Source organism: Kitasatospora sp. NPDC029312, from assembly GCF_055569215.1.
Genome location: NZ_JBVHXY010000003.1, coordinates 46,536 through 103,463, shown reverse-complemented (window position 1 = coordinate 103,463; position 56,928 = coordinate 46,536). Strand labels below are relative to the sequence as shown.

Genomic DNA, 56,928 nt, shown 5'->3' with positions numbered 1-56,928 from the left:
ACGGGGCCTTCGCCACGCCCGTGGCGCTGCTGCTGTGGATCAACTTCGTCTGCCGGCTGCTGATGTACTGCGTGGCCTGGACGGCGACGGCCGACCCGGAGGCCGCCCGGGAGCGGACCAGGGCGCACGGCCGGGCACTGCTGGCGGCGGCCGACGAGTCGGCGGCGGAGGCGGAAGCGGCGGGGGAGGCTGCCCGGCCCCGCGGCTGAGGCAGGGCCGCACCCCCGCGGCTCAGTCCCCGCCGCGGCCCGCTCGGCGCCGCAGGACCACCACGGCCCCCGCCGCGACCAGGGCCCCCGCCGCGACCACGGCCGCCCAGCCGCCCGCGCCCAGCCGACCGGGCCCGCCGTCCGCGGCCGGGGCCGCCGCGGCGGGCCGGTCCGCGGCGGGGGAGGGGTGCGGCGGCGGGGCCGGGGCGGTGGTCCCGGCGTCGGCCCGGTCGGTCGGCTGGGCGCCGCGGGCCGGCCGCTCGTCGACCAGCCTGCCGACCGGCTTGACCTTGCCGGCCGCGGCGAAGCCCCAGTCCAGCAACTCGGCCGTCTCGTCGTAGACCTTCTGGTAGCCGGCCGGGTGCATGACCGTCACCAGGAGCGTGCGCCCGTCGCGCTCGGCGGCGCCGACGAAGGTCGAGCCGGCGTTGGTGGTGGTGCCGTTCTTCACCCCGATCAGGCCGGGGTACTTGCCCAGCAGCCGGTCGGTGTTGGCGATCCCGAAGCTGCCGCGCTGGCCGGTGTTCCTGTCGACGGCGCCGGGGAACATCGCGTCCCGGGTCGCGCAGTACGTCCGGAAGTCCGCGTTGCGCAGCCCGGCGCGGGCGAACAGCGACAGGTCGTACGCCGAGGAGACCTGGCCGTCCATGTCGTAGCCGTCCGGGGAGATCACCTTGGTGTCCCTCGCCTGCAGCGCGTCGGCGCGGGCCTGCATCTCGGCGACGGTCTGCTGGATGCCGCCGTTCATGTGCGACAGGACGTGCACGGCGTCGTTGCCGGAGCTCAGGAACACGCCGCGCCACAGGTCCTCGACCCGGTAGTCCAGGTCCTCCTTGATGCCCACCAGGCTGCTGCCGGGTCCGATGTTCTGGATCTCCTCGTCCGCGACCCTGTGCACCGCGTTGCGGTCGAACTTGGGCAGCACGGTGTCGGCGAAGAGGATCTTCAGGGTGCTGGCCGGCGGCAGCCTGAGGTGCGGGTTGTAGGCCGCCAGCACCTCCCCTGACGCGGCGTCGGAGACTATCCAGGACTGGCCGGTGAGGTCCGTCGGCAGCGCCGGGGCGCCCGGCAGCGCGTTGACCTGGACCCCCGGCAGGCCCAGCCGCTCGCCGCCGACCGCGGTCGACGGGGGCGGCGCCTGCGGGGTCGCGACCGCCGCCGGGGCGGCGAGCAGGACCGGGAGGGCCGCGGTGGCCGCGGCGCACAGCTGAACGAACGTGTGACGGGGATTTGGCACCAGCCGACCGTACCCACTGCGGGCCCCGGCCGCCCGCCACTCCGGGCGGATCGTCCCCAGGAGGGGCCCGTCGTACGCCGATCGGCGGCCCGCGCATACTGGGAGGCACACCGCCTTCACACCCCCCGCCGAGGACCGCCCCATGAAGCTCAGCCGCCGTACCTCCTGGTTCCTGACCGCCTTCGGCGTCTGGTCGGTCATCATCTGGACCACCTTCGTCAAGAACCTGTGGAAGGACTCCGGCGGCCAGGCCTTCGTGAACGGCGACCACTCCCAGCCCACCGCCTTCTTCTGGGTCCACCTCCTGCTCGCCGTCACCTCATTCGCCCTCGGCATCGCCGTCGGCGCCATCGGCGTCCGCGGCCTGCGCGCCACCCGCCGCAGCCCCGCCGTGGACTGAAATCCCCGGTGCCGCCGTCGGTCCCCCCTGGCGGGGGCCGGACGACGAAGGCCCCGCCCGAGTGATCGGGCGGGGCCTTCGGGTTGTCAGGCGGGGATCAGAAGCGGCGGGTGACCAGCGCCCGCTTCACTTCCTGGATCGCCTTGGTGACCTCGATGCCGCGCGGGCAGGCCTCGGAGCAGTTGAAGGTGGTGCGGCAGCGCCACACGCCCTCACGGTCGTTGAGGATCTCCAGGCGCTGCTCGGCGCCCTCGTCGCGCGAGTCGAAGATGAAGCGGTGCGCGTTGACGATGGCGGCCGGGCCGAAGTACTGGCCGTCGTTCCAGAACACCGGGCAGGACGACGTGCACGCGGCGCACAGGATGCACTTGGTGGTGTCGTCGAAGCGCTCGCGGTCCTCGGCGGACTGGAGGCGCTCGCGGGTCGGGTCGTTCCCCTTGGTGATGAGGAACGGCATGACGTCCTTGTACGCCTGGAAGAACGGGTCCATGTCCACGACCAGGTCCTTGAGGACCGTCAGGCCCTTGATGGCCTCGATCGTGATCGGCTTCTCCGGGTTGACGTCCTTGATCAGGGTCTTGCACGCCAGCCGGTTGCGGCCGTTGATCCGCATGGCGTCGGAGCCGCAGATGCCGTGCGCGCAGGAACGGCGGTAGGTGAGGGTGCCGTCCTGCTCCCACTTGATCTTGTTGAGCGCGTCCAGGACGCGCTCCTTCGGGTCCATCGTCAGCTGGTAGTCGACCCACACCGGCTCCGGGTGCTCCTCCGGGTTGAACCGGCGGATCCGGAAGGTGACGGTGATCAGCTCGATGCCACCCTCGGCCGCGTCCAGAGCGGCCGAGTGCTTCTCCACGGTCGGAGTGCTCATCAGTACTTACGCTCCATCGGCTGGTAGCGGGTCGTGACGACCGGCTTGTAGTCGAGGCGGATGGAGGTGGTGCCGTCGGCGGCGACCTCCTGGTACGCCATGGTGTGCTGCATGAACTTCACGTCGTCACGGGTCGGGAAGTCCTCGCGGTAGTGACCGCCGCGGGACTCCTCGCGGGCGAGCGCGGAGACCGCCAGCACCTCGGCCAGGTCGAGCAGGTTGCCCAGCTCGATGGCCTCCAGCAGGTCCGTGTTGTAACGGAAGCCCTTGTCCTGGATCGAGACGTTCTTGAAGCGCTCCTTCAGCGCGGCGATGTCCTCGACCGCCTGCTTCAGGGTGGCGCCCGTGCGGTACACCATCGCGTTGGCGTCCATGGTCTCCTGCAGCTCCTTGCGGATCTGCCCTACGGACTCGGTGCCGGTCGACTCGCGCAGCTTCTCGACCATGTCCTGGACCAGCGCTTCCGGGTTCTCCGGCAGCGGCACGAACTCGTTGGCGTTGGCGTAGTCGGCGGCGGCGATGCCCGCGCGACGGCCGAACACGTTGATGTCCAGCAGCGAGTTGGTGCCCAGGCGGTTGGCGCCGTGGACGGACACGCAGGCGACCTCGCCGGCCGCGTACAGACCCGGGACGACGTCCGTGTTGTTGCGCAGGACCTCACCCTCGACGTTGGTCGGGATGCCGCCCATGGCGTAGTGCGCGGTGGGCTGGATCGGGATCGGGTCCGTGTAGGGCTCGATGCCGAGGTAGGTGCGCGCGAACTCGGTGATGTCCGGGAGCTTGGCGTCCAGCTGCTCCGGCGGCAGGTGGGTCAGGTCCAGGTAGACGTGGTCGCCTTCGGGACCGCAGCCGCGGCCCTCGCGGATCTCGGTGTAGATCGCGCGGGAGCAGACGTCACGGGACGCGAGGTCCTTCATGACCGGGGCGTAGCGCTCCATGAAGCGCTCGCCGTCCTTGTTGCGCAGGATGCCGCCCTCGCCGCGGGCGCCCTCGGTGAGCAGGATGCCCATGCGCCAGATGCCCGTCGGGTGGAACTGGAAGAACTCCATGTCCTCCAGCGGCAGGCCGCGGCGGTAGGCCACCGCCTGGCCGTCACCGGTGAGGGTGTGGGCGTTCGAGGAGACCTTGAACATCTTGCCGGTGCCGCCGGAGGCGAACACGACCGACTTGGCCTGGAAGACGTGGATCTCGCCGGTGGCCAGCTCGTAGGCGACGACGCCGGCCGTCTTGCCCTCGTTGATCAGCAGGTCGAGGACGTAGTACTCGTTGAAGAACTCGACGCCGTGCTTGACGCAGTTCTGGAACAGCGTCTGGAGGATCATGTGGCCGGTGCGGTCGGCCGCGTAGCACGAGCGGCGGACCGGGGCCTCGCCGTGGTTGCGGGAGTGACCGCCGAAGCGGCGCTGGTCGATCCGGCCCTGCTCGGTGCGGGAGAAGGGCAGACCCATCTTCTCCAGGTCGAGGACGGCGTCGATGGCCTCCTTGCACATGATCTCGGCGGCGTCCTGGTCGACCAGGTAGTCACCGCCCTTGACCGTGTCGAAGGTGTGCCACTCCCAGTTGTCCTCCTCGACGTTGGCGAGGGCGGCGCACATGCCGCCCTGGGCCGCGCCGGTGTGGGACCGGGTGGGGTAGAGCTTGGTCAGGACGGCGGTGCGGCTGCGCTGCGTGGCCTCGATGGCCGCACGCATGCCGGCGCCGCCGGCGCCGACGATGACGGTGTCGTACTGGTGAATCTGCATGGGGGGTTAACTCGCCTCTGGCCTCTGCCGATGGTCGATGGTGCTCGCGGCTCAGATGTTGGGGTCGAAGGTGAAGATCACCAGGGTGCCGAGCAGCACGGTGAAGACCGTGGCGGTACCCATGAGCCCCTTGAGCCAGAGCCGGGTCGAGTCCTTCTCGGCGTAGTCGTTGATGACCTGCCGCATGCCGTTGGCGCCGTGCAGCATGGCGAGCCAGAGCATCAGGAGGTCCCAGCCCTGCCAGAACGGCGAGGCCCAGCGGCCGGCCACGAAGGCGAAGCCGATCTTGGAGACGCCTCCGTCGAGGACCAGCATGATCAGCAGGTGGCCGAGGATCAGCACGACCAGGACGACACCGGACAGGCGCATGAAGAGCCAGGCCAGCATCTCGAAGTTGGTGCGGGTGCGACGCGGCGTCTTCGCCGTCCGCTGGCGCGGCGGCTCGATGACGAAGGCGTCGGCCGGGTTCCCGGTGCCGAGGCCCTTGCCGGTGTGCGCGTGCTTGGACGGCACGACGACGGCGTCGGAGATTTCCGTGGACATGTCTCAGCTCACTTCCCGAACCAGGAGATCAGCGTGTGCTGCAGGATCCCGTAGAACGAGCCGGCCATCAGGACGACCCAGACTCCGACCACGGTCCAGAGCATCTGCTTCTGGTACTTCGGGCCCTTCGACCAGAAGTCCACGGCGACGACGCGCAGGCCGTTGAGCGCGTGGAACAGGATGGCGGCCACCAGGCCGTACTCCATCAGGTTCACGAGGGGAGTCTTGTACGTCTGGATGACGGTGTCGTAGGACTCCGGCGACACTCGCACGAGGGCGGTGTCCAGGACGTGGGCGAACAGGAAGAAGAAGATGAGGACGCCGGTGACTCGATGAGCCACCCAGCTCCACATACCTTCCCGGCCGCGGTACAGCGTTCCAGCCGGCACGGAAAAACCCTCCGGAAGCGATTGGGGGCTCGGCCGGCTTCGGTGTCGGTCAGCCCGGCCGGGTCGGTCCACCGGCCGCGAGCATCCTATCGACGCGTTCTCGGTAACCGCCTCCGGGGCCCCCAGGTGTGATCAATCAGGCACTTCTGGCCTAGCCGAGCAGGAACCGGGCGCCTCGTGGTGGCGTTGGGTGACCAGGCGACTGCGTTACGGTGGCGAACTCCCGTCCGCTGACACTCCGCCGAGGCGCCCGTGCCATTCCGCACCGTCCGTCCGCCCGCCGCCCTGGCCGGTCTGCTGCTGCTCGCCGTGGGCTGCACCACGGTCGGCGGCCCCTCCGAGGGGCGCCTCCCGGGCGGCCGGGAGCTGTCCGCGGACGAGCTGCGGGCCGCCGCGGTGGTCGGCACCGACCTCGGGCCGGAGTACACGGTGACGCTGATGGCGCCCGGTCGCGGTGGCACCGGGGCGGACGCCGGCCGGGAGGCCGCGGACGTCGCGGCCTGTCAGCCGCTGCTCGACGCGGTGGCCCCGGCCCGGGTTCCTTCGGCGGACTCGGGCGCGGTCGCGGCGGGCACGGGCACGGGCACCGGAACAGCCTCGGCCTCGCCGGCGCCCGGCCCCCCGTACGCGGAGACCGAGCTGAGCGTGGCGCGGTCCGCCGACCCCGGGGCCGAGGTGTACGGCGGGCTGCTCGGCTACCCGGTCGGGCGGGCGGCCGCTCTGCAGGCGGAGCTGGAGAAGCTGTTCGGCCGGTGCGCCGCGTTCACCTCCGCCGCCCCGGCGCCGCCGGCCGAGAAGGCGGGGAGGAAGGTGCCGATCCGCATCAGGCACCGGCTGAACCGGGAGGACACGCCTACGCCCGAGGGGGCCGACGCGGCGATCGGATTCACCCTTACGAATGAATCGGGTACCGCGGTGCTGGCCCAGCGCGCCGTGCTCGCCCGGGTCGGGCCGGCCCTCGCGCTGTTCACCACCTTCGGGGTCGCCGCCGAACCGGCCGGCGCCCCGGACGAGCGGGTCGTCCGTCGGCAGGTGGCCAAGCTGCGCGCCGCGCAGGCCGGCCCGGAGTAGCCGGGGCTCAGTGGGCCCCGGCCTCCGTGTGGGTGGCGACCAGGTGTTCCAGCCGGGTCAGGGCGATCCGCCGGAGTTCGTCCGCCGCGATCAGCCGCTCCTCGTCCGGGTCGTTGGCCAGCCGGGTGCGGATCGAGGAGAGCACGGTGTCGAGCATCTCCTCCGGCTCGACGCCGTCCAGGCAGACCACGAACACGTGGCCGAACCGGGCCTCGTACGCGGCGTGCGCGGCCCGCAGCGCGGTGTGCGCCGCCTGGCTGCCGGGCGCCCGCATGCCGAGCAGCGGCTGCGGCATCCAGCTCTCGTCCGCCAGCGCCTCGGTCAGGTCGGCCGGGCGCAGGTCGTAGGAGGCCTCACTGGCGGCGGCCAGCAGGGACTCTATGTCGGGGTACGGCCGGTGGGCGGTGAGCCGCAGGGCCCAGCGGTGGCTGCCGCAGCAGGCGAGCAGGGCCTCCTCGGCGGCGCCGGCATCCGCCTCGTTGAATCGGTGCAGGCCGAGGAGGGTCGGCTCGGTCGTGACGTCGAGCCGCTGTGGCGGGATGTCGCTGGCCAGCGGGTCCTCCTCGTGAGGGCGGGAAGGTGCCGGTGGGAGTGGGGCGGTGCAGCGGGTGAAGTATGGGGGCCTGCGGGGGCGCGCGGCGCCGGCAGGTTGCGCCTCAAAGGTAGTTGAGCCGTCATCAGTTGGGGAGGGCGCGAGCGGAATTCACCCGGACGAGCTATCAAGTTGTGACGTTGAAGCCTTCCGGTCGTCGCCCTCCCCGCCTCCCTTCCCCCGGTTCACCGCCGGGGGCTCAGGAGCAGCGGGTGCCCTCGGCCGGCATCGTGCCCTCGGTCAGGTAGGCCTCCAGCGCCCGGTTCACACAGGTGTTGCCCTTGCCGAAGGCGCCGTGGCCCTCGCCCACCCGGGTCAGCAGAGTGGCCTTGGCGAAGCCCTTGGCCAGGGCCTGGGCCGCGGCGTACGGGGTGGCCGGGTCGCCGGTGGTGCCGATCACCAGGATGGGCGCCGCGCCCTCGGCCCGGATGGTGTGCGGCTTCTCGGGGGACTGGTACGGCCAGCCCTGGCAGGCCGCGTCGGTGAAGTCCTCGGCGGTGACGCCCTTGGTCAGCAGCGGGGCCTTCTCCTGGAGCTCCTTCACGGCAGCCTGGGCGCGCTCCGGCGAGGGGGCCGGGGCGGACCCGTCGGCGCAGCTGATCGCGGTGTGGGCCGACTCCATCGGGGAGTAGTGGCCGTTCTCGTCGCGCTCGAGGTAGCTGTCCGAGAAGGCGAGCAGGACGTCGCCGCGCTTCATGGTCATCGCCATGCCGAGGCCCGCCCGCAGGTACTTCCAGTCCTGGTCCTGGTCGCCGTAGAGCGCCGCGGTGACGCCGTTCCAGGCGAGGTCGCGGCCGACCTTGCGGCCGTCCTTGGTGGGCAGCGGGTGGTCGATCAGGCCGTCCAGGAAGTCGGCGGCCTTCCTGGCGGCCTGGTCCCTGTCCCTGCCGAGCGGGCACTCGTCGGCGTGGTTCTCGACGCAGTCGGCGGCGAAGTGCTCGAAGGAGGTCTCGAAGCCGATCCGCTGCTTGACGGCGGAGTCCAGGTCGTCGGCGGCCGGGTCGACGGCGCCGTCCAGGACCAGCCGGCCGGTGTTCTGCGGGAACTCCTCGGCGTACAGCGAGCCCAGGTAGGTGCCGTACGAGACGCCCAGGTAGTCGAGCTTCGCGTCCCCCGCGGCCGCGCGCAGCACGTCCAGGTCGCGGGCGGTGTTGCGGGTGCCGACGAAGGGCAGGAGCTTGCCGGACTCGGCCTGGCAGGCGGCGATGTACTCGGCGTTCTGCTTCTCCTCGGCGGCCCGGCGGGCGTCCGGGTCCAGCGGGGAGTCCACCTGGTTCTGCGCGTCCCGCTGTCTGTCGTCCAGGCAGCGGACGGGTGAGCTGTCGCCGGTGCCGCGCGGGTCGAACCCGATCACGTCGAAGCGGTCGTGCAGGGCGCCGGCGAACTCCTTGGCGCCGTACTCGACCATCTCGACGCCGGAGCCGCCGGGGCCGCCCGGGTTGACCATCAGCGAGCCGATCCGCTGCTCCGGCTTGCCGGCCGGGTACTTGATCAGCGCGAGGTCGATCGCGTCGGCGCCGGGGGCGGTGTAGTCGAGCGGGACGTGCAGCTTGCCGCACTTCATCCCGGAGACGTCGACCTTGGCCTCCTCGGCCTTGGGGTCGGCCGGGCAGGTGGACCAGCTGATCTTCTGGCCGTAGAAGGGCTTCAGTGTCGGGTCGGCCTCGCCGGTCGGCCCGGACGCCGCGCCGGCCGGCCGACCGGTGGCGCCGGCGGTGCCGGCGGCTGTGGTGCCGGCGGCGCTGTCGGCGGCCCGGTCCTGGGCGGGCTCGGCGGCGTGGTCGCAGGCGGAGGCGAGCAGCAGGGTGCCTGCCGCCAGCGCGGTCAGCAGGACGCGCGGGCGGGCGGCCCGGAAGGTCTTCATCGCACGTGTGTACCACCCGGGGACGACGTGTTCGATCTTGACCCCGGTCCGGGCCGCCGGCCCGTCCGGTCAGCCGCGGTGGACCTTGTGGTTGGCGGCCTGCGCCCGGGGGCGGACCACCAGCAGATCGATGTTCACGTGCGAGGGCCGGGTGACCGTCCACGCCACGGTGTCCGCGATGTCCTCCGAGGTCAGCGGCTCGGCCACGCCCGCGTACACGGCGGCGGCCTTCTCCTCGTCGCCGCGGAAGCGGGTGACGGCGAAGCCCTCGGACCTCACCATGCCGGGGGCGATCTCGATCACCCGGATCGGCTCCCCGCACAGCTCCAGCCGCAGCGTGGCCGCGATGGTGTGCGCGGCGTGCTTGGCGGCGACGTAGCCGCCGCCGCCCTCGTACGCGGCCAGCGCGGCGGTCGAGGAGAGCACCAGCACCGTGCCGTCGCCGGTGGCCCGCAGGGCGGGCAGCAGCGCCTGGGTCATGTGCAGCACGCCCAGCACGTTCACCTCGTACATCGCCCGCCAGTCGGCCGGGTCGCCGTGCTCGACGCTCTCGGCGCCGATCGCGCCGCCCGCGTTGTTCACCAGGACGTCCACCCGGCCGACCTCGGCCGCGAAGGCGTCCACGGCGGCCCGGTCGGTGACGTCCAGCGTGACCGCCCGCGCTGAACCGCCCCGGTCGCCGATCTCCTTGGCGAGCTCCTCGACCCGCTCCGTCCGGCGCGCGGTCAGCACCACGTCGAAGCCCTCGGCGGCCAGCCGACGGGCGGTCGCCGCGCCGATTCCGCTGCTCGCACCGGTGACCACGGCCACCTTCTGCTCGGTCATTGCCACTCCCTGGGGCTCATCGGTCGTTCACCCGATCATCTCAACCGCGTCGGAGCCCCCGCCGCCCGGTCACGCTCTAGATTTCGAGGACCGACCTGTGCCCCGCCGATCCCGTGGAGGGACCATGGCGTCCGAGCCGCGTTCCGCCGAACCAGCCCGACTGTCGGAGTCGGGCTTCCCGATCGAACCGCTGTACGGCCCCGAGGCGCTGGCCGGGTGGGACCCGGACACCCGCCTGGGCCGCCCGGGGGAGTACCCGTACACCCGGGGCGTCTACCCGACGATGTACACCGGCCGGCCGTGGACGATGCGCCAGTACGCGGGCTTCGGCACCGCCGCCGAGTCCAACGCCCGCTACCGGCAGCTGATCGCGGGCGGCGGCACCGGCCTCTCGGTGGCCTTCGACCTGCCCACCCAGATGGGCTACGACTCGGACGCGCCGCTCGCCGCCGGGGAGGTCGGCAAGGTGGGCGTGGCGGTGGACAGCGTCGAGGACATGGCCGTGCTGCTCGACGGCATCCCGCTCGACGCGGTGTCCACCTCGATGACCATCAACGCGCCCGCCGCCCTGCTCCTGCTGCTCTACCAGCTGGTCGGCGAGGCCCAGGGGGTGGCGCCGGCCGCGCTCACCGGCACCGTCCAGAACGACGTGCTGAAGGAGTACATCGCCCGCGGCACCTACATCTTCCCGCCCCAGCCCTCGCTGCGGCTGGTCGCGGACGTGTTCCGCTACTGCCGGGCCGAGATCCCGCGCTGGAACACCATCTCCATCTCCGGCTACCACATGGCCGAGGCCGGGGCCGATCCGGCGCAGGAGATCGCCTTCACCCTGGCCAACGGCATCGCCTACGTCCGCACCGCGCTCGCCGCCGGCATGGCCGTGGACGACTTCGCACCCCGGCTCTCCTTCTTCTTCGTGGCCCGCACCACGCTGCTGGAGGAGGTGGCCAAGTTCCGCGCCGCGCGCCGGATCTGGGCCCGGATCATGCGCGAGGAGTTCGGCGCGCGGGACCCGCGTTCGCAGATGCTGCGCTTCCACACCCAGACCGCGGGCGTGCAGCTCACCGCCCAGCAGCCCGAGGTGAACCTGGTCCGGGTCTCGGTGCAGGCGCTCGCCGCGGTGCTCGGCGGCACCCAGTCCCTGCACACCAACAGCTTCGACGAGGCGATCGCCCTGCCCACCGAGAAGGCCGCCCGGCTGGCCCTGCGCACCCAGCAGGTGCTCGCCCACGAGACCGACGTGACCGCCACCGTCGATCCCTTCGCCGGCTCCTACGCCGTCGAGTCGCTGACCGACCGGGTCGAGACCGCCGCGCTGGCCCTGATGGCCGGGGTCGAGGAGCGGGGCGGCGCGGTGGCCGCCATCGAGCAGGGCTTCCAGAAGGGCGAGATCGAGCGCACCGCCTACCGCGTCCAGCAGGAGACCGACTCCGGCGAGCGGACGGTGGTCGGCGTCAACCGCTTCCGGTTGGACGAGGAGGAGCCGTACCAGCCGCTGCGGGTGGACCCCGCGATCGAACGGCAGCAGGCCGAGCGGCTGGCCCGGCTGCGGGCGGGCCGCTCCTCGACCGCCGTCACCCGGACGCTGGACGCGCTGCGCCGCACCGCGGAGGGGCCGGAGAACGTGCTGTACCCGATGAAGGAGGCGCTGGCCGCCCGGGCCACCGTCGGCGAGGTCTGCGACGCGCTGCGCGGGGTGTGGGGCACGTACGCTCCGGTCGAGCGCTTCTGACCGGGTGTCCAACGGGCGGCTGAACGGGCGTCAACCAGCGGGTGAACCGTCGAGCGGGCGGTGAGCGTGACCGCCGGGCCGGGCGGTCGTTGCACAGGGCAAGCAACCCGGGGAAGGCGGCTGAAACGAGATGTCATACCCACCTGTTCGGCCGGTATGCACCCATCCGGGGACTAGTTTTCCGGAAGCCGGGCCAAAACCCCCCAACGGGCCTAGGCTTGGGGAGATGAACCGTCCTGATCCCGCCCAGCCGGGCGCCACCCTCGCCGCCGCACGCCCCGCCGCCGAACTGGGGGCCCGGGTCAGGGGGCTGGAGCCCGAGCTGGTCGCCTTCCGCCGTGATCTGCACCGACACCCGGAGCTGGGCCGCCAGGAGTTCCGCACCACCAACCTGCTGCGCGACCGGCTGGAGGCCGCCGGCCTCGAGCCCCGGGTGCTGCCCGGCGGCACCGGTCTGCTGGTGGACATCGTCCCGGCCGGCACGGCCCCGGGGACCGAGTTCCTGGCGTTCCGCGCGGACATCGACGCGCTGCCGATCGACGACGCCAAGACCGACGTGCCCTACCGCTCGACCGTCCCCGGCCGGGCCCACGCCTGCGGCCACGACGTGCACACCTCGGTGGTGCTGGGGGTGGGGCTGGTGCTGGCCGAGGCCGCCCGGACCGGTGAGCTGCGCCGCCCGGTCCGGCTGGTGTTCCAGCCCGCCGAGGAGGTGATGCCCGGTGGAGCGCTGGACGTCATCCAGGCCGGCGGGATGGACGGCGTCGGCCGGATCTTCGCGGTGCACTGCGACCCGAAGGTGGAGGTCGGCCGGATCGCCCTGCGCACCGGAGCGATCACCTCGGCCTGCGACCGCCTGGTGCTGCACCTGGACGGCCCCGGCGGGCACACCGCCCGTCCGCACCTGACCACCGACCTGGTGACCGCGATCGCCCGGATGGCCGCCGACCTGCCGGCCGCGCTGGCCCGCCGGATGGACCCGCGCTGGGGCGTCAGCCTGGTCTGGGGCCGGATCGCCTCCGGCTCCGCGCCCAATGTCATCCCGCAGCACGCCGAGTTGGAGGGCACCGTCCGCTGCCTGGAGCTGGAGGGCTGGCGCGAGGCGCCGGACCTGCTGCACGAGCTGATCGCCAAGCTCGCCGAGACCTACCGGGCCAAGTGGACGCTGGACTACCACCGCGGGGTGCCGCCGGTGGTCAACGAGGCCGTCTCGGTCGCCCGGCTGGACGCGGTGATGACCGCCCGCTTCGGGCAGGGCGGCGCCCAGGTGGTGGAGAGCACCGAGCAGAGCCTCGGCGGTGAGGACTTCTCCTGGTACCTGGAGCACGCCCCGGGCGCACTGGCCCGGCTCGGCGTCCGCGCCCCCGGCGACCCCACCGTCCGCGACCTGCACCACGGCCGCTTCGACGTGGACGAGCGGGCGATCGGCATCGGCGTGGAACTGTTCGCGGCGCTGGCCCTGGAGGACGACCGGACCTGACCGCCCCCGGGAGCAGGCGGTCGGCCCGTGACCGGGTCGTCGGCGACCGGTGTTCCGGAACGGTTTCCGTAAACTGGGCCGCACCAGTCTCGGACGCCGCCCGGTTTGGCCGGGAACGGAGCCTCGGAAGGACCTTCAGACCACGGTTTGATAACAACCCGAATGCTCCGGCACCCCGTAACACAACCGTGTTCTACGCGCGTTACGGTGGCGTCCGACCACGCTAATCGGGTGCGTGTGAGAAGGAGATACTCCCTTGCGCCGTTCAATGAAGCTCGCCGCGGTTGTGCTCTCGGGTTCCCTGGGCATGGCCTCGCTCGCCGCTTGCGGCGCAAAGAGCACTGACACCAACGCCTCCTCCGGCTCCTCCGACGGTCTGAAGGTCGGTATGGCCTACGACATCGGCGGCCGTGGCGACCAGTCCTTCAACGACTCCGCCGCCCGCGGTCTGGACAAGGCCAAGGCCGACCTGGGCGTCTCCGTCACGGAGGCCGAGGCCAAGACCGGTGAGGCGGAGGCCGACAAGGAGACCCGCCTCAAGAACCTGATCGACGGTGGCTACAAGACCATCGTCGCGGTCGGTTTCGTCTACCAGCAGGCGGTCAACAAGGTCGCCAAGGACAACCCGAACGTCAAGTTCGCGATCATCGACTCGAACGACAAGGACCAGCCGGCGAACGTCACCTCGCTGCTCTTCGCCGAGCAGGAGGGTTCGTACCTGGCCGGTGTCGCCGCCGCGACCAAGTCGAAGGCCCACCACATCGGCTTCATCGGTGGTGTGCAGTCCGAGCTGATCAAGAAGTTCGAGGCCGGTTACAAGGCGGGTGCCAAGTCCGTCGACCCGAACATCCAGATCGAGACGACGTACCTCACCACGCCCCCGGACTTCTCCGGCTTCAACTCGCCCGACAAGGGCAAGGAGGCCGCGCAGGGCCAGCTCGACAAGGGCGCGGACATCGTCTACTCCGCCGCCGGCTCCTCCGGCAACGGCGCCATCGAGGCCGTCGCCAACGCGGGCAAGCTCGCCATCGGCGTCGACTCCGACCAGGCCAGCCAGCCGGCCCTGGCGAAGTTCAAGAACAGCATCATGACCTCGATGGTCAAGAACGTCGACAACGCGGTCTACGCGTACATCGACTCGGTCAAGAAGGGCTCGCCGTTCACCGGCATCAAGCTCTTCGACCTGAAGGCCGACGGTGTCTCGCTCGCCACCACCGGCGGCAAGATCGATGACATCCAGGACAAGCTGAAGGCCGCCGCCGACGCCATCAAGAGCGGCGCCACCACGATCCCGACCGCGCCGACCCAGTAAGGTCCGCGCGTCTCGGACGCGACCAGCGCCTGCCGCCTGCCCGGTGGCGCGATGATCGACACAGTTCACGGGAGGGGCCCGGCAGGGTGCGCTCAACGCGTACCCCCGGGCCCCGTCTCGTCCCCCCGTATCCCCCTTGGCCCTCCGAGCGCAACGACGCGCCTCCAGACCACCAGGAGACCGCCATCACCGCATCCGAACCCGTCCCCCTGCGCAAGGACGGCACCCCCAGCGCGGGGACGGCGACACCGGCCGTCGAGCTGCGCGGCATCACCAAGCGCTTCCCCGGTGTCGTGGCCAACCACGACATCAACCTCACCGTCCGCACCGGCACCGTGCACGCCCTGATGGGCGAGAACGGCGCCGGCAAGTCGACGCTGATGAAGATCCTCTACGGCATGCAGAAGCCGGACGAGGGCACCATCGCGATCAACGGCGAGCTGTGCGAGTTTCACACCCCGGGCGACGCCATCGCCCGCGGCATCGGCATGGTGCACCAGCACTTCATGCTGGCCGACAACCTCACGGTGCTGGAGAACGTCGTCCTCGGCGGCGAGAAGCTCTACGGCATCGGCGCCAGGGCGAAGGCGAAGATCAAGGAGATCTCCGACCAGTACGGCCTGGGCGTGCGCCCGGACGCCCTGGTCGAGGACCTCGGCGTCGCCGACCGCCAGCGCGTCGAGATCCTCAAGGTGCTGTACCGCGGCGCCAAGATCCTCATCCTCGACGAGCCCACGGCCGTGCTGGTCCCGCAGGAGGTCGACGCGCTGTTCGACAACCTGCGCGAGCTCAAGTCCGAGGGCGTCACCGTCATCTTCATCTCGCACAAGCTGCACGAGGTGCTCGCCGTGGCCGACGCGATCAGCGTCATCCGGCGCGGCACCACGGTCGGCGACGCCGACCCCAAGGCCGTCACCGCCCGACAGCTCGCCGAGATGATGGTCGGTGCCGAGCTGCCCTCCCCGGAGAGCCGCGAGTCGACCGTCACCACGACCGAGATGCTCAAGGTCGAGAAGCTGCGGATCGCCAAGACCGACGCCGAGGGCATCGAGCGCGTCGTTCTGGACGACATCTCGCTGCGCATCCACAAGGGCGAGATCCTCGGCATCGCCGGCGTCGAGGGCAACGGGCAGGCCGAGCTGGTCGAGGCCATCATGGGCATGCTGCCGCTGGACGGCGGCACCGTCACCCTGGACGGCAAGGACCTCTCCGGCACGCTGACCCGCGGCCGCCGCGAGTCCGGCATCGGCTACATCCCCGAGGACCGGCACCGGCACGGCCTGTTGCTGGAGGCCCCGCTCTGGGAGAACCGCATCCTCGGCCACGTCACCGAGGCGCCCAACTCCGGCGGCGTGCTGCTCAAGCCCACCGCCGCCCGCGAGGACACCTGGCGGATCGTCAAGGAGTACGACGTCCGCACCCCCGGCATCGAGGTCACCGCAGCCTCGCTCTCCGGCGGCAACCAGCAGAAGCTGATCATCGGCCGCGAGATGAGCCACCAGCCCAAGCTGCTGATCGCCGCCCACCCGACCCGCGGTGTGGACGTCGGCGCGCAGGCGCAGATCTGGGAGCACATCCGGTCCGCGCAGCGCGACGGCCTGGCCGTCCTGCTGATCTCCGCCGACCTGGACGAGCTGATCGGCCTCTCCGACACCATCCGGGTCATCTACCGGGGCCGCCTGGTCGCCGACGCCGACCCGGCCACCGTCACCGCCGAGGACCTCGGCACCGCGATGACCGGTGCCGCCGCCGGCCACATCGAGTCCGAGCCGGAGGCCGTCGAGGAGTTCCACGAGACCCTCGTCAAGGGCACCGAGGCCGAGGACGCCGAGGGCACCGACCCGTCCGACACCGCCGACGACCCGCAGGCGGGGGAGTAACCACATGACCAGTCCCAACCCCGCTGCCAAGCCCAGCCTGGCGCAGCGGATCAGCGGTGAGCGGATCCTGCTCGCACTGGCCGCGCCGGTGCTCGCGGTCGTGCTGTCCGTCGCGATCTGCTCCGTCCTGCTGGCGACCTCGGGCAAGAACCCGTTCGACGCGTGGAACGTGATGATCACGTACGCCACCAAGTCGGACGGCCAGGTGGGCATCCTCAACCGCTCCACCACCTACTACCTGGCCGCCGCGGCCGCCGCGTTCGGGTTCCGGATGAACCTGTTCAACATCGGCGTCGAGGGCCAGTACCGGATCGCGGCCCTGTTCGCGGCCTACATCGGCGCCGAGGTCGACCTGCCGGCGATCATCCAGATCCCGCTGCTGCTGATCACCGCCATGCTGGTCGGCGGCCTGTACGCGAGCATCGCCGGTCTGCTGAAGGTCTACCGCGGTGTCAGCGAGGTCATCTCGACCATCATGCTGAACTCGATCTCGGTCGCGATCGTCGGCCTGCTGCTCGTCCCCGGCATCTTCGCCCCGAAGGCCAGCGGCACCAGCAACTCGATCCAGACCGACCCGGTCTCGGCGTCCAGCCACTTCTTCACCATCCCCACCGCCGGTGGTGACCTCTGGGGCTTCATCTTCATCGCCGCCCTGGTCGGTGTGCTGTTCCAGTTCACCCTGACCCGCACCCGCTTCGGCTTCGACCTGCGCGCCACCGGCCGCTCGGAGTCCGCCGCGACCGCCTCGGGCGTGAACGTCAGGAAGATGGTCGTCATCTCGATGGTCGTCTCCGGCGCGATCGCCGGTCTGATCGGCCTGCCCGAGCTGCTGCAGAACTCGTACTACTACGGGCAGAGCTTCCAGTCCGGCCTCGGCTTCCTGGGCATCTCGATCGCCCTGCTCGGCCGCAACAGCCCGATCGGCATGGCCTTCGCGGCCCTGCTGTTCGCCTTCCTGGACACCACTGGCTCCCAGCTGCCGCTCCAGGGCGGGTTCCCCTTCGAGATCGTCGACGTCATGAAGGGCACCATCGTCATCTGCGTCGTCGTCGCGTACGAACTCGTGCGCCGCTACGGCCTGAAGCGCCAGCAGCAGAAGGTCGGCGCCCAGCTCGCCGCCCAGCTCGCGGCCACTGAGAAGAAGGAGGTGTCGGCATGAGCACGGCTACTGCCGCTCGTCCGAAGGCGCCGGGCGCGCCCGCGAAGAAGCGCAAGCTGACCTGGCCGGTGGTCCTGCTCCTGATCGCGGGCGCCCTGGTCCTGTTCGCCGCCGTGGGCATGGCCACCGGCAACCACTCGCTGACCTCCTCCGGCCAGGTCACGGCGGCGCTCGGCTCCGCCGTGCCGATCGGCATGGCCGGCCTGGGCGGTCTCTGGTCCGAGCGGGCCGGTGTGGTCAACATCGGCCTCGAAGGCATGATGGTCGCCGGCACCTTCTGCGGTGCGTGGGCGGGCTACCTGGTCAACCCGTGGGTCGGTCTGCTGGCCGGCATGGCCGGCGGCGCGCTCGGCGGTCTGCTGCACGCGATCATCACCGTGACCTTCGGCGTCGACCACATCGTCTCCGGCGTCGGCATCAACCTGCTGATCCCCGGCATCTGCGCGTACGTCAACCGGATCTACTACAAGGACTACATCTCGGCCGGTGCCGGTGCGAACCAGTCCCCGCCGGCGGATCCGCTGCCGTACATCACCGTTCCGGGGCTGTCCTCGGGCCTGAAGACCATCGAGAACCACCACTGGTTCCTGGTCTCGGACATCGCGGGCGTGCTCGGCGGCCTGGTCACCAACCTCTCGGTGGTCGTGGTCCTGGCGGCGGTGCTGATCGTGGCCAGCTACTTCGTACTCTGGCGCACGGTGTTCGGCCTGCGGCTGCGCTCCTGCGGTGAGAACCCGACGGCGGCGGAGTCGCTGGGCGTCAACGTCTACAAGTACAAGTACCTGGCGGTCATCGCCTCCGGCGCCTTCGCCGGCCTCGGCGGCGCGTACCTCTCACTGGTCGCCGCGCACTTCTACAAGGACGGCCAGACCCTGGGCCGCGGCTTCATCGGCCTCGCGGCGATGATCTTCGGCAACTGGATGCCCGGCGGTCTCGCCATGGGCGCCGGTCTGTTCGGCTTCACCGACAGCCTCCAGCTGCGCGACCCGGAGTCGGTCCACGTGCTGATCCTGACCGTCTCGATCGCCATGGCGCTGCTCGCCCTGTGGCAGCTGTACCGCCGCAAGTACACCGCGACGGCGATCTCCCTCGTGGTGGCCGGCGGCCTGGGCGCCTGGTACGCGCTGACCGACGAGGTCCAGCGTCCGCTGATCGTCGCCACGCCGTACCTGATCACCCTGGTGGTGCTCTCGCTGGCCTCGCAACGGCTGCGGATGCCGAAGGCGGACGGCCAGATCTACCGCAAGGGCCAGGGCAAGTGACCGCCCCCGCGCCGTCCGCGATCGACTGGGAGCGGCTGCGCGAGGCGGCGCGCGAGGCGATGGGCCACGCGTACGCCCCGTACAGCAAGTTCCCGGTCGGCGCGGCCGCGCTGGTCGACGACGGCCGGGTGGTCAGCGGCTGCAACGTGGAGAACGCCTCGTACGGGCTGGGGCTGTGCGCCGAGTGCGGGCTGGTGTCCGCGCTGCACGCCTCCGGCGGCGGGCGGCTGGTCGCCTTCACCTGCGTCGACGGCGCGGGCGAGCTGCTGATGCCGTGCGGGCGCTGCCGCCAGCTGCTGTACGAGCACGGCGGCCCCGCTCTGCTGATCGAGCTGGCCTCGGGCGTGAAGCCGATGAGCGAGGTCCTGCCCGACGCGTTCGGGCCGGAGCGGCTCTAGCCTCGATTCTTGTTACGCGCGTAGAGTGTCGCGAGTGGGCCGGAACCCGGTCATCTCGCGGCACTCTTCGCTTTTGACGCTTTTCGCATTCAGAAACCCCACTGGGAGCACGCATGGACGCCATCTCCGTCATCAGGACCAAGCGCGACCGCGGAGAGCTGAGCGACGCTCAGATCGACTGGGTCATCGACGCCTACACCCGCGGCGAGGTCGCCGACGAGCAGATGTCCGCCCTGGCCATGGCGATCCTGCTGAACGGCATGAAGCCGCGTGAGATCAGCCGCTGGACCGACGCGATGATCCGCTCCGGCGTCCGGATGGACTTCTCCTCGCTGCCGCTGCCCACCAGCGACAAGCACTCCACCGGCGGTGTCGGCGACAAGATCACCCTCCCGCTCGCCCCGCTGGTCGCCGCCTGCGGCGCGGCCGTCCCGCAGCTGTCCGGCCGCGGCCTCGGCCACACCGGCGGCACCCTGGACAAGCTGGAGTCCATCCCGGGCTGGCGCGCCCTGCTCTCCAACGAGGAGATGATGGACGTGCTGCGCGACGCGGGCGCCGTCATCTGCGCGGCCGGCGACGGCCTCGCCCCCGCCGACAAGAAGCTCTACGCGCTGCGCGACGTCACCGGGACCGTCGAGGCCATCCCGCTGATCGCCTCCTCGATCATGTCCAAGAAGATCGCCGAGGGCACCGGCGCGCTGGTGCTGGACGTCAAGGTCGGCTCGGGCGCCTTCATGAAGAACCTGGACGACGCCCGCGAGCTCGCCCGCACCATGGTCGGCCTCGGCACCACCGCCGGCGTCAACACCGTCGCCCTGCTCACCGACATGTCCACCCCGCTCGGCCTCACCGCGGGCAACGCGCTGGAGGTCCGGGAGTCCGTCGAGGTGCTGGCGGGCGGCGGCCCGGCGGACGTCGTCGAGCTGACCCTCGCGCTCGCCCGCGAGATGCTCGCCGCGGCCGGCGTGCACGGCAAGGACCCGGCCGACGCCCTGCGGGACGGCTCCGCGATGGACCACTGGCGCCGCATGATCGCCGCCCAGGGCGGCGACGTCGACGCCCCGCTGCCGGTCGCGCGCGAGCAGCACGTCATCCCCGCGCCCGCCTCCGGCGTCCTCACCGAACTGGACGCCTACGCCGTCGGCGTCTGCGCCTGGCGCCTGGGCGCCGGCCGCGCCCGCAAGGAGGACCCGGTCCAGGCCGGCGCCGGCGTCGAGATGCATGCCAAGCCCGGCGACACCGTGGTGGCCGGCCAGCCCCTGCTGACCCTCCACACGGACACCCCGGAGCGCTACGACTATGCCATCGAGGCGCTCAAGGACGGCATCCAGGTCTCTCCGGCGGGCACGGCGTTCACCCCGAACCCGATCGTGCTCGACCGCATCGCGTGAGCCGTCGGCGTCCTGCGGGCGATGCGCTCAGGCGTACGTCCGCAGGACGCTGGTGTCGAGCTTCCACGGGCCCACGGTGACCGTGTCGCCGAAGACGAAGTCCTTGCGGCGGGTGTATCCGGGCTCGTCGTGAATGATCCCCGTGCCCGTGCGGGGGTCGACCAGGAGGTACAGCGGGATACCCATGGCCGAGTAGTCGCGGACCTTGTGGTGATAGTCGTTCTCCGGGTCGGACTTGGAGACGATCTCCACGACGAGGAGGATCTCGTGGGGCAGGAACGCCGGGTCGTCGTGGTCCAGAGCCTCCTCACGGAACACCATCAGGTCGGGATTCCGGAGCCGGCCGAGGCCGACGTCCTCCAAGTCCGCGCCGCCGTGGGCGATGTAGCCGGGGTGCGTCTCGGGTAGCTGGGCGTTGAGCTACTGCGCGAGGCGGATGACGGCGAGCTCGTGGCGCTTCACCGGCGACATCGTCATGACGATCTCGCCGTCGGCGATCTCGACCTTCCCTATCCCCGGCACCTGCGGCAGCTGGTCCGCGATCTCACGCAACCGGGCGAACACCTCAGGATCGACGCTCATGTTCCGGAGTGTATCGGCGGGCCCGACACCGGTGTCAGTTTCCGGTGACCGTACATTGCGCCGTGACGTGTGCCCGGTGGGTGGCGTAGAGGGTGACGGCCGCGGCGAGGGCCATGGCGGCGAGGCCGACGGTGGCGGCGCCGGGCCAGCCGGTGGCGTGGTAGGCGTCGGCGCCCACGGTGCCGCCGAGGCTGTTGCCGAGGTAGTAGGCGATCAGGTAGAGCGCGGACGCCTGGGCGCGGCCCTCGGTGGCGGTGCGGCCGACGGCGGAGGAAGCGGTGGCGTGGCCGGCGAAGAAGCCGGCGGTGATCAGGACCAGGCCGAGCAGCGCGCAGACCAGGGAGTCGGCGAGGGAGAGCAGCAGGCCGGCGGCGGTGACGCCGATGGAGACGTACAGGGCGCCTCGGCGGCCGAGGCGGCCGGAGAGGCGGCCGGCCGCGGCGGAGGTGCCGGTGCCGACCAGGTAGACCACGAAGATCGAGGCGGCGACCGACTCCGGCAGGTGGAACGGCGCGGAGATCAGCCGGTAGCCGACGGTGTTGTAGACCGCGCCGAACACGGCCATGAACAGCATGCCGAGCGCGTACAGCCGCACCAGCAGCGGGTTGCGCAGGTGCCGGCCGACCGTACGGGCGAGCGCCCGGGTGTCCACCGGAGCCGGGGCGAAGTGCCGGGCGGCGGGGATCAGCAGCCGGAAGGCGAGCGCGGCGAGCAGCGCGAGGGCGGCGGAGGCGGTCAGGCCCCAGCGCCAGCCGAGGGCGGCGGCGGTCCAGCCGGAGAGCAGGCGGCCGCCCATGCCGCCGATGCTGTTGCCGGCCACGTACAGGCCCATCGCGGAGGCCAGGGCGCTGGGGTGGACCTCCTCGGCGAGGTAGGCCATCGCGGTGGCGGGCAGTCCGGCGAGGGCGGCGCCCTGGATGACGCGCAGCGCGACCAGGGTGGTGAGGTCGGGCGCGAGGGGCAGGGCGACGGCGAGGGCGGTGGCGGCGAGGACGGAGGCCGTCATCACCGCGGTGCGGCCGTACCTGTCGGACAGCGCGCTGGCCGGGAGCAGCCCGAGGGCGAGGCCGAGGGTGGCGGCGGAGGCCGTCCAACTGGCCTCGCCGGGGGTGAGATCGAGGTCGGCCGAGAGGATCGGCAGCAGGCCCTGGGTGGAGTACAACAGGACGAAGGTCGCGATGCCGGCGGCGAACAGGGCGAGGTTGGCGCGGCGGAAGTCGCGCTGGCCGGGGCGGTGACGGTCGTCATCGCGGGAGACGGCGGCGGGAACGGCCGCCGGGGCGGCGGTGTGGTCGGTGGCGGGGGCATCCGGGGCGGGCGCGGATGCCCTGGTATCGGCGGGCTGCATGTCCTCGACCGTAGGCCTGGTGCGGTTGATGCGTCCAATGCATGAAGCATGGATGATCGATGCACTGGCGTATGAGTGGAGGTGGCGGCGGTATGGCGGCGGCTGACGGGTCGGACGGCAGGGAGCAGCGGTACCGGGTGGCCGAGTTGGGGCCGGAGGAGCCGGCCGTGCTGCTGGCGCCGCGGCTGGCGCAGTTCGCCGCGGTGGCCCGGCTGGAGCACGTGACGCAGGCGGCGGCGCTCCTCGGCGTGCCGCAGCCGACGCTGTCGCGCGCGGTGGCCAGGCTGGAGGCGGAGCTGGGGGTGGACCTGCTGGCGCGCCAGGGCCGGACGGTCCGGCTGACCAGGGCGGGCCGGCTGCTGCTGGCCTCGGTGGAGCGGGCGCTGGCGGAGCTGGAGCGCGGTGCGGAGGCGGCCCGGGCGGAGGCGGATCCGGCGGCGGGGCGGGTGGCCTTCGGCTTCCTGCACACGATGGGGCCGGACGCCGTGCCGGCGCTGCTGCGGGGCTTCCGGGCGGCGCACCCGCAGGTGCGGTTCCAGCTGGTGCAGGACTACGGGATGGCGATGCTGGAGCGGTTGCGGGCGGGGGAGCTGGACCTGTGCCTGGTGGCGCCGCTGCCGGACGAGCCGGCCTTCACCGCCCGCCCGCTGGACGAGCAGCGGCTGAACCTGGTGGTGCCGACCGACCACCGGCTGGCCGGCCGACGGCGGATCCGGCTGGCGGAGGTGGCCGAGGAGCCGTTCGTCGGGCTGGAGCAGGGCTACGGACTGCGCATGATCACGGACGGCTTCTGCGCGCAGGCCGGGTTCGTGCCGCGGCTGGCCTTCGAGGGCGAGGAGACCGAGACGCTGCGCGGACTGGTGGCGGCGGGGCTGGGCGTGGCGCTGCTGCCGCCCGCGCTGGTGCCGCGGCCGGGGGTGGTGGAGCTGGAGGTGACCGCCCCGCGGACCCGGCGGGCGATCGGTCTGGCCTGGGCGGCCGGGCGGCCGCTGACCCCGCCGGTCGCGGCGTTCCGGGATTTCGTGCTGTCCCGGCGGGGGCGGCTGCTGCACCACGACTGATTGGCGGATCGTATGGACCGGGCGGTGGAATTAGGGGGGGAGTTTGGACCATTCGGTGCTGTGCGCAGTGGTGGGTCTACGCGCGTAGGGGCTATATTTCCGAAATGGAGAAGCAGATCCCCGTCACCACCGCGGGCACCGGCCCGCGCATCCCCACCGCCGACCAGATCCGCCGCGCGCCGAAGGTCCTGCTGCACGACCACCTGGACGGCGGACTGCGCCCGGAGACCATCGTCGAGCTGGCCGCCGCGGCCGGCTACGAAGGACTCCCCACCACCGACCCCAAGGAACTCGGCGCGTGGTTCCGCGAGGCCGCCGACTCCGGCTCGCTGGTCCGCTACCTGGAGACCTTCGCGCACACCTGCGCCGTCATGCAGACCCGGGACGCCCTGGTCAAGGTCGCCGCCGACTGCGCCGAGGACCTGGCCGCCGACGGCGTCGTGTACGCCGAGGTCCGCTACGCCCCCGAGCAGCACCTGGAGGGCGGCCTGAGCCTGGACGAGGTCGTCGAGGCCGTCCAGGAGGGCTTCCGCCAGGGCGAGGCGAACGCCCGCGCGGCCGGCCACCGGATCCGCATCGGCACCCTGATCACCGCCATGCGGCACGCCGCCCGCTCGCAGGAGATCGCCGAGCTGGCCAACCGCCACCGGGACCAGGGCGTCGTCGGCTTCGACATCGCGGGCGCGGAGGCCGGTTACCCCCCCACCCGCCACCAGGCCGCCTTCGACTACCTCAAGGGCGAGAACAACCACTTCACCATCCATGCGGGCGAGGCCTTCGGCCTGCCGTCGATCTGGGAGGCCCTGCAGTGCTGCGGCGCCGACCGGCTCGGCCACGGCGTGCGGATCGTCGACGACATCACGGTGAACGAGGACGGCAGCGTCCAGCTCGGCCGGCTGGCCGCGTACGTGCGCGACAAGCGCATCCCGCTGGAGATGTGCCCCACCTCCAACCTCCAGACCGCGGCCGCCACCTCGTACGCCGAGCACCCGATCGGACTGCTCAGCCGGCTGAAGTTCCGGGTCACCGTGAACACCGACAACCGCCTGATGAGCGGGACCAGCATGAGCCAGGAGTTCGGCCACCTGGTGGACGCCTTCGGCTACACGCTCGGCGACATGGAGTGGTTCACGGTGAACGCGATGAAGTCCGCGTTCCTGCCCTTCGACGAGCGGCTCGCGATGATCAACGACGTGATCAAGCCGGGCTACGCCGAGCTCAAGGCGGAATGGCTGTTCAGCACGGGTGTCGGCGGCAACTGACCAGGGTCGTCCCCGTGGTCGGATGAACGCCGCTTCCTGGTACGGAGATTGGCGTTCATCCGACTAGTCACTCGAGTGAGTGAAGGCCCTTTGGTTCTCACGCGACCCTGTCACTACGGTGTGCCAGTCACTGCTGACAGGCCGCGGGGGCGGCCACCCGGCCGCCGGTCGCGAGCTGCGATGTCGGCCACCGACGAAGACCCAAGGGGAACGAACCATGAAGCAGGCTCTCAAGGCCGCCGGTACCGCGGCGCTCGGCATCGCGATCGCGGCGGTCGGCGCCGGCACCGCCTCGGCGGCCGGCCAGGCGACCGGCGGCCTCGGGCTGCCCACCGGCGCGGTGACGAACCCCGCGGTGACGGGCGCCGTCACCGACACCGCCGCCAAGCTGCCCGGTGGCGACAAGGTCGCCGGCACCCTCGGCACCCTGGCCCCCAGCGCCGGCCAGGCCGCGCCCGCCGAGGCCGTGCCGCTCGCCGGGGTCACCCAGCAGCGCGCCGCCGTCCCGAGCGTCCCCGGCCTCGACAAGACCCCCGTCGGCGGGCTGACCAACGCCCTCCCGGGTCTGCCGCTCGGCTGATCCCGACCGCCGTACGGCGACGGGGCGGGGGGAGTGGGGGGGGGGGGGGGGGGGGGGGGGGGTCTGGGGGGGGGGGGGGGGGGGGGGGGGGGGGGGGGGGGGGGGGGGGGGGGGGGGGAGGAGGGGGGAAAGACCAACCCGAACGAGAAGACCCGGGACTAAAGAACGAGCCCCCCCCCCTCCCCTCCGTCCCCCCCTCGTCCCCCCCCCCCCCCCCCCCCCCCCCCCCCACGGTCACGTCCAGCGGGCGCGGCCGGCCCGGAAAACAGCGAAGCCGGTCCATCCGAGGATGAACCGGCTTCGCTGGAGGACCGGCATGCCGGTCTGCGCGTCAGCGCGAGACCTTACCGGCCTTGATGCACGAGGTGCAGACGTTGAGCCGCTTCGGCGTCCGCCCAATCACAGCGCGCACCGTCTGGATGTTGGGGTTCCAACGACGGGGGGTACGGCGGTGAGAGTGGGAGATGCTGTTGCCGAAGCCCGGCCCCTTGCCGCAGACGTCGCAGTTGGCAGCCACAGGAGTCACTCCAAGACTTCAGATCAGTTACTTTCGAAAACCCCGCCCACCCACCAGAACACTCGCGTGGACCGGACCGGACAAGGGGGTGAGCCTGGACGGTTCCAGGCAACCGGAAGAGCATACAACGCTTGCTTCCGTCCCACGAAACTACCACGACCGGCCGAGTGATCGCTCCGGCCGACGGCCCAGGCAGCCCGGCCCCGCCCCCGATAACCTGCCGGTACCACCCCTCGCCGCTGCCCTGAGCGTGCCGCTGCCCGCCAGGCCGTACCGGCGTCCCATCCGGAGGAGACCTGGTGCTGCACACGCTCGACGCACCGGCCGTGCGCACCTGGTGCCAGCTCGCCCTGCGCGCGCTCGGCCAGGCCCGCGAGGAGATCGACGCGCTCAACGTGTACCCCGTCCCGGACGGCGACACCGGCACCAACCTCTACCTGACCGTCGAGTCCGCCGCCGCCGCGGTGGAGAGCCGCTTCGCCGACCCCGTGACCGACCCGGCCCCCGGGCTGGCCGACGCGGTCCAGGCGATGGCCCGTGGGGCCCTGGTCGGTGCCCGCGGCAACTCCGGGGTGATCCTCGCCCAGTGGCTGCGCGGCACCGCCGAGACGCTCGCCCAGGGCGGCGGCGCCGACCAGCTGCGGGCCGCCCTCCAGCGGGCCGCCGACTCCGCGTACCAGGCGGTCGCCGAGCCCGTCGAGGGCACCCTGCTGACCGTCGCCCGGGTCGCCGCGCGGGAGGCCGTACGGGCCGGGGACGGGCTCGCCCAGGTCGCCGACACCGCCTACCGGGCCGCCCGGGACGCGTTGCGGCACACCCCCGAGCAACTCGCCGTGCTCGCCGAGAACGGAGTGGTGGACGCCGGCGGGCGCGGCCTGGTGGCCGTCCTCGGCGCCCTCGCCGACGCCGTCGCCGGGCAGCAGCCGATGGGACCGGTCGCGCTGCGCGGGGACGTGCGGGCCGCCGAGAGCTGCGAGGCCCACGTACGGCCGCCCGGCCCCGGGCACCCCGCCTTCGAGGTCATCTACCTGCTGGACGCCCCCGACGACGCGCTGCCCGCGCTGCGCGAGCGGCTCGGCGCCCTCGGCGACTCCCTGGTGATCGGCGGCGGCGACGGCCTGTGGAACGTGCACGTCCACGTGGACGACGCCGGCGCCGCGGTGGAGGCCGGGGTCGAGGCCGGCCGGCCGCACCAGATCCGGATCACCCACTTCGCCGAGGCCGCCGCCCGCTCCGGCGCCGCCGCCGAGCCCGGCGAGCGCGAGGAGCGGACCCGCGCGGTGCTCTCCGTGGTGTCCGGCGAGGGCCTCGCCGAACTGTGCGAGCAGGCCGGCGCCGTCGCCCTGCACGCCGACCCGGACCGCCGCCCGGCCAGCGCCGAACTCGCCGACGCCGTCCGCCGCTCGGCCGCCCGCGAGGTGGTCCTGTTGCTCAACGACCCCGAACTGCGCGCCGCCGCCGGGGCTGCCGCCGACCAGCTGCGCGAGGAGGGGGTGCGGATCGCCGTCCTGCCCACTCGCTCGCCGGTCCAGGGCCTCGCCGCGCTCGCGGTGCACGAGGGCGGTCGCCGCTTCGACGAGGACGTGGTCGCCATGACCTCCGCCGCCGGAGCCACCCGGTACGCCGAACTCGCCTTCGCCGAGGGGGAGTCCTGGACCATGGCCGGGGTCTGCCAGGCCGGGGACGTGCTCGGCCTGATCGACGGCGACGTCGCGGTGATCGGCGGCGGACTGGCCGAGGTCGCCGAGAGCGTGCTGGACCGGATGCTCGGCGCGGGCGGCGAACTCGTCACCCTGATCCTCGGCGAGGGTGCCGACCGGACGCTCGCCGACCGCCTGGTCGCGCACGTGCGCCACCAGCGGCCGGAGGTGGACGCGGTGGTCTTCCACGGCGGGCAGGAGTCCACCCCGCTGCTCATCGGGGTCGAGTGAGCCGCGTGAGCCGCCCCCGGCTGAGTCGCCCGCGGTGAGACCCGGTTCGTCGGTCCCGTGGTGTAAACAGGGGCCTGATGGGCGCTCTCGATGAACCACTGACCAAGCTCGTCGGCGACCGTACCGCCAAGGTGCTCGCCGACAGCCTCAAGCTGCGCACGGTCGGGGACCTGCTGCACCACTATCCGCGCCGCTACGTCGAGCGCGGCCAGCTCACCAGCCTGGATGAGCTGGAGGTCGACGAGCACGTCACCGTGCTGGCCCGGATCGAGAAGGTCACCCTGATCCCGTTCCGCGGCCGCAAGGGCGACCGCCTGGAGGTCGTCGTCACCGACGGCCGCAGCCGGCTCTCGCTGGTCTTCTTCAACCAGGGCTGGCGGCAGAAGGAGCTCAAGGCCGGCGCCCAGGGCCTGTTCGCGGGCAAGGTCGGCGTCTTCAACCGCACCCGCCAGCTGGTCTCGCCCGACTACCAACTGCTCGACGAGGACGCCGGAACGGACGCCGCCCGGCAGTTCGCCGGCCGGCTCATCCCGGTCTACGGCGCCAGCGCCCAGATGCCCAGCTGGAAGCTGTCGATCTGCATCGAGACGGCGCTGACCAAGCACCTCGGCGACGTCGGCGAACCGCTGCCCGCCGAACTGCGTGAGCGGCACGACCTCATCCCGCTGCCCGAGGCGCTGGAGCTGATCCACCGCCCGCGCAGCCACGCCGACCGCGAGCGCGCCCAGAGCCGGCTGCGCTGGGACGAGGCCTTCGTCCTGCAGGTCGCCCTCGCCCAGCGCCGGGCCGCCGACTCCGCCCTGCCCGCCAAGCCGCGCCCGGCCCGCGCGGGCGGCCTGCTGGACGCCTTCGACGCCCGGCTGCCGTTCACCCTCACCGAGGGCCAGCGGAAGGTCTCCGCCGAGATCGCCGCCGACCTGGCGAGCGAGCACCCGATGCACCGCCTGCTCCAGGGCGAGGTCGGCTCCGGAAAGACGCTGGTCGCGCTGCGTGCCATGCTCGCCGTGGTGGACGCGGGCGGCCAGGCCGTGCTGCTCGCGCCCACCGAGGTGCTGGCCCAGCAGCACCACCGCTCGATCGTCGAGATGATGGGCGACCTCGCCGAGGCCGGCATGCTCGGCGGCTCCGACCTCGGCACCCGGGTGGTGCTGCTGACCGGCTCGATGGGCGTCGCCGCCCGCCGGCAGGCGCTGCTCGACATGGCCTGCGGGGACGCCGGGATCGCCATCGGTACCCACGCGCTGATCGAGGACAAGGTCCAGTTCCAGGACCTCGGCCTGGTCGTGGTCGACGAGCAGCACCGCTTCGGCGTCGAGCAGCGCGACGCGCTGCGGGCCAAGGGCGAGCAGCCGCCGCACCTGCTGGTGATGACGGCCACCCCGATCCCGCGCACCGTCGCGATGACCGTCTTCGGCGACCTGGAGACCTCCGTCCTGGACCAGCTCCCGGCCGGCCGCTCGCCGATCTCCACCCACGTCGTCCCGGCGCTGGAGAAGCCCAACTTCCTCGCCCGGGCCTGGGAACGGGTCCGCGAGGAGGTCGCCAAGGGCCACCAGGCGTACGTGGTCTGCCCCCGAATCGGGGACGAGGAGCCGGCCGCCGCGTCGAGGGGCGAGCCGAAGCGCAAGCGCCGGGCCGCCGAGGAGGACTTCGAGGAGATCGCCGACACCGGCGCCGCGAGCGACGAGCGGCGGCCCCCGCTCTCGGTGGTGGAGACCGCCGAAATGCTCGCCAAGGGCCCGCTGAACGGCCTGCGGGTGGAGATCCTGCACGGCAGGCTCGCCCCGGAGGCCAAGGACGACGTGATGCGCCGGTTCGCGGCCGGGCAGGTGGACGTGCTGGTCGCCACCACCGTCATCGAGGTCGGCGTGAACGTCCCCAACTCCACCGCGATGGTCATCATGGACGCCGACCGCTTCGGCGTCTCCCAGCTCCACCAGCTGCGCGGCCGGGTCGGCCGGGGCAGCGCGGCGGGCCTGTGCCTGCTGGTCAGCGAGATGCCCGCCGGCAGCGCCGCCCGGGCCCGGCTGGACGCGGTGGCCGGCACCCTGGACGGCTTCGAGCTGTCCCGGATCGACCTCGAACAGCGCCGCGAGGGGGACGTGCTGGGCCAGGCGCAGTCCGGCGTGAAGTCCTCGCTCAAGGTGCTGTCGGTCCTGGAGGACGAGGAGGTCATCCTCACCGCCCGGACCGAGGCCACCCGGCTGGTGGCCGAGGACCCGGACCTCGCCGCCCACCCCGAGCTGCGCACCGCGCTGGAGAGCCTGCTCGACGAGGACCGCGCGGCCTACATGGAGAAGGGCTGAGCGGTCCTCGGCGCGGCCGCACTGTCAGACCCCCGGGAGAGAATGAAGGTGTTCAGGACGCACCCTCAAGGTGCGTCACTGGCGCGACACTTGGGGGTCCTGCCATGGCATTCCGTCATCTCAACGAGCTCCCGCTCGGCGACAAGGTCTTCCGGATCGAACTCGCCAGCGACGACGACCGCGAGGTCACCCTCACCCTGACCGGCTGGCGCGAGGGAGCGGCCGCCGCGCCGCTCGCCTCGGGCAAGCTCCGCCTGCCGGTCGAGGACGTCGCCTCGCTGCGGATCGCGCTCAACCGCGCGCTGCGGGCGCTGGCGATCGTCGCCGACGTCTCCGAGCCCATCCCCGACCGTGACGTGCTGCGCGAGCTCTACCCCGGCCACGGCGCCCCCTGGGTGCCGCAGCACGAGGAGGAGCTGGTCCGGCGCTTCCACGACGGCGAGACCGTCGCCCGGATCGCCGCCCGCTTCGGCCGTACACCCGACTCCGTCCGGACCAAGCTGCGCGAGCTCGGGCACGACCCGCGCCGCCCCGAGTTCTGCCCGCCCGACGGCTGCCTGTCCTGGTCCCGCTACGCCTCGCCGGCCCTGCTCGGCGCGGCCGACCCGGCGCGGGCGGCGGGCTCCGAGGCCGGCTGATCGTCCGCGTGCGCCGCGCGCGGCTCCGGCCGGCGCAGCCCCCGCGACCGGCGGGGCCGCGGGGGCTGCGCCGGCGTGCCGCCCCCCGCCGGGCTCCGGGGCGTCCCCGCGCCCCAGGGCGGGATAGCGTGGTCGGGCAGCGACGAAAGGACCCTTCACCACCATGACCCGCGTGATCGCCGGGTCGGCCGGCGGCCGCCGGCTGGCCGTACCGCCCGGCCGGGGCACCCGCCCGACCTCCGACAAGGCCCGTGAGGCGATGTTCTCCACCCTGGAGTCGCTGCGCGGCACCCTGCACGGGGCCCGGATGCTGGACCTGTTCGGCGGATCGGGCGCGGTCGGCCTGGAGGCGCTGTCGCGCGGGGCCGAGCACGTGCTGCTGGTCGAGGCGGACGGCCAGGCGGCCCGGGTGATCCGGGAGAACGTCCGCACGGTGGCCCTGCCGGGCGCCGAGGTGCGGGCCGCCAAGGCGGAGAAGGTGATCGTCGGCCCGCCCCCGCAGGCCCCCTACGACCTGGTGTTCCTCGATCCGCCGTACGCCGTGACGGACGACGAGGTGCGCGAGATGCTGATCACACTGTCGGCTGGGGGCTGGCTCGCGGACGGCGCACTCGTCACCGTGGAGCGCAGCACCCGTGGCGGCGAGTTCGGCTGGCCCGAGGGCTTCGAGGTGCTGCGCTCCCGCCGGTACGGCGAGGGCACGCTCTGGTACGGTCGCGCCGCCGCCGAGGCCAGCGATCACGAGTAGCGGGCCCGCGGCCCGCAGCAGCCGTCACCCCACCAGGGAGCACATGCCATGCGCCGAGCCGTCTGTCCCGGTTCGTTCGACCCGATCACCAACGGCCACCTCGACATCATCGGGCGCGCCTCGAAGCTGTACGACGTGGTGCACGTCGCGGTCCTGATCAACCGGAACAAGCAGGGCATGTTCACCGTCGAGGAGCGGATCGACCTGATCGAGGAGGTCACCGCGGAGTTCGGCAACGTGGTGGTCGAGTCGTACCACGGCCTGCTGGTGGACTACTGCCGGGAGCGCGGCATCCCCGCGATCATCAAGGGCCTGCGGGCGGTCAGCGACTTCGACTACGAGCTGCAGATGGCCCAGATGAACCACGGCCTGACCGGCGTGGAGACGCTCTTCGTGCCGACCTCGCCGACCTACAGCTTCCTCTCCTCGACGCTGGCCAAGGAGGTCGCCTCGTACGGCGGCGACGTCTCCCATCTGCTGCCGGAGACGGCGCACCGCCGACTGGTCGAGCGGATCGCGGAGCGCAAGGCGGAGCAGTAGCCCGGCCGTAGCCGAGCAGTGGCCGGGCCGTGGCCGAGCAGTGGCCGGATAACGGCCGGGCAGCGGCCGACTGCCCGCCCGTTTCTGCCGGTTCGTCACGGATTGTCCGAGGCGGTGGGCGGCGGTTCGGCTCGGGCGTTGTGAGCTCGCCGCGCGGGGGCCGTACAGTCTGTATTCCTGCCCTGCGGTGTCGTTGCACCGCGCCGGGCCTGCCTCCGCCGGACCGTCGGCGGCACACGGAAAGACAGAAGCCCCGTGGACGTGCAGCACAAGGTCGACGAGATCGTGGCGGCGGTCGAGAACGCCCGCTCGATGCCGATGTCGGCCTCCTGCGTGGTGAACCGGGCCGAGCTGATCGGCCTGCTGAACGACCTGAAGGCGGCCCTGCCCGCCGAACTCGCCCAGGCGCAGTCGGTGATGGCCGACCACGAGCAGGTGGTGGCGGACGCCCAGGCCGAGGCCGAGCGGATCATCCAGGGCGCGCACGCCGAGCGCGGCTCGCTCATCTCGGACACCGAGGTGGTCCGCCGGGCGCAGGCCGAGGCGGACCGCATCCTGGCCGAGGCCCGTGCCGAGGCGGAGACCAAGCGGGCCGAGGCGGACGACTACGTCGACAGCAAGCTGGCCAACTTCGAGGTCGTGCTGACCAAGACGCTCGGCGCGGTCGGCCGCGGCCGGACCAAGCTGCGCGGCGACTCCAGCGTCTTCGAGACCGAGCGCGACGGCGAGACCGACGGCGAGGAGTTCCAGCCGCAGCAGATCACCCCGAGCCCCGAGGTCGACGAGTACGTCGATGTGAAGCTCGCCACGCTGGAGAACGTGCTCAGCGCCACCCTGGAGGCCGTCGGCAAGGGGCGCGACAAGCTGCTCGGCAAGCGGCCGATCGACGAGCTGGGCGCCTACCTGGCCGCCGCCGACGAGGCGCAGCAGGCCAAGGAGCGGGCCGAGGCGGTGGCCGCCGGCTTCGCCGAGGACGCCGACGGCAACGACCTCGCCTGGTACCGCGAGGACGTTCCGCAGCAGCAGACCTGGCCCGAGCAGGCCCCGGCCGCGGCCGGCTGGCAGGACTCCGGCGCCGACCAGTACGCGGCCGCCCAGCAGCAGGGCGCCCAGTACGCCGAGGTCTACGGCGGCGGCTTCGACCCGGCCGGCCAGGGCGACCCGTACCACGCCCAGTGGGGCCACCAGCAGCAGAACGGCCACCAGCAGCAGGGCGGTCACCAGCAGCAGGGCGGCTACCCGCAGCAGCAGGGCTACCAGGAGCAGCAGCACGCCGGTTACGGCTACCCCCAGCAGCAGGACGGCTACGGAGCCCAGCCGTACGACGGCTACGCCTACCCCCAGCAGCCCGCGCTGCCGCCGGCCGTGCCGCACCAGCAGCAGGGCCTGGACGAGACCAGCTTCTTCGACACCAGCATGATCGACATGACCCGCCTGCGGGAGCTCGGCGGCCGCTGAACGCGCCCCGGCGGGACCGCCGGGAGCCTGCCGGCGGGACCGAAGTTGGGCCTGGCGGGAGACTCCGGTAGTCTGAACCACTCCGGCATCCCCATGTCCGGCTGTCGGCTTGCCCGCGCAACGCCGACATGTATGGGGACACTTCGTTGATTCCTATGGAAGTCAGGACACCTTGAACCGCCTCGACCACCGCGACCCCCTCGTGTTCGACACGCACGAGCTGGGCCGTCGTCCGGGCGCCATGCGTAAGGTGAGCCGCACCCTGGAGGCCCCCGAGGGCTTCGGGATCATCGACGTGATCGGCGTTCCGGAGAAGAGCCCGATCGAGCTGGAGCTCCGCCTGGAGTCCGTGGTGGAGGGCGTGCTGGTGACCGGCACCGCCGAGGCCCACGTCGAGGGCGAATGCGTCCGGTGCCTGGAGCCCGTCGACTTCGACATCGACGTGGAGTTCCAGGAGCTGTACTACTACCCGGAGTCCGACGAGCGTCACCGCGCCCGGACCACCGGGACCGAGGACCTCGACGAGGACTCGGAAGAAGAGACTTACCGGCTGGAGGGCGACTACTTCGACCTCCGGGCGGTGCTGCGTGACGCGGTGGTGCTCGCACTGCCGTTGCAGCCGGTGTGCCAGGAAGACTGCCTGGGCCTGTGTTCCGAGTGCGGAGCGCGCCTGAGTGACGACCCGACGCACCACCACGACGCCGTCGACCCCCGGTGGGCGGCTCTGCAGGGACTCTCCGCCGACCGCGGCGACGAGGCCCGCGGCGAAGCCGCTCATCGGCGGCGGGGAAATAAGCACAGCGACACCCGTGAGGGTTTCGCCGAGAACCAGGAGAAGTAGCCGTGGCTGTTCCGAAGCGGAAGATGTCGCGCAGCAACACGCGCCACCGCCGTTCCAACTGGAAGGCCGTTGCCCCGGCCCTCGTGGCGTGCGACCGCTGCCACGAGCCGAAGCTGGCGCACATCGCGTGCCCGAGCTGCGGCACGTACAACCGTCGCCAGGTCCTCTCGGTCTGATCGGCGGGGTGTACGGATCGATGTCGGACGGTAACTCCACCCGCAAGGCGTCCACTGCCTCGAAGGGCTCTTCGGGCAGCGGCAAGGCCGGCGGGCCGGCTTCGACCGAATACGACGTCCTGGAAGGGCGCCTCGGGTACACGCTCGAGCGCGCCCTTCTGGTACGTGCCCTGACTCACCGCTCGTTCGCGTACGAGAACGGGGGGCTGCCCACCAACGAGCGCCTGGAGTTCCTCGGCGACTCGGTGCTGGGCCTGGTGGTGACCGACACCCTCTACCGCGTCCACCCGGACGTCCCGGAGGGCACGCTCGCCAAGCTGCGCGCCGCGGTGGTCAACTCCCGCGCGCTCGCGGACGTCGGCCGGGGCCTGGACCTCGGCGCGTTCATCCGACTCGGCAAGGGCGAGGAGGGCACCGGCGGCCGCGACAAGTCGTCGATCCTCGCCGACACCGTCGAGGCCGTGATCGGGGCCGTCTACCTGGACCGAGGTCTGGAGGCCGCCACCGAGTTCGTCCACCGGCTGTTCGACCCGCTGATCGAGGAGTCCTCTCAGCTGGGCGCCGGCCTGGACTGGAAGACCAGCCTCCAGGAGCTCACCGCCTCGGTGGGCATCGGAGTGCCCGAGTACGTGGTCATGGAGTCCGGTCCGGACCACGAGAAGACCTTCAACGCGGCCGCCCGGGTGGCCGGCGAGGACTTCGGCAGCGGCGTCGGCCGCTCGAAGAAGGAAGCCGAGCAGAAGGCCGCCGAGAGCGCCTGGCGCGCGATCAAGGACAAGTACGCCGACCGGCTGCCCGCCGGGGCGTGACCGCCGAGTAACCTTTCCTCCTGCCGATCCGTACCGAAGCAGGAGGCCCGTCCCGTGCCCGAACTCCCCGAGGTCGAGGTCGTCCGCCGAGGTCTGGCGAACTGGATCGCGGGGCGGACCGTCGCCGACGTCCAGGTGCTGCACCCGCGTGCGGTGCGCCGCCAGCCGGCCGGCGCGGCCGACTTCACGGCGCGGCTGACCGGCACCACCCTCGGCACCGCGCAGCGGCGGGGCAAGTACCTCTGGGTGCCGCTGAGCGGCCGCGGCACGGGCTTCTCGCTGATCGGCCACCTCGGGATGAGCGGCCAACTGCTCGTCCAGGACCCGTCGGCGCCGGACGAGACCCATCTGCGGGTCCGGCTGCGCTTCACCGACGGCGGCCGCGAGCTGCGCTTCGTCGACCAGCGGACCTTCGGGGGACTGGCGGTCGAGGAGGCCGAGGACGGCGACCCGGAGGGCACTCCGGTCTCCATCGCGCACATCGCCCGGGACCCGCTCGACCCGCGCTTCGACGACGAGGCCTTCACCGTCTCACTGCGGGCCAGGCGCACCACCGTCAAGCGGGCGCTGCTGGACCAGACCCTGATCAGCGGCGTCGGCAACATCTACGCCGACGAGGCGCTGTGGCGCTCCAAGCTGCACTACGACCGCCCGACCGCGACCCTCACCCGCGCCCAGGCCGCCCTGCTGCTGGCCAACGCCCGGGACGTGATGACCGCGGCGCTGGCCGTCGGCGGCACCAGCTTCGACAGCCTGTACGTGAACGTGAACGGCGAGAGCGGCTACTTCTCCCGGGACCTCGACGCCTACGGCCGCGAGCAGGAGCCCTGCCGCCGCTGCGGCACCCCGATCCGCCGCGCCGCCTGGATGAACCGCTCCAGCTACTTCTGCCCCCGCTGCCAGCGCGTGCCGCGGCTGCGCAGCGGGGGCTGAGCCGCTACTTCCTGGCGAGTTCCGGCCGCCCGGCGGCCTCCTCGGCCGTGGCGCCGTGGGTGTCCTGGCCGAAGTAGGCGACGCCGACCGCGGAAACCACCGCGAGCAGGAAGCCGGCCACGCCGAGCCAGCCCAGGCCGGCCTTGGAGGAGTCGCCGAGCCAGAGCACGCCGACCACGCCGGGCAGCACCGTCTCGCCGACCACCAGGGCGGCCGTCGCGCCGTTCACCGAGCCGATCTGCAGCGCCACGGTGTGCACGTACATGCCGCCGAGGCCGCCGATCAGGATGGCGTACAGCGCCGGGTCGGAGAGCAGCCGGCCGAGGTCGAAGGGGTCGAGGCCGTTCAGGATGCGCACGCCGACGCCCAGGGCGCCGAAACCGAGGCCGGACAGCAACCCGGCGACGATCGCGCCCTTGGAGCCCATCCGGCGCACCAGCAGGCCGCCGCCGAGCAGCAGCACGGTGGTGATGACCAGCAGCCACCAGTGGAACGACATCGCCGCGTGGTGGCCGCCCTCCGGGCCGGCCGAGACGGCCAGCAGCACCAGCGCGGAGCAGAGCACTCCGATCGAGGCCCACTCCAGCTGCTTGAGCCGGATGCCCAGCAGTTTGATGCTGAGCACCGCGGTGATCACCAGGTTGGCGCTGATGATGGTCTGGGAGAGGAACAGCGGCAGCAGCCGCGCGGCCAGCGCGCCCAGCCCGAAGCCGACCAGGTCGAGCACCGAACCGGTGATGAACTCCCAGGTGACGGCGGCCTTGGCGGTGGAGGACAGGCTCGGCCCGCCGTGCTCGGTGGTCGAGGCGGTGTCGCCCTTGGCCGCCTCCTCCCGGGCGGAGCGGCGGGATCCGACGGCCTGCAGGACCGAGCCGGTGCCGTAGCAGGCGGATGCCGCCACGGCCGTGACGAGGCCGATGATCACCGAGCGCTCCGATCGGGAGTTTGGGTCGAGAACGGTAGTGGACCAGCGGTCCGGGACCACTGTGCCGGTCCGCCGGGTACGGTCGTGGGGCGCCGCCGGGCGGCCCCCGAGCCGCTCCGGGCCCGCCGGTACGTACGTACGGGCGCCTCGCGCGGTTCCCACGCCCCACCGTCTCAGGGGCGGCCGTGGGAAAACTCATCCGCGAGAAGGGGAAGCACCCCGGCGGACGGCGGGGAGTCCCGTCACCACCAGTATGCGAAGGGTATGCCGTGCTCGGCCGCCGGTCACGGTAGCGTCGGGGGCATGAGAACCCTTGCACGACGTTCCCGGGGCACCGGGCCGCTTGCCCTGGTGGCGGCGCTGCTCGGGCTGCTGCTGCTGTTCGCCCCGGCGGCCTCCGCGGCCGGCGGTCTGGAAGACGTCTCCGCCACCCTCAAGCAGGGCAAGGTCTACGTCGACCCGGCGATGACCGGCCGCTTCAGCCAGAGCCAGGCGGACGCCCTGACCGCGAAGATCAAGAAGGCCGACAAGCCGATCTTCGTCGCAGTGCTCCCGGACGCCGCCCCGTACAACGCCCAGACCAAGACGATCTTCCAGGACCTGCGGACCGAGGTCGGCGTCGACGGCGTCTACGCGATCTGGCTCGGCAACCTCTTCGACGCCCGGGCCGACCAGGGCGCACTGGCCAAGGGCATGCCGCAGCGCATCGCCGGCGCGGCCTACCGCTCGCACCAGGGCGACCTCGCCGGCACCCTGAACGACTTCGTCGACCAGGCCGCGCCGCAGACCAAGGGCAACGGGGTCAACCACAGCACCTCGATCGCCTGGGTGGTCATCCCGGTGGTGCTGGTGGCACTGGCCGGGGCCGGCGTCTTCCTGCTCTTCCGCCGCGCCAAGAAGCGCAAGGAGGAGCAGGCCCGGGCCGAACTGCAGCAGCTGCGCCGGGTGGTGGACGAGGACATCACCGCCTTCGGCGTCGAACTGGAGCGGCTCGACTTCAACCCGGCCGCCGCCGACGCGGACGACACCCAGCGCACCGACTATGCGCACGCCCTGGACGCGTACGAGAAGGCCAAGCGGCTGATGGACGAGGCGAAGAAGCCGGAGGACGTCAAGCAGGTCACCGAGGCGATCGAGGAGGGCCGGTTCTCGCTGGCCACCCTGGCCGCCCGCCGGGACAAGCGCCCGCTGCCCGAGCGGCGCCCCCCGTGCTTCATGGACCCGCGGCACGGCCCGTCCGTCAAGGACGTCGAGTGGGCCCCGGCCGGCGGCGCGGCGCGGACCGTCCCGGTCTGCCAGGCCGACGCGGACCGGGTGACGGCGGGCCTCGACCCGGCCGTGCGCACCGTCGACACCGAGTACGGCCCGCAGCCGTACTGGAACGCCGGCCCGGCGTACGCGCCGTACGCGGGCGGCTACTACAGCAGCTTCGGCGGCGGCCTGCTGCCCGGCCTGCTGGTCGGCACCATGCTCGGCTCGATGATGAGCGGCCCCGCCTACGCGGCCGCGCCGATGATGGAGCACCACGGCTACCAGGACCAGAACGAGGGCGGTGACTACACCGGCGCCGACTTCAACGGCGGTGACTTCGGCGGGTTCGACGGCGGGGGCACCGACTTCGGCGGGGGTGGCGACTTCGGCGGCAGCGACTTCGGCGGCGGGGACTGGTAGTCCTCCCGCCCGAGCGCCCGAGCCGCCCGCGCCCGCTCGGCACGGCCCCGTCGGTTCCGACCGGCGGGGCCGTCCGCCGTCCCGTGGCCGGACGGTCGGGGCCCCTGCGAAGCGGTGGCCGCCCCCGCCGCCGGTTAGGGTCGGGGCATGCACGGTCGCGACGCCCACAGTGATGAACCGGTCCGGGTGACCGCCTGGGTCCGGGGGAGGGTCCAGCAGGTCGGGTTCCGCTGGTGGACCCGGGCGCGGGCGCTGGAGATCGGGCTGACCGGCTACGCGAGCAACCTCGGCGACGGCCGGGTGCAGGTGGTGGCCGAGGGCCTGGCCGCCGACTGCGAGCACCTGCTGGCCCTGCTGCGCGGCCCTGACACGCCGGGAGCGGTGAGCGGCGTGACCGAGATCTGGACGGCCGTCGGCGCAGGTTGCGAGGGCTTCGAGATCCGCTGAACCGCCGACGCCCGGCCCCGCGCGGAAGCCTTCAGGAAATGATCGGCAACCGTCGGTGTCATACGGTTGCCATTCGGGCAGACTCGTGGTTGACTCCGCATCGAACGATGATCCACGAGCAGGTGGTGGACCCCGGGCCCGAGACCCCCCAGGCGTGACGACACCGCCGGGCAGGTGACAGGGGCGCGGTAGCGTGCGGTGATCGTGTTGACCCGTACCGTCTTTGGTGAGACGCTTGAAGCCCGCGCACACGATCGCGTTTACCGGCAGGTGCATGCCCTCGTGAGCCCCAGCTCACGGTGTGTGTGCCGTAGTGCCCAGCCAGCACTTCCGGTGCGCGCCGCGCGTGCGTCCCCCTTCCCCCTAGACCTGTACCGTTCCGGTTCGGTCACTCAGCGTGGAGGACCATTCATCATGGCAAAGGCGCTTCTCGGGTACGTCGGCGGCCCCGACCCGCGAATGCTCTCCGAGATGCGACGGCTTCAGCAGCGCGTCCAGGACCTTGAAGCCGAGCTCCTTCGGATGCAGGCTGAGAACGACGCGCTCACCGCTGTCGCTAGCGAGCACTCGCTGCTCAACAGCATCGATCTGGACCAGCGGGAGCCGGCTCTCACCTGAGACCGCCCCCGATCCCGGCAGATCGACGCCGCTGTGCACTGAGCCGCCCCGAAAGGGACGCAGCTTTGCAAGGGACGCCCGGATGTGGCGTCCCTTCGTCGTGTCGGACTCCCGATACAGTCGGTTCCCTCGTGAGTGATTGAGGAGACCGGCCGCGTGCACCTGAAGAGCCTGACGCTGCGCGGATTCAAGTCCTTCGCTTCCAGCACCACCCTGCGCTTCGAGCCGGGCATCACCTGTGTCGTCGGCCCGAACGGCTCCGGCAAGTCCAACGTGGTCGACGCGCTGTCCTGGGTGATGGGCGAACAGGGCGCCAAGTCGCTGCGCGGCGGCAAGATGGAGGACGTGATCTTCGCCGGGACCAGCGGGCGCGCCCCGCTCGGCCGGGCCGAGGTCAGCCTCACCATCGACAACAGCGACGGCGCCCTGCCGATCGACTACTCCGAGGTGACGATCACCCGGACGATGTTCCGCAACGGCGGCAGCGAGTACGCCCTCAACGGCGAGACCTGCCGCCTGCTGGACATCCAGGAACTGCTCTCCGACTCCGGCATCGGCCGCGAGATGCACGTCATCGTCGGACAGGGCCAGCTCGACTCCGTCCTGCACGCCGACCCGATGGGGCGGCGCGCCTTCATCGAGGAGGCGGCCGGCGTCCTCAAGCACCGCAAGCGCAAGGAGAAGGCGCTGCGGAAGCTGGACGCGATGCAGGCCAACCTCAACCGCGTCCAGGACCTGACGGCCGAACTGCGCCGCCAGCTCGGACCGCTCGGCCGGCAGGCCAGGATCGCCCGCCGCGCCGCGGGCATCCAGGCCGAACTGCGCGACGCCCGGCTGCGGCTGCTCGCCGACGACCTGCTCACCCTGCGCAAGGCCGTCGAGGCCGAGGTCGCCGACGAACTGGCGCTGAGACTGCGCCGCACCACCGTCGAACAGGAACTGGCCCGCGCCGTGCAGCGCGAACGGGTCCTGGAGGCGCAGGTGCAGCAGCTCGGCCCCAGCCTGGAGACCGCCCGGCAGACCTGGTACCGACTCTCCGCCCTCGCCGAGCGCACCCGCGGCACGATCGGACTGGCCGAGGCCCGGGCCCGGCACGCCGCCGCCGGGGGCGCGGCCGAGGAACGCCGCGGCCGTGACCCGGAGGAGCTGGAGCGGGAGGCCGAGCGGGTCCGCGCGGAGGAGGCCGCCCTCACCGAGGCGCTGGAGGAGGCCTCGTACGCGCTGGCCGAGGCCGTCGAGCGCAAGACCGGGCTGGAAGGCGAACTGGCCGCCGAGGAGCGCCGGCTGCGGGACGCCGCCCGGGCCATCGCGGACCGCCGGGAAGGCCTGGCCCGGCTGCAGGGCCAGGCGGCCGCCGCCCGCTCCAAGGCCGCCTCGGCCGAGGCCGAGGTCGGCCGGCTCACCGAGGCCCGGGACGAGGCGCTGCTGCGCGCCGCGGCCGCCCAGGCCGAACTGGACGAGCTCCAGCAGCAGGTGGACGGCCTGGCCGGGGACGACGAGCAGGCCGAGGCCGGGTACCGGCAGGCCCGGGAGCGGCTGGACGCCGTGGAACGCGAACTCACCGCCGCCCGGGAGGCGGCCGGCGCCGCGGAACGCGAACGGGCCGGGCTCACCGCCCGGCACGAGGCGCTCTCGCTCGGGCTGCGCCGCAAGGACGGCACCGGCGCGCTGCTGGACGCGGGGGAGCGGCTGACCGGGGTGCTCGGCCCGGCGGCGGCGCTGCTGCGGATCGAGCCCGGGTACGAGGTGCCCGTCGCCGCCGCGCTCGGGGCGGCGGCCGACGCGGTGGCCGTGGACTCGCCGTCCGCCGCCGCCGGGGCGCTGCGGCTGCTGCGCGAGCGGGACGCCGGCCGGGCCGCGCTGCTGATCGCCGGCGGCGCGGAAGCCCCGGGTGCCGACGGCGGGTTGCCGGACGGGGGGCTGTCGGATGGTGGGATGCCGGACGGCGGGTTGCCCGACGGCGCCCGCTGGGCGGCCCAACTGGTCGACGGCCCGGCCGGACTGCTCGCCGCGGTCCGAGAGCTGCTGGCCGCAGTGGTGGTGGTCGCCGACCTGGACCGGGCACTGGCCCTGCTCGCCGACCGCCCCGAACTCACCGCCGTCACCACCGAGGGGGACCGGCTGGGCACCGGCTTCGCGCACGGCGGATCCGGCGGTGCGCCGAGCCTGCTGGAGACCCAGGCGGCGGTGGACGAGACGGCCCGGGCGCTCGGGGAACTCGCCCTGCGCTGCGCCGAGTCGGGCGAGCGGCTGGCCCAACTCACCGAGCTGCGCCGGGAGTCGGCCGCCGAGGTGGAGCGGCTCGCCGAGCTGCGGCGGCAGGCGGAGAAGGAGCGGGCCCAGGTGGCCGGTGCCCTGGGCCGCCTCGGCGGGCAGGCGCGGGCCGCCGCCGGAGAGGCCGAGCGGCTGGCCGCCGCCGTCGCCAGGGCCGACCAGGGCCTCGCCGAACTGCGCTCCACCGCCGAGGAGTTGGCCGAACGGTTGGCGGCGGCCGAGGAGTCGGCGGACGCGGCGCAGGACGAGCCGGACCCGGCCGAACAGCAGCGCCTGGCCGAGGCCGCCTCGGCCGCCCGGCAGGCCGAGCTGGAGGCCCGGCTCGCGGTGCGCACCCACGAGGAGCGGGTCCGCGCCCTGGCCGGCCGGGCCGACCAGCTGGACCGGGCCGCCCGCGCCGAACGCGAGGCGCGGGCCCGGGCCGCCGAGCGCCGTCGGCGCGCGGAGCACGACGCCGGGGTGGCGCAGGCCGTCGCGGCGGGCGCCCGGCAACTGCTGGCCTGCCTGGAGGTGTCGCTGACCCGCGTGGACGCCCGGCGCGCGGCGGTCGAACGGGAACGCGCCGAGCGCGAGGACGAACTGCGCGAGCATCGGGAACACGGCCGCGGCCTCAAGGAGGAACTGGACAAGCTGGTCGACGCGGGCCACCGGGACGAGGTGCTGCGGGCCGAGAAGCGGCTGCGGATCGAGCAGCTGGAGGCCCGGGCGCTGGAGGAGTTCGGCATCGACGGCGGCGAGCTGCTCGCCTCGTACGGGCCGGACCAGCCCGTCCCGCCCGCCACTCCCGAGGACGGGCAGGAGCAGGGGCAGCCGTACCCGTACGTCCGGGCCGAGCAGGAGCAGCGGCTGAAGGCCGCCGAAAAGGCCTACCAGCAGCTCGGCAAGGTCAACCCGCTCGCGCTGGAGGAGTTCGCCGCGCTGGAGGAGCGCCACCAGTTCCTGGGCGAGCAGCTGGACGACCTCAAGCGCAGCCGGCGCGACCTGCTGGACATCGTCCGGGACGTGGACCAGCGGGTCGAGCAGCTGTTCACGTCGGCGTACCACGACACCGCCGCCCAGTTCGAGGGCGTCTTCGCCCGGCTCTTCCCGGGCGGCGAGGGACGGCTCGTCCTGACCGACCCGGACAACATGCTCACCACCGGGGTCGAGGTGGAGGCCCGTCCGCCGGGCAAGAAGGTCAAGCGGCTGTCGCTGCTCTCCGGCGGCGAGCGCTCGCTGACGGCGGTGGCGCTGCTGGTGGCGATCTTCAAGGCCCGGCCCAGCCCGTTCTACGTGATGGACGAGGTGGAGGCGGCGCTGGACGAGACCAACCTGCGCCGGCTGGTCGGGATCATGGAGGAGCTGCGGGAGAGCTCCCAGCTGATCGTGATCACCCACCAGAAGCTGACCATGGAGTCCGCCGACGCCCTGTACGGCGTGACGATGAAGGGCGACGGCATCTCGCAGGTGATCAGCCAGCGGCTGCGGACGGGCTCGGCTCCCGGCGGCCGGGCGGCGGAAGAGCACCCGCAGCGGCGGCCGTCCGACGTCGGCACGGCGGCGTCCCGGGGATAGACCCTGGGGCGGCTGCGGTCCATTCCGGCTCCGGTCACGGATACTGGAGCGGATATGGAATACGTGATCCTTGCCGTAGTCATCGCCGTGGTCGCCGTCGGCGCGATCGCGGGCCTCGTCGTTTCCGGCAGACGACGCCAGCAGCTGCCCCCGAAGTCGCAGGCGCCGGTCATCACGGCGCCCAAGCCCACCCCGGCGGAGCCCCAGGTCGGCGAGGAGGCCGCGCCGCCGACCGAGGAGCCCCGCCGGACCGTCGAGGAGGTGCCGCTCCCCGAGGCCCCGGAGCTCCCGGAGACCGTCGAGGTCGAACCCGCCGAGGCCGAGGCGGCGCCCGCCGTCGAGGTCCCCGAACCCACCGCCGGCCGGCTCGTGCGGCTGCGCTCCCGGCTCTCCCGTTCGCAGAACTCGCTCGGCAAGGGCCTGCTCTCGCTGCTCTCCCGCGAGCACCTGGACGAGGACACCTGGGAGGAGATCGAGGACACCCTGCTCACCGCCGACGTCGGCGTCGCGCCGACGCAGGAGCTGGTCGAGCGGCTGCGCACCCGGGTCAAGGTGCTCGGCACCCGCACGCCCGACGAGCTGCGCGCGCTGCTGCGCGAGGAGCTGGTCGAGCTGATCGGCAAGGACGCCGACCGCACCGTCCGCTCCCTCAAGCACGAGGAGGGCCCCGCCGTGGTCCTGGTCGTCGGCGTCAACGGCGTCGGCAAGACCACCACCACCGGCAAGCTGGCCCGGGTGCTGGTCGCCGACGGCCGCACGGTGGTGCTCGGTGCCGCCGACACCTTCCGGGCCGCCGCCGCCGACCAGCTGCAGACCTGGGGCGAGCGGGTCGGTGCGCGCACCGTGCGCGGCCCGGAGGGCGGGGACCCGGCCTCCATCGCCTTCGACGCGGTCAAGGAGGGCATCGCCGAGGGCGCGGACACCGTGCTGATCGACACCGCCGGCCGGCTGCACACCAAGACCGGCCTGATGGACGAGCTGGGCAAGGTCAAGCGGGTCGTCGAGAAGCACGGCCCGGTGGACGAGGTGCTGCTGGTGCTGGACGCCACCACCGGTCAGAACGGCCTGATCCAGGCCCGGGTGTTCGCCGAGGTGGTGGACATCACCGGCATCGTGCTGACCAAGCTGGACGGCACCGCCAAGGGCGGCATCGTGGTCGCGGTGCAGCGCGAGCTGGGCGTGCCGGTCAAGCTGATCGGTCTGGGCGAGGGCGCGGACGACCTGGCGCCGTTCGAGCCGGGTGCGTTCGTGGACGCGCTGATCGGGGACTGACCACAGTCCCGATCGACGAAGGGTCCGCTCCTCCTGGGGCGGGCCCTTTCGCCTGCCGCGGGCCGGGGGAACGGGCCGAGGGATCGGGCCCGGGGACCGAGTCGGGTCAGCGGGCGAGCGGACGGGTCAGGAAGCGATCCAGGCGGGCTCGGCGGTGCGCTCGCGGCTGCGGTGGCAGGCGTAGGCGAGGGTGCCGAGCAGCAGCCGGGCCTCGGGTGGGCAGCCGGCGTTGTCGCGGGTGGGGCGGCGCAGCCAGCGGACCGGGCCGAGGCCGCCGAGAACGGTGGGCGGGGCGGCGACGTAGCTGCCCTCGCCGTGACAGGTCAGGTCGAGCGCGGCGTCGTCCCAGCCCATCCGGTAGAGCAGGTCGGGCAGTCGGCGGGCGGCGCCGGCGGCGACCAGGAACTGCAGCCGGCCGGTGGGCGGCGCGAGCACCGGTCCGACCTGGGTGCCCATCCGCTCCAGCCGGACCAGCGCCTGCAGACCGGCCTGCTCGGGGACGTCCAGGACGTCGAAGGCGCGGCCGGTGGGGAACAGCACCGAGCCGTCGGCGCCGGCGGCCCGGCCTCGGCCACTGCCGTCGGGCCCGGGGTGCAGGCCGGGCGCGGCACAGCGGCGGGAACCGCAGGGACAGCGGGTCGGGGCGGTGGCGGAGCCGGCCGGGTCGCCGCCGGCGACCGCCCAACCCCAGCGGCCGGTGTACTCCGCAGCGGCCTGGGACGCGGTGACCTTGGTGCGGCGGCGCGCGCCCAGCGGTGCCAGCCGCAGGTGCCCCAGTCGAAGTTCGCCGAACAGGTTGTCCATGCCTCCCCCAACAGGTTCTCGTAGCCGATGGTTACGGGATGGTGACTGTGTGTTGATTGTCCGTCGCGTGGTGCGTTGTGCGGTGGCGGCGCGCAGCGCTTGGCGTGCGCCTGTTGCGATGGTGCGCCTCGGGCGCCGCCTTGTGGGGGCGGCGCCGATGCCGGATCGTCGGGTGCGCGGGGTTGCTGCTGTCCCGAGTGGGCCGCGAACTCGCCTGTGACTGCGGTGGATTGCGGGGACTGCCGGGTCTCCCGGGAACTGGCCGGGGGACTTGGCGGCCCGCATATGCCGGACCGTCGGGACTATCCAGTGAAGCGTGTGGCTCCTGACTTCGGTTCACTCCTAGGGGTGGCGAAAGGTGGCGTTTCGCCAGGGCCGCTCCCACGGGTGCCCCACGGGGCACTACGTTCAGCACACGGACGTCGTCGGGAGCCTGCTCCTGGCCGTCGGGGAACGGGAGTTGGGGATCTGACGCACCGTCCGGGACGATGGCACACCAGTACGACGAGGCGGTACCACATCACCTCAGGCACGGCACGTCTGGCAAGAGCCCGCAACCGTCGGGCGGTCACGATCGGGGGCCCCGTAGGGGCCGGGCGGGATGGGGACGTTCCCATGGCAGAGAAGCAACCCAACGAGAAGCTGACCACGTGGTTCGCCCGCAGCGGCTGGTCCAAGGGGGAGTTGGCCCGTCAGGTCAACCGCCGAGCCCGGCAGATGGGCGCCCACCACGTGTCCACCGACACTTCCCGGGTGCGCCGATGGCTCGACGGCGAACAGCCCCGCGAGCCGATCCCCAAGATCATGTCAGAGCTGTTCTCCGAGCGCTTCGGCTCGGTGGTCTCGATCGAGGACCTCGGCCTGCGCGCCGCGATCCCGGTGTCCACCGTGGGCGGCGGCGTGGACCTGCCGTGGAGCGCCCCCCAGACCGTCCAGCTGATCAGCGAGTACTCCCGCAGCGACCTGATGCTCAACCGCCGGGGCTTCCTCGGCACCTCGCTCGCGCTGACCGCCGGCGCCGCGCTGATCGAGCCGATGCAGCGCTGGCTCGCCCCAGGCCCGACCGGCATCCCCACGCCGATCCTCACCGCGGCCAACGGCGGCGAGGCGTTCACCGGCCGGCTCTCCGAACCCGAGCTGGAACTGCTGGAGCAGACCACGGTCATGTTCCGCCAGTGGGACGCCCAGAACGGCGGCGGGCTGCGCCGCAAGGCCGTGGTCGGCCAACTCCACGAGGTCACCGACCTGCTCCAGGAGACGTACAGCGAGGACACCACCAAGCGGCTGTTCCGGCTCACCGCCGAGCTCGCCCACCTGGCCGGCTGGATGTCCTACGACGTCGGGATGCACCCGAGCGCGCAGAAGTACTACGTGCTGGCCCTGCACGCGGCCAAGGAGGCCGGCGACCGGCCGTTCGGCGCGCTGATCCTCACCGACATGAGCCGCCAGATGATCCACCTCAACCGGGGCGAGGACGCCCTGGAGCTGATCCACCTGGCCCAGTACGGCAGCCGGGACAGCGCGACCCCGCGCCAGCAGTCCCTGCTGTACGCGATGGAGGCGCGCGCCTACGCCACCATCGGCGAGGTGAACCGCTGCGCCCGGGCGATCCGGCTGGCCGAGGACACCTTCACCGACATCCGGGACGGGGACGAGGATCCGGACTGGCTGCGGTTCTTCTCCCCGGCCGAGCTGAACGCGGAGAACGCCCACTCCTTCCGCGACCTCGCGTACCACTCGGACAACGCCCAGCTCTACGCCTCGCTGTCCGCGCCGGTGATGGAGCGCGCCGTCGACCTGTTCCGCCAGGACGAGAACCACGTGCGTTCGTACGCCTTCAACCTCATCGGCATGGCCAGCGTCCACCTGCTGCAGCGGGAGGCCGAGGAGGCGGTGCGGTACGCCGAGCAGGCCGTCGACATCGCGACCAAGGTGCGCTCGGAGCGGCTGAACTCCCGGGTGCGCAAGACCACCGAGGCCGCGGCCGCCCGCTTCGACGGGGTGGACGCGGTGAACCGGCTCAAGGAGCGGGTGGTCCAGGACATCCCGGAGTACGTCTCGGTGGTCTGAGCGTCCGCTGCCGGCGGACTCCCCTTCCGCCGGACCTCCCGCCGGACCTCGTGATGCCGGGTCCACGCCCGCCGGACTCCACCCCCTGGACTCCACCCCCTGGACTCCACCGACCGTGACGGCCGCCGCCGTCACGGTCGGTGGCCTTTGGTGCTCCGCTCGCGCCGCGAGTGCCGTGGGCGCCGGCGGTGGCGCGCGGCGGCACGGTAACCCGTCCGGCCCCGCGACACGGCCGCGGTTCACGTGCCCGTAACCCGGGCGTCGCACGCGTCACGGCCGTGAAACAACCGGTCGCACTGGCCGAAACCAGCCTTCGGCACTCTCCTGTTCATCGCCGCCACCCCGGGTGGCACGGGACAGGTACCCGGGGGAGGGTGGAGCGGCTTTCACGCAGAGGAGACGCCGATGCCGGACGGCTTCAGCGCGGGCGACACCGCCTTCGTGCTCATCAGTGCGGCCCTGGTCATGGTGATGACCCCGGGCCTGGCCTTCTTCTACGGGGGCATGGTCAGGGCCAAGAGCACGCTGAACATGCTGGCGATGAGCTTCCTCTCGCTCGGCATCGTCAGCGTGCTCTGGGTCCTGTACGGGTACTCGCTCAGCTTCGGGCCCGACTCCTTCGGCGGGCTGATCGGCAACCTGGACTTCCTGGGGATGCGCGGGATCGGGCTGAACGAGCTGACCGGGTCGATCCCGGTGACCGCGTTCGCGGTCTTCCAGCTGATGTTCGCGATCATCACCCCGGCGCTGATCAGCGGCGCCATCGCGGACCGCGCCAAGTTCGCGGCCTGGGGCCTGTTCATCGCGCTCTGGGTGACCATCGTCTACTTCCCGGTCGCCCACTGGGTGTTCTTCTTCGACAACGGGAACGGCGGCTGGCTGGGCGACCGCAACGGTGTGATCGACTTCGCCGGCGGGACGGCCGTGCACATCAACGCCGGTGTCGCGGGCCTCGCGCTCTGCCTGGTGCTCGGCAAGCGGGTCGGCTTCAAGAAGGACCCGATGCGCCCGCACAGCCTGCCGCTGGTGATGCTCGGCTCCGGGCTGCTGTGGTTCGGCTGGTTCGGCTTCAACGCGGGCTCGGCGCTGGCCGCCAACGGCGTGGCCGCGATGGCCATGGTCAACACCCAGGTCGCCACCGGCGCCGCGCTGGTCGGCTGGCTGATCTACGAGAAGCTCAAGCACGGCGCGTTCACCACGCTGGGCGCCGCCTCCGGCGCGGTGGCCGGGCTGGTCGCGATCACCCCGGCCTGCGGCTCGGTCAGCCCGCTCGGCGCGGTGGCGATCGGCCTGGTCGCGGGCGCGGTCTGCGCGGCCGCCGTCTCGCTGAAGTACCGCTGGGGCTTCGACGACTCGCTCGACGTGGTGGGCGTGCACGCGGTGGGCGGGGCGATCGGCTCGCTGCTGATCGGCCTGTTCGCCACCGGCGGGGTCGGCCAGACCGCGAAGGGCCTGTTCTACGGCGGCGGGCTGGGCCAGCTCGGCAAGCAGGCGATGGGCGTGGCGGTCGTCGCGGCGTACTCGTTCGTGCTGTCCTGGCTGCTGGCCAAGGCGGTGGACAAGCTGGTGGGGTTCCGGGTCAGCGAGGAGGTGGAGACGGCCGGCATCGACCAGGCCGAACACGCCGAGTCCGCCTACGACTTCAGCGCCGTCGGCGCCGGCCTGGCCCGGGCCCTGGGCGCCGTCGCCTCTGGGCCGCCCGCCAGGCCCGCCGAGAAGACCACTGAGAAGCCCGCCGAGAAGACCGCCAGGAAGACCGAGGTCGACGCCCGATGAAGCTCATCACCGCCGTCATCAAGCCGTACCGCCTGGACGAGGTGAAGGCCGCCCTGCAGGCCTTCGGGGTCCACGGCCTGACCGTCACCGAGGCCAGCGGCTACGGCCGCCAGCGCGGCCACACCGAGGTCTACCGGGGCGCCGAGTACACCGTGGACCTGGTGCCGAAGGTCCGGATCGAGGTCCTGGTCGAGGACGAGGACGCCGACGACCTGATCGACGTCCTGGTGAAGGCCGCCCGGACCGGGAAGATCGGCGACGGCAAGGTGTGGAGCATCCCGGTCGACACCGCCGTCCGGGTCCGCACCGGCGAACGCGGCCCGGACGCCCTGTGAGGCCCTGACCGACCGACCCACCGGCGGGCCCGCGCCTCCTCCCCGGAGGTCGCGGGTCCGCCGGCGGCCCACCGGCGCCGGCCGGGGAGCCGCGAGCCGTACGCCCGGCCGGGCCGCGGACGGTACGGCGCCCAGCTCTGCCGCTCGGCCGCTCACCCGACGGACGGGAGCACGCGCATGACCACCGAGACCAGCCCCTCCGACCCCCGCGACCTCCCCGACTACGCCGCCGCCCGGGCCGCGCTGCTCGACCGGCCCGGCCTGCACGGGCGCCCCCGCCGGACGGCGCTCGCCCGGCTCACCGACGACTGGCTGGCCGGGCTGCTCGCCTCGGCCGGTGCCCCCGGCTCCGGCGTCGCGCTGGTCGCCGTCGGCGGCTACGGGCGCGGCGAGCTGTCCCCGCGCAGCGACCTGGACCTCCTGCTGCTGCACGACGGCCCGATCCCGCGCGAGCTGCCCGAGCGGATCTGGTACCCGGTCTGGGACGCGGGCGCCAAGCTCGACCACTCGGTGCGCACCGTCGCCGAGGCCCGCTCGGTCGCCGCCGCCGACCTCAAGGCCCAGCTCGGCCTGCTCGACGCCCGCCACCTCGCCGGGGACGCGGCGCTCACCGCCGCGCTGCGCTCCGCGGTGCTCACCGACTGGCGCGCGAGCGCTCCCGCGCGCCTGCCCGAGCTGCGCGAGCTGGGCCGGGAGCGGGCCGAACGCCACGGCGAGCTCTCCTTCCTGCTGGAGCCCGACCTCAAGGAGGCCCGCGGCGGGCTGCGCGACCTGGTCGCCCTCGACGCGATCGCCGCCACCTGGCTGGCCGACGCACCCCGGGACGGCCTGGACGCCGCGGCCCTGCGTCTCGCCGACGTCCGGGACGCGCTGCACCTGGCCACCGGGCGGGCCACCGAGCGGCTCAGCCTCCAGGACCAGGACCAGGTCGCCGAACGGCTCGGCCTGCTGGACGCCGACACCCTGCTGCGCCAGGTCTACGAGGCCGCCCGGACCATCGCCTACGCGGGCGAGGTCACCTGGCGGGCGGTGGACCGGGTGCTGGCCGCCCGTGCCACCCGGGGACGCCGGCCGGGCCGGGCGGCCTTCCGGTTCTCCGGCGCCGGGCGTGGCGCGGGCGCGGTGGGCCGGGGCGCGGTCGAGCGCCGCCCGCTCGCCGAGGGCGTGGTCGAGCAGGACGGCGAGGCGGTGCTCGCCCAGGCGGCCCGCCCGGCCGCCGATCCGGTGCTGCCGCTGCGCGCCGCGGCCGCCGCCGCGCAGAACGGCCTGACCGTCTCGTACGCGACGGTGCGCCGGCTCGCCGCCGAGTGCCGGCCGCTGCCGGTGCCCTGGCCGGACGAGGCGCGCGAGCAGCTGATCACCCTGCTCGGCGCGGGGGAGCCGGCCGTCCCGGTGTGGGAGGCACTGGAGGCGCAGGGACTGGTCACCCGGCTGCTGCCGGACTGGGAGCGGGTGCGCTGCCGCCCGCAGCGCAACGCGGTGCACCGCTGGACGGTGGACCGGCACCTGGTGGAGACGGCCGTCCGGGCCGCCGCGATGACCCGCCGGGTGGCCCGGCCGGACCTGTTGCTGGTCGCCGCGCTGCTGCACGACATCGGCAAGGGCTGGCCCGGCGACCACAGCGAGGCGGGCGAGGTGATCGTCCGCGACCTGGCCGCCCGGATGGGCTTCGGGCCCGAGGACACCGAGACCCTGGCGGTGCTGGTCCGCCACCACCTGACCCTGGTCGACACCGCGACCCGGCGCGACCCGGACGACCCGGCCACCGTCGAGACGATCACCAAGGCGGTCGGCACCCTGCCGGAGCTGGAACTGCTGCACGCGCTCACCGAGGCGGACGCGCTGGCCACCGGCCCGGCCGCGTGGAGCAGCTGGCGGGCCTCGCTGGTGGACGGCCTGGTCGTCCGGGTCGCCGCCCAGCTCGCCGGGGCCGGCGGCCCCACCGCGGAGGACGCACCGGCGGGCGCGTCGACGGGGGCACCGACGGGGGCACCGACCGCCGAGCAGGAGCGGCTCGCGGTCGAGGCCGCCTGTACCGGCGCACCCGCGCTGTCGCTGCTGGCCCAGGCCGACGGGGCGGACCCGGGCACCGAGCCGATGGGCGTCGAGCTGACCCTGGCCCTCCCGGACCAGCCGGGGCTGCTCGGCACCGTCGCCGGGGTGCTCGCGCTGCACCGGCTGACCGTGCGCTCCGCCGGACTGCGTGAACTGGACCCGATCGGCGCGGGCCCGGTCCTGCTGCTGTCCTGGCGGGTGGCCGCCGAGTTCGGCGAGCTGCCGGAGGCCGCCCGGCTGCGCGCCGACCTGCGCCGGGCGCTGGACGGCTCGCTGGACGTCTCCCGCCGCCTCGCCGAGCGGGACGCCGCCGCCCCGCGGCGCAAGGGCATCCCCACCCCGCCGCCGGTGGTCGCGGTGGCGCCCGCGGTGGCCTCGGCGAGCGCGACCGTGTTGGAGGTCCGGGCGCACGACGCCCCCGGCCTGCTGCACCGGATCGGCCGGGCGCTGGACGGCGCGGGGGTGCGGGTGCGCACCGCGCACGTCTCCACGCTGGGCGCGGACGCCGTCGACTCGTTCTACCTGACCGACGCGGCGGGCCGTCCGCTCACCGCCGAGCGGGCCGGGGAGGTGGCGGCCGCGGTGCGGGCGGCGCTGGGCTGAGCGCCGGCCGGTTGGCCGGGTGCGGCCGCGGGTTCCGGCAGGGTCCCGGCGGGGATCCGGCTGGGGCCGGGCTGAGGCCCGGCGGGGGTTCCCGGTAGGGGTGGAGACCGTACCCGGGGCGGCCGGATACCCTGGGGGACGACGACCGTACCGATACCGATGCCGCAGAGGACCCGCGCCGACGTGTTCGACACTCTTTCCGATCGCCTCGCAGCGACGTTCAAGAACCTCCGGGGCAAGGGCCGCCTGAGCGAGGCGGACATCGACGCCACCGCCCGCGAGATCCGGATCGCGCTGCTGGAGGCGGATGTCGCGCTGCCGGTCGTCCGGGCCTTCATCAAGCAGGTCAAGGAGCGGGCGCTCGGCTCCGAGGTCTCCGGCGCGCTGAACCCCGCGCAGCAGATCATCAAGATCGTCAACGAGGAGCTCATCGCCATCCTCGGTGGCGAGACCCGCCGGGTGCGGTTCGCCAAGAACGGCCCGACGGTCATCATGCTCGCCGGTCTGCAGGGTGCCGGTAAGACCACCCTCGCGGGCAAGCTCGGTCACTGGCTGAAGAGCCAGAAGCACACCCCGCTGCTGGTCGCCTGCGACCTCCAGCGCCCCAACGCGGTCAACCAGCTCCAGGTGGTCGCCGAGCGCGCCGGCGTGGCCTTCTACGGCCCGCAGCCGGGCAACGGCGTGGGCGACCCGGTGCAGGTCGCCAAGGACTCGATCGAGTACGCCAAGCAGAAGCAGTACGACGTCGTCATCGTCGACACCGCGGGCCGCCTGGGCATCGACGCCGAGCTGATGCAGCAGGCCGCCGACATCCGCGCCGCGGTGAACCCGGACGAGGTCCTGTTCGTCGTCGACGCGATGATCGGCCAGGACGCGGTCACCACCGCGCAGGCCTTCCTCGAGGGCGTCGACTTCACCGGTGTGGTGCTCTCCAAGCTCGACGGCGACGCCCGCGGCGGTGCCGCCCTGTCGGTCGCGCACGTCACCGGCCGGCAGATCATGTTCGCCTCCAACGGCGAGAAGGTCGACGACTTCGACGCCTTCCACCCGGACCGGATGGCCTCGCGCATCCTGGGCATGGGTGACGTCCTCTCGCTGATCGAGAAGGCCGAGCAGACCTTCTCGCAGGCCGAGGCCGAGAAGATCGCCGCCAAGCTGCGCGGCGGTCCGAAGCAGTTCACGCTGGACGACTTCCTGTCGCAGCTGGAGCAGGTCCAGAAGATGGGCTCGATCTCCAAGCTGCTCGGCATGCTGCCCGGCATGGGCCAGATCCGCGAGCAGATCAACAACATCGACGACAAGGACGTCAACCGGGTCGGCGCGATCATCAAGTCGATGACCCCGGTCGAGCGCGCCGAGCCGGAGCTGATCAACGGCTCCCGCCGGGCCCGCATCGCCAAGGGCTCGGGCGTCCAGGTCGGCGAGGTGAAGAACCTGGTCGAGCGGTTCTTCGAGGCCCGCAAGATGATGTCCGCGATGGCCTCCGGCAAGGGCATGCCCGGCATGCCGGGGATCCCGGGCATGGCCGGCGGCGCGAAGAAGTCCGGCAAGAAGGCCCCGCAGGCCAAGGGCAAGCGCAAGAGCGGCAACCCGCTGAAGCGCGCCCAGGAGGAGGCCGCGGCCGCCCAGCGCCGCGCGCTCGGCCCGGGTGGCGGCCAGGACCCGGCCGAGGGCGGTGCGTTCGGCCTCGGCGCCGGCAAGGGCCCGGCCGACTTCGAGCTGCCCAAGGAGTTCAAGGACATGCTGTAGGACGTGCCGCACCCCTCGGCGGCCCGCCGGCTCCCCGACCCGGTGGGCCGCCGGTTCCGAGGAGTGCTGAGCGGTCCTGACCGGCCCGTCGTCCGGTGATGTTCCGGCGGCGGGCCGTTCGCGTGTCCGATGACGCCGCCATGCCCGATGATGTTGGCGTGCGAGTGATGATCAGGGCCCCCAGGGCCGAGGACGAGGTTCTGTACGCGGCGGCGGTACGCCGGTCCGCCGAGCACATCGGGCGGTGGAACCCGGTCGAGCCGGACGGACTGCCGGAACTGCTCGAGCGCCAGGGGCCGGGCCTGCGCACCTTCCTGATCTTCGACCGGGACTCCGGCGGGCTGGTCGGCAAGGTGAACGTCGCCAACATCGTGATGGGCCGGTTCTGCAACGGCGCGCTGGGCTACGACTCGTACCTGCCGTTCGCGGGCACCGGGCGGATGACCGAGGGGCTGCGGCTGGTCCTGGAGCGCTGCTTCGCCGCGCAGTCGGCCGGCGGGCTGGGCCTGCACCGGCTGGAGATCAACGTGCAGCCCGAGAACGAGCGCTCGATCGCGATGGCCAAGCGGCTGGGATTCCGGCACGAGGGCTTCACGCCGCGGATGCTGTTCCTCCAGGGGGACTGGCGCGACCACGAGCGCTTCGCGCTGACCGCCGAGGAGTGGCCGGGCGCCGCTGCCTGACCGCCTCCGGGGGCTCGGCGCGCGGGTGTTCCGGCGGGCCGTACGGCCGGTGGCTTCGGCGCGGCCGTGCGGCCGTCGGGGCGCGGCGTTGCGCGCGCCACCGCCCGTCGGAGATGGACGGCTTCTCCGGCTCCGAGGGCGTCATCGTGATCGCCGCGACCAACCGGGCGGACGTGCTCGACCCGGCGCTGCTGCGCCCCGGCCGCTTCGACCGGCGGATCACCGTCAGCCCGCCCGACCGGGAGGGCCGCGCCGCGATCCTGCGCATCCACACCCGGACCGTCCCGCTGGCCGGCGGCACAGACCTCGCCCAGCTGGCCAAGATCACCCCAGGGATGACCGGGGCCGAACTCGCCAACCTGGTCAACGAGGCCGCCCTGCTGGCCGTCAAGCGCAAGCAGGACGCGGTCAACGAGCGGGACCTCTCGGACGCCCTGGAGAAGGTCCAACTCGGCGCCGTACGGCCGCTGGTGATGCCCCAGGAGGAACGCGAGCGGACGGCGTACCACGAGGGCGGGCACGCGCTGCTGGGCATGCTCCAGCCGGGCGCGGACCCGGTCCGCAAGATCACCATCGTGCCGCGCGGCCGCGCCCTCGGCGTCACCCTCTCCACCCCGGAGAACGACCGCTACTCGTACACCGAGCCCTACCTGCGCGGCCGGATCATCGGCGCGCTCGGCGGGATGGCGGCCGAACAGGTGGTCTACGGGGTGATCACCACCGGGGCGGAGAGCGACCTGGAGCAGGTCACCAACATCGCGCGCGGGATGGCCGGGCGCTGGGGGATGAGCGAGCGGGTCGGGCGGCTCACCGCGGTGCCCGCGGACCCCCAGGGCGCGTACGGGCTGTCGGCCGCCCCGACCACGCTCGACGCGGTGGACGAGGAGGCCCGGCGGATCGTCGCCGAGTGCTACGAGGACGCCGTGCGGCTGCTGACGGAGCAGCGGCACCGGTTGGATGCGCTGGCGGCGGCGCTGCTGGAGGCCGAGACGCTGGACGAGGAGCAGGCGTACCGGGCGGCCGGGGTGCCGCGGAAGGCGCCCGATCCGGAGATGTGAACCGCGGGTCGGGGGGCGCGCGCCATGGTGGCGGGCGCCCCCGGTTTTCCGCTCGCCACCGGACGGCGCCTCGGGCTCCCCGTTCGCTACCGGCGGCCCCGCTGTTCTCGCCCGCTACCGGGAGGGCCGCCGGTCTCCTCGCCCGCTACCGGGGGCGCTCGGCGATCAGGTAGCGGAAGACGTTCTCCATCCGGACCGTGCCGTCCGGGCGCAGGTACGGCTGCAGCACCTCCTCCAGCTCCTTGGCCACCAGCGAGGCGCCGGAGAACTCCTCGGCCGCCTCGAACAGCCCGGTGGAGAGCAGGCCGCGGACCGCGCTGTCGAGGTCCGGGTAGGCGAACGGACAGCTCACCCGGCCGCTGCCGGCCGGGCGCAGGCCGGCCGGGGCGAGCAGGTCCTCCAGCGCGCCGGGCGCGCTCAGCTCGAACGGGTCCCGCGCAGTGGTCCGCCCGGCCCTGCGGCGGGCCACGTCCAGCACCGGGGCGCTCTGGCAGCGCTCCGGCGGCCCCCAGGCGGCGAGCACCACGTGCCCGCCCGGGAGGGTGAGCCGGCCCGCCTCGGCGACCACCTGGCCCGGTGCGGCGGCGCCGGGCAACTGCTCGAAAACGGTCACCAGCGAATGGGCCGAGCGGGGGACGGCGGCGGCCGGCCGGGCCCCCGCGCACACCCGCAGCCGACGGTCGCGGGCCAGCTCGCGCAGCTCGTCCCGCGGCTCCTGGCCGGCGACCTGCGCGCCCCGTCCGGCCGCGAGCAGGAGCGCCAGTCCGGACCGGCAGCCGAGCCCCAGCACACTGCTCGCCGGGCCGACCTCCAGGCGGTCGTACACCGCCTCGTAGAGCGGCACCAGCATGCGTTCCTGGATCTCCGCCCAGTCGCGGGGGGGGGGGGGGGGGGGGGTCTCGGGCGGCGGGTGGTGCGGTCGTGTGCCTGTTGGTTGTACGGTCGTGCCG

The 56,928-nt window shown here is 72.9% G+C and carries 50 protein-coding genes and 1 pseudogene (1 of these 51 cut by a window edge); 36 read left to right on the top strand and 15 right to left on the bottom strand.

The window, feature by feature from the left end; all coding sequences use genetic code 11:
* Nucleotides 1–209 carry the 3' portion of a YihY/virulence factor BrkB family protein gene (locus ACZ4WV_RS03460; RefSeq protein ID WP_465742335.1) on the top strand. Its footprint begins 739 nt before the window's first position, so the window shows 209 of its 948 coding nt (coding positions 740–948); its start codon lies off the left edge, out of view; the stop codon is at nt 207–209.
* A 22-nt stretch (nt 210–231) separates the two neighbouring features.
* On the opposite strand, the gene ACZ4WV_RS03455 is transcribed toward ACZ4WV_RS03460, so the two are convergent.
* Nucleotides 232–1,446: a D-alanyl-D-alanine carboxypeptidase family protein gene (locus ACZ4WV_RS03455; RefSeq protein ID WP_465742333.1), complete on the bottom strand. Its 1,215-nt coding sequence runs from the start codon at nt 1,444–1,446 to the stop codon at nt 232–234.
* A 142-nt stretch (nt 1,447–1,588) separates the two neighbouring features.
* Here ACZ4WV_RS03455 and ACZ4WV_RS03450 point away from each other — a divergent pair, with 142 nt between their 5' ends.
* Nucleotides 1,589–1,846, top strand: a complete 258-nt coding sequence (locus ACZ4WV_RS03450) for an SCO4848 family membrane protein (protein WP_465742331.1) — start codon at nt 1,589–1,591, stop codon at nt 1,844–1,846.
* Nucleotides 1,847–1,943: 97 nt separating this feature from the next.
* Here ACZ4WV_RS03450 and ACZ4WV_RS03445 read toward each other — a convergent pair whose 3' ends face one another.
* The 4 genes from ACZ4WV_RS03445 to sdhC are packed head-to-tail and all read right to left on the bottom strand — an operon-like array spanning nt 1,944 to nt 5,388.
* The gene (locus ACZ4WV_RS03445) at nt 1,944–2,714 is read right to left on the bottom strand and encodes a succinate dehydrogenase iron-sulfur subunit (RefSeq protein WP_465742329.1); all 771 of its coding nucleotides are present in this window, start codon (nt 2,712–2,714) and stop codon (nt 1,944–1,946) included.
* Nucleotides 2,714–4,456 carry a succinate dehydrogenase flavoprotein subunit gene (gene sdhA, locus ACZ4WV_RS03440; protein ID WP_465742327.1) on the bottom strand — a complete coding sequence of 581 codons (1,743 nt, stop codon included), beginning with the start codon at nt 4,454–4,456 and terminating at the stop codon, nt 2,714–2,716. Before sdhA ends, ACZ4WV_RS03445 begins: the two co-directional genes overlap by 1 nt.
* A 51-nt stretch (nt 4,457–4,507) precedes the next feature.
* Nucleotides 4,508–4,999: a succinate dehydrogenase, hydrophobic membrane anchor protein gene (gene sdhD, locus ACZ4WV_RS03435; RefSeq protein WP_465742325.1), complete on the bottom strand. Its 492-nt coding sequence runs from the start codon at nt 4,997–4,999 to the stop codon at nt 4,508–4,510.
* An 8-nt stretch (nt 5,000–5,007) separates the two neighbouring features.
* The gene (gene sdhC, locus ACZ4WV_RS03430) at nt 5,008–5,388 is read right to left on the bottom strand and encodes a succinate dehydrogenase, cytochrome b556 subunit (RefSeq protein WP_033332398.1); all 381 of its coding nucleotides are present in this window, start codon (nt 5,386–5,388) and stop codon (nt 5,008–5,010) included.
* A 252-nt stretch (nt 5,389–5,640) separates the two neighbouring features.
* Here sdhC and ACZ4WV_RS03425 point away from each other — a divergent pair, with 252 nt between their 5' ends.
* The gene (locus ACZ4WV_RS03425; protein WP_465742323.1) at nt 5,641–6,459 is read left to right on the top strand and encodes a hypothetical protein; all 819 of its coding nucleotides are present in this window, start codon (nt 5,641–5,643) and stop codon (nt 6,457–6,459) included.
* A 7-nt stretch (nt 6,460–6,466) separates the two neighbouring features.
* Here the strand turns inward: ACZ4WV_RS03425 and ACZ4WV_RS03420 are convergent, their stop codons facing one another.
* The 3 genes from ACZ4WV_RS03420 to ACZ4WV_RS03410 all read right to left on the bottom strand — a co-directional run bounded on the left by ACZ4WV_RS03420 (nt 6,467) and on the right by ACZ4WV_RS03410 (nt 9,740).
* Nucleotides 6,467–7,000, bottom strand: coding sequence for a 2-oxo-4-hydroxy-4-carboxy-5-ureidoimidazoline decarboxylase (locus tag ACZ4WV_RS03420; protein WP_465742671.1), 534 nt, complete (start codon nt 6,998–7,000; stop codon nt 6,467–6,469).
* Nucleotides 7,001–7,250: 250 nt separating this feature from the next.
* Complete coding sequence (locus tag ACZ4WV_RS03415; RefSeq protein WP_465742321.1) at nt 7,251–8,915, bottom strand: alpha/beta hydrolase; 1,665 nt, start codon at nt 8,913–8,915, stop codon at nt 7,251–7,253.
* Nucleotides 8,916–8,984: 69 nt separating this feature from the next.
* A complete protein-coding gene (locus ACZ4WV_RS03410; RefSeq protein WP_465742319.1) occupies nt 8,985–9,740 on the bottom strand; it encodes an SDR family oxidoreductase in 756 nt (251 codons plus the stop codon).
* A 124-nt stretch (nt 9,741–9,864) separates the two neighbouring features.
* Between ACZ4WV_RS03410 and ACZ4WV_RS03405 the strand changes: the two genes are divergently transcribed.
* The 8 genes from ACZ4WV_RS03405 to ACZ4WV_RS03370 all read left to right on the top strand — a co-directional run bounded on the left by ACZ4WV_RS03405 (nt 9,865) and on the right by ACZ4WV_RS03370 (nt 20,354).
* Nucleotides 9,865–11,472, top strand: coding sequence for an acyl-CoA mutase large subunit family protein (locus ACZ4WV_RS03405; protein ID WP_465742317.1), 1,608 nt, complete (start codon nt 9,865–9,867; stop codon nt 11,470–11,472).
* Nucleotides 11,473–11,698: 226 nt separating this feature from the next.
* Nucleotides 11,699–12,952, top strand: coding sequence for an amidohydrolase (locus ACZ4WV_RS03400; protein ID WP_465742315.1), 1,254 nt, complete (start codon nt 11,699–11,701; stop codon nt 12,950–12,952).
* A 256-nt stretch (nt 12,953–13,208) separates the two neighbouring features.
* Nucleotides 13,209–14,264 (top strand): BMP family lipoprotein, encoded by a 1,056-nt coding sequence (locus ACZ4WV_RS03395; RefSeq protein WP_465742313.1) that lies wholly within the window; start codon nt 13,209–13,211, stop codon nt 14,262–14,264.
* A gap of 347 nt (nt 14,265–14,611) precedes the next feature.
* On the top strand, nt 14,612–16,144 hold the full coding sequence (locus ACZ4WV_RS03390; protein ID WP_465742669.1) for an ABC transporter ATP-binding protein: 1,533 nt from the start codon (nt 14,612–14,614) through the stop codon (nt 16,142–16,144).
* 4 nt (nt 16,145–16,148) lie between these two features.
* Nucleotides 16,149–17,303, top strand: coding sequence for an ABC transporter permease (locus ACZ4WV_RS03385; RefSeq protein WP_465742311.1), 1,155 nt, complete (start codon nt 16,149–16,151; stop codon nt 17,301–17,303).
* The gene (locus ACZ4WV_RS03380; protein WP_465742309.1) at nt 17,300–18,565 is read left to right on the top strand and encodes an ABC transporter permease; all 1,266 of its coding nucleotides are present in this window, start codon (nt 17,300–17,302) and stop codon (nt 18,563–18,565) included. Before ACZ4WV_RS03385 ends, ACZ4WV_RS03380 begins: the two co-directional genes overlap by 4 nt.
* Nucleotides 18,562–18,963, top strand: a complete 402-nt coding sequence (locus tag ACZ4WV_RS03375; protein ID WP_465742307.1) for a cytidine deaminase — start codon at nt 18,562–18,564, stop codon at nt 18,961–18,963. Before ACZ4WV_RS03380 ends, ACZ4WV_RS03375 begins: the two co-directional genes overlap by 4 nt.
* A 113-nt stretch (nt 18,964–19,076) precedes the next feature.
* Nucleotides 19,077–20,354, top strand: a complete 1,278-nt coding sequence (locus tag ACZ4WV_RS03370; protein ID WP_465742305.1) for a thymidine phosphorylase — start codon at nt 19,077–19,079, stop codon at nt 20,352–20,354.
* A gap of 27 nt (nt 20,355–20,381) precedes the next feature.
* On the opposite strand, the gene ACZ4WV_RS03365 is transcribed toward ACZ4WV_RS03370, so the two are convergent.
* Genes ACZ4WV_RS03365 through ACZ4WV_RS03355 form a run of 3 tightly spaced genes read right to left on the bottom strand, consistent with a single transcriptional unit; the run spans nt 20,382 to nt 22,284 of the window.
* Nucleotides 20,382–20,717: a Uma2 family endonuclease gene (locus ACZ4WV_RS03365; protein ID WP_465742303.1), complete on the bottom strand. Its 336-nt coding sequence runs from the start codon at nt 20,715–20,717 to the stop codon at nt 20,382–20,384.
* A gap of 57 nt (nt 20,718–20,774) precedes the next feature.
* Nucleotides 20,775–20,936: a hypothetical protein gene (locus ACZ4WV_RS03360; protein WP_465742301.1), complete on the bottom strand. Its 162-nt coding sequence runs from the start codon at nt 20,934–20,936 to the stop codon at nt 20,775–20,777.
* Between the two features lie 34 nt (nt 20,937–20,970).
* Nucleotides 20,971–22,284: an MFS transporter gene (locus ACZ4WV_RS03355; RefSeq protein ID WP_465742299.1), complete on the bottom strand. Its 1,314-nt coding sequence runs from the start codon at nt 22,282–22,284 to the stop codon at nt 20,971–20,973.
* Between the two features lie 92 nt (nt 22,285–22,376).
* Between ACZ4WV_RS03355 and ACZ4WV_RS03350 the strand changes: the two genes are divergently transcribed.
* From ACZ4WV_RS03350 to ACZ4WV_RS03340, 3 genes are all read left to right on the top strand, one after another.
* Nucleotides 22,377–23,345: a LysR family transcriptional regulator gene (locus ACZ4WV_RS03350; RefSeq protein WP_465742297.1), complete on the top strand. Its 969-nt coding sequence runs from the start codon at nt 22,377–22,379 to the stop codon at nt 23,343–23,345.
* A gap of 104 nt (nt 23,346–23,449) precedes the next feature.
* A complete protein-coding gene (locus ACZ4WV_RS03345) occupies nt 23,450–24,607 on the top strand; it encodes an adenosine deaminase (protein WP_465742295.1) in 1,158 nt (385 codons plus the stop codon).
* Between the two features lie 217 nt (nt 24,608–24,824).
* Nucleotides 24,825–25,187 (top strand): ATP-binding protein, encoded by a 363-nt coding sequence (locus ACZ4WV_RS03340; RefSeq protein WP_465742293.1) that lies wholly within the window; start codon nt 24,825–24,827, stop codon nt 25,185–25,187.
* A gap of 331 nt (nt 25,188–25,518) precedes the next feature.
* On the opposite strand, the gene rpmB is transcribed toward ACZ4WV_RS03340, so the two are convergent.
* Entirely contained in the window at nt 25,519–25,704 is a 186-nt protein-coding gene (rpmB, locus tag ACZ4WV_RS03335) for a 50S ribosomal protein L28 (RefSeq protein ID WP_014138233.1), read from the bottom strand.
* A 299-nt stretch (nt 25,705–26,003) separates the two neighbouring features.
* Here rpmB and ACZ4WV_RS03330 point away from each other — a divergent pair, with 299 nt between their 5' ends.
* From ACZ4WV_RS03330 to mutM, 10 genes are all read left to right on the top strand, one after another.
* The gene (locus ACZ4WV_RS03330) at nt 26,004–27,635 is read left to right on the top strand and encodes a DAK2 domain-containing protein (RefSeq protein ID WP_465742291.1); all 1,632 of its coding nucleotides are present in this window, start codon (nt 26,004–26,006) and stop codon (nt 27,633–27,635) included.
* Nucleotides 27,636–27,712: 77 nt separating this feature from the next.
* Complete coding sequence (gene recG, locus ACZ4WV_RS03325; protein WP_465742289.1) at nt 27,713–29,941, top strand: ATP-dependent DNA helicase RecG; 2,229 nt, start codon at nt 27,713–27,715, stop codon at nt 29,939–29,941.
* A gap of 104 nt (nt 29,942–30,045) precedes the next feature.
* Entirely contained in the window at nt 30,046–30,579 is a 534-nt protein-coding gene (locus ACZ4WV_RS03320) for a hypothetical protein (protein WP_465742287.1), read from the top strand.
* A 163-nt stretch (nt 30,580–30,742) separates the two neighbouring features.
* Entirely contained in the window at nt 30,743–31,327 is a 585-nt protein-coding gene (gene rsmD / locus ACZ4WV_RS03315; RefSeq protein ID WP_465742285.1) for a 16S rRNA (guanine(966)-N(2))-methyltransferase RsmD, read from the top strand.
* 48 nt (nt 31,328–31,375) lie between these two features.
* Nucleotides 31,376–31,867, top strand: coding sequence for a pantetheine-phosphate adenylyltransferase (gene coaD, locus ACZ4WV_RS03310; RefSeq protein ID WP_465742283.1), 492 nt, complete (start codon nt 31,376–31,378; stop codon nt 31,865–31,867).
* 255 nt (nt 31,868–32,122) lie between these two features.
* Entirely contained in the window at nt 32,123–33,325 is a 1,203-nt protein-coding gene (locus ACZ4WV_RS03305; protein ID WP_465742281.1) for an ATP synthase F0 subunit B, read from the top strand.
* Nucleotides 33,326–33,497: 172 nt separating this feature from the next.
* A complete protein-coding gene (locus ACZ4WV_RS03300) occupies nt 33,498–34,166 on the top strand; it encodes a YceD family protein (protein ID WP_465742279.1) in 669 nt (222 codons plus the stop codon).
* 2 nt (nt 34,167–34,168) lie between these two features.
* Nucleotides 34,169–34,342, top strand: a complete 174-nt coding sequence (gene rpmF / locus ACZ4WV_RS03295; protein ID WP_030275709.1) for a 50S ribosomal protein L32 — start codon at nt 34,169–34,171, stop codon at nt 34,340–34,342.
* Between the two features lie 20 nt (nt 34,343–34,362).
* Nucleotides 34,363–35,151 carry a ribonuclease III gene (rnc, locus tag ACZ4WV_RS03290; protein WP_465742277.1) on the top strand — a complete coding sequence of 263 codons (789 nt, stop codon included), beginning with the start codon at nt 34,363–34,365 and terminating at the stop codon, nt 35,149–35,151.
* Between the two features lie 54 nt (nt 35,152–35,205).
* Nucleotides 35,206–36,084: a bifunctional DNA-formamidopyrimidine glycosylase/DNA-(apurinic or apyrimidinic site) lyase gene (gene mutM / locus ACZ4WV_RS03285; RefSeq protein ID WP_465742275.1), complete on the top strand. Its 879-nt coding sequence runs from the start codon at nt 35,206–35,208 to the stop codon at nt 36,082–36,084.
* A gap of 4 nt (nt 36,085–36,088) precedes the next feature.
* On the opposite strand, the gene ACZ4WV_RS03280 is transcribed toward mutM, so the two are convergent.
* Nucleotides 36,089–37,009: a DMT family protein gene (locus tag ACZ4WV_RS03280; protein ID WP_465742274.1), complete on the bottom strand. Its 921-nt coding sequence runs from the start codon at nt 37,007–37,009 to the stop codon at nt 36,089–36,091.
* Nucleotides 37,010–37,312: 303 nt separating this feature from the next.
* On the opposite strand from ACZ4WV_RS03280, the gene ACZ4WV_RS03275 reads away from it, so the two are divergent.
* The 5 genes from ACZ4WV_RS03275 to ftsY all read left to right on the top strand — a co-directional run bounded on the left by ACZ4WV_RS03275 (nt 37,313) and on the right by ftsY (nt 44,845).
* Nucleotides 37,313–38,680: a hypothetical protein gene (locus ACZ4WV_RS03275; protein ID WP_465742272.1), complete on the top strand. Its 1,368-nt coding sequence runs from the start codon at nt 37,313–37,315 to the stop codon at nt 38,678–38,680.
* A 147-nt stretch (nt 38,681–38,827) separates the two neighbouring features.
* Nucleotides 38,828–39,127, top strand: coding sequence for an acylphosphatase (locus tag ACZ4WV_RS03270; protein WP_465742270.1), 300 nt, complete (start codon nt 38,828–38,830; stop codon nt 39,125–39,127).
* 414 nt (nt 39,128–39,541) lie between these two features.
* Nucleotides 39,542–39,745, top strand: coding sequence for a hypothetical protein (locus tag ACZ4WV_RS03265; RefSeq protein ID WP_396252732.1), 204 nt, complete (start codon nt 39,542–39,544; stop codon nt 39,743–39,745).
* A gap of 156 nt (nt 39,746–39,901) precedes the next feature.
* Nucleotides 39,902–43,573 carry a chromosome segregation protein SMC gene (smc, locus tag ACZ4WV_RS03260; RefSeq protein ID WP_465742268.1) on the top strand — a complete coding sequence of 1,224 codons (3,672 nt, stop codon included), beginning with the start codon at nt 39,902–39,904 and terminating at the stop codon, nt 43,571–43,573.
* Between the two features lie 54 nt (nt 43,574–43,627).
* A complete protein-coding gene (ftsY, locus tag ACZ4WV_RS03255; protein WP_465742266.1) occupies nt 43,628–44,845 on the top strand; it encodes a signal recognition particle-docking protein FtsY in 1,218 nt (405 codons plus the stop codon).
* A 126-nt stretch (nt 44,846–44,971) separates the two neighbouring features.
* Here ftsY and ACZ4WV_RS03250 read toward each other — a convergent pair whose 3' ends face one another.
* Nucleotides 44,972–45,649: a bifunctional DNA primase/polymerase gene (locus ACZ4WV_RS03250; RefSeq protein ID WP_465742264.1), complete on the bottom strand. Its 678-nt coding sequence runs from the start codon at nt 45,647–45,649 to the stop codon at nt 44,972–44,974.
* A gap of 573 nt (nt 45,650–46,222) precedes the next feature.
* On the opposite strand from ACZ4WV_RS03250, the gene nsdA reads away from it, so the two are divergent.
* The 7 genes and pseudogenes from nsdA to ACZ4WV_RS03215 all read left to right on the top strand — a co-directional run.
* Entirely contained in the window at nt 46,223–47,719 is a 1,497-nt protein-coding gene (gene nsdA / locus ACZ4WV_RS03245; RefSeq protein WP_465742667.1) for a transcriptional repressor NsdA, read from the top strand.
* Between the two features lie 405 nt (nt 47,720–48,124).
* The gene (locus tag ACZ4WV_RS03240) at nt 48,125–49,495 is read left to right on the top strand and encodes an ammonium transporter (RefSeq protein WP_465742262.1); all 1,371 of its coding nucleotides are present in this window, start codon (nt 48,125–48,127) and stop codon (nt 49,493–49,495) included.
* On the top strand, nt 49,492–49,830 hold the full coding sequence (locus ACZ4WV_RS03235; RefSeq protein ID WP_350524594.1) for a P-II family nitrogen regulator: 339 nt from the start codon (nt 49,492–49,494) through the stop codon (nt 49,828–49,830). The genes ACZ4WV_RS03240 and ACZ4WV_RS03235 overlap by 4 nt, the downstream gene beginning before the upstream one ends.
* A gap of 177 nt (nt 49,831–50,007) precedes the next feature.
* Complete coding sequence (locus ACZ4WV_RS03230; protein ID WP_465742259.1) at nt 50,008–52,488, top strand: [protein-PII] uridylyltransferase; 2,481 nt, start codon at nt 50,008–50,010, stop codon at nt 52,486–52,488.
* Between the two features lie 183 nt (nt 52,489–52,671).
* Nucleotides 52,672–54,237 carry a signal recognition particle protein gene (ffh, locus tag ACZ4WV_RS03225; RefSeq protein ID WP_465742257.1) on the top strand — a complete coding sequence of 522 codons (1,566 nt, stop codon included), beginning with the start codon at nt 52,672–52,674 and terminating at the stop codon, nt 54,235–54,237.
* A gap of 140 nt (nt 54,238–54,377) precedes the next feature.
* Nucleotides 54,378–54,920, top strand: a complete 543-nt coding sequence (locus ACZ4WV_RS03220) for a GNAT family N-acetyltransferase (protein WP_465742256.1) — start codon at nt 54,378–54,380, stop codon at nt 54,918–54,920.
* A 107-nt stretch (nt 54,921–55,027) separates the two neighbouring features.
* Nucleotides 55,028–55,978, top strand: a pseudogene (locus tag ACZ4WV_RS03215) (AAA family ATPase); the annotation flags it as partial.
* 145 nt (nt 55,979–56,123) lie between these two features.
* Here the strand turns inward: ACZ4WV_RS03215 and ACZ4WV_RS03210 are convergent.
* Nucleotides 56,124–56,928 (bottom strand): class I SAM-dependent methyltransferase (locus tag ACZ4WV_RS03210; RefSeq protein ID WP_465742254.1); only part of this gene is annotated, 805 nt, incomplete at its 5' end.

Excerpts from the sequence above, each read along its gene's own strand:
- rsmD (WP_465742285.1), top strand. The coding sequence starts at position 30,743 with ATGACCCGCGTGATCGCCGGGTCGGCCGGCGGCCGCCGGCTGGCCGTA.
- ACZ4WV_RS03415 (WP_465742321.1), bottom strand. The coding sequence starts at position 8,915 with ATGAAGACCTTCCGGGCCGCCCGCCCGCGCGTCCTGCTGACCGCGCTG.
- ACZ4WV_RS03235 (WP_350524594.1), top strand. The coding sequence starts at position 49,492 with ATGAAGCTCATCACCGCCGTCATCAAGCCGTACCGCCTGGACGAGGTG.
- ACZ4WV_RS03380 (WP_465742309.1), top strand. The coding sequence starts at position 17,300 with ATGAGCACGGCTACTGCCGCTCGTCCGAAGGCGCCGGGCGCGCCCGCG.
- ACZ4WV_RS03385 (WP_465742311.1), top strand. The coding sequence starts at position 16,149 with ATGACCAGTCCCAACCCCGCTGCCAAGCCCAGCCTGGCGCAGCGGATC.
- recG (WP_465742289.1), top strand. The coding sequence starts at position 27,713 with ATGGGCGCTCTCGATGAACCACTGACCAAGCTCGTCGGCGACCGTACC.
- ACZ4WV_RS03360 (WP_465742301.1), bottom strand. The coding sequence starts at position 20,936 with ATGAGCGTCGATCCTGAGGTGTTCGCCCGGTTGCGTGAGATCGCGGAC.
- ftsY (WP_465742266.1), top strand. The coding sequence starts at position 43,628 with ATGGAATACGTGATCCTTGCCGTAGTCATCGCCGTGGTCGCCGTCGGC.
- ACZ4WV_RS03445 (WP_465742329.1), bottom strand. The coding sequence starts at position 2,714 with ATGAGCACTCCGACCGTGGAGAAGCACTCGGCCGCTCTGGACGCGGCC.
- ACZ4WV_RS03250 (WP_465742264.1), bottom strand. The coding sequence starts at position 45,649 with ATGGACAACCTGTTCGGCGAACTTCGACTGGGGCACCTGCGGCTGGCA.
- ACZ4WV_RS03320 (WP_465742287.1), top strand. The coding sequence starts at position 30,046 with ATGGCATTCCGTCATCTCAACGAGCTCCCGCTCGGCGACAAGGTCTTC.
- ACZ4WV_RS03275 (WP_465742272.1), top strand. The coding sequence starts at position 37,313 with ATGAGAACCCTTGCACGACGTTCCCGGGGCACCGGGCCGCTTGCCCTG.
- ACZ4WV_RS03265 (WP_396252732.1), top strand. The coding sequence starts at position 39,542 with ATGGCAAAGGCGCTTCTCGGGTACGTCGGCGGCCCCGACCCGCGAATG.
- ACZ4WV_RS03230 (WP_465742259.1), top strand. The coding sequence starts at position 50,008 with ATGACCACCGAGACCAGCCCCTCCGACCCCCGCGACCTCCCCGACTAC.
- ACZ4WV_RS03355 (WP_465742299.1), bottom strand. The coding sequence starts at position 22,284 with ATGCAGCCCGCCGATACCAGGGCATCCGCGCCCGCCCCGGATGCCCCC.
- ACZ4WV_RS03340 (WP_465742293.1), top strand. The coding sequence starts at position 24,825 with ATGAAGCAGGCTCTCAAGGCCGCCGGTACCGCGGCGCTCGGCATCGCG.
- ACZ4WV_RS03405 (WP_465742317.1), top strand. The coding sequence starts at position 9,865 with ATGGCGTCCGAGCCGCGTTCCGCCGAACCAGCCCGACTGTCGGAGTCG.
- sdhD (WP_465742325.1), bottom strand. The coding sequence starts at position 4,999 with ATGTCCACGGAAATCTCCGACGCCGTCGTCGTGCCGTCCAAGCACGCG.
- ACZ4WV_RS03350 (WP_465742297.1), top strand. The coding sequence starts at position 22,377 with ATGGCGGCGGCTGACGGGTCGGACGGCAGGGAGCAGCGGTACCGGGTG.
- ACZ4WV_RS03410 (WP_465742319.1), bottom strand. The coding sequence starts at position 9,740 with ATGACCGAGCAGAAGGTGGCCGTGGTCACCGGTGCGAGCAGCGGAATC.
- ACZ4WV_RS03240 (WP_465742262.1), top strand. The coding sequence starts at position 48,125 with ATGCCGGACGGCTTCAGCGCGGGCGACACCGCCTTCGTGCTCATCAGT.
- coaD (WP_465742283.1), top strand. The coding sequence starts at position 31,376 with ATGCGCCGAGCCGTCTGTCCCGGTTCGTTCGACCCGATCACCAACGGC.
- ACZ4WV_RS03345 (WP_465742295.1), top strand. The coding sequence starts at position 23,450 with ATGGAGAAGCAGATCCCCGTCACCACCGCGGGCACCGGCCCGCGCATC.
- ACZ4WV_RS03400 (WP_465742315.1), top strand. The coding sequence starts at position 11,699 with ATGAACCGTCCTGATCCCGCCCAGCCGGGCGCCACCCTCGCCGCCGCA.
- ACZ4WV_RS03270 (WP_465742270.1), top strand. The coding sequence starts at position 38,828 with ATGCACGGTCGCGACGCCCACAGTGATGAACCGGTCCGGGTGACCGCC.
- rnc (WP_465742277.1), top strand. The coding sequence starts at position 34,363 with ATGTCGGACGGTAACTCCACCCGCAAGGCGTCCACTGCCTCGAAGGGC.
- ACZ4WV_RS03390 (WP_465742669.1), top strand. The coding sequence starts at position 14,612 with ATGGGCGAGAACGGCGCCGGCAAGTCGACGCTGATGAAGATCCTCTAC.
- sdhA (WP_465742327.1), bottom strand. The coding sequence starts at position 4,456 with ATGCAGATTCACCAGTACGACACCGTCATCGTCGGCGCCGGCGGCGCC.
- ACZ4WV_RS03220 (WP_465742256.1), top strand. The coding sequence starts at position 54,378 with ATGCCCGATGATGTTGGCGTGCGAGTGATGATCAGGGCCCCCAGGGCC.
- ACZ4WV_RS03450 (WP_465742331.1), top strand. The coding sequence starts at position 1,589 with ATGAAGCTCAGCCGCCGTACCTCCTGGTTCCTGACCGCCTTCGGCGTC.
- ACZ4WV_RS03370 (WP_465742305.1), top strand. The coding sequence starts at position 19,077 with ATGGACGCCATCTCCGTCATCAGGACCAAGCGCGACCGCGGAGAGCTG.